Raw genomic sequence first — 45,176 nt, 5'->3', positions numbered from 1 at the left:
TTTTAGTAATACAAGTGCTGTCGATATTTGTTCTTGTGTGTACCTCATAACATGTCAGGCATTACACAGTCCAACTTTTCGTCCGCATGCCCTTTGGAGAAGTGGAATTTAAATTTTCATTTTAGGGATTTACCGATTTCACATGATATAACTATGCGGAGAGCTGGATTTGTGCTATGATAAGAGCGCAAGTCTGGCTCTCTTTTTTGAAAGGAGAGTTCACGATGAGTGAGAAAAGACGAGATAACCGTAATCGGATTTTGCGAGAGGGCGAGTACCAGCGTAAAGATGGGAGGTATCGGTTCCGCTATATTGATGAGGACGGAAAAGAGAAAAATGTATACAGTTGGCGTTTGGACAAGAATGACCCAATGCCAAAAGGGAAGAAGCGGGAGCCTTCCCTGCGTGAGAAAGCAAAACAGATTGAAGCGGATTTGTTTGACCGTATCGTAACAAACGGCGGCAACTATACTGTTTTGGAACTGGTAGAAAAATATGTTTCATTGAAAACAGGAGTTCGTCACAATACGGTTGCCGGATATAAAACGGTCATCAATATGCTGAAAAAAGAGAGTTTTGGGAATCTGCGAATTGATAAGGTGCGTTTGTCAGATGCAAAGGCATGGTTGATTAAGCTCCAGCAGATTGATGGACGGGGATACAGTTCCATTCATTCTATCCGGGGAGTTCTAAGACCGGCATTTCAGATGGCAGTCGATGATGACCTGCTTCGTAAAAATCCATTTGAATTTGAGCTTGCATCTGTCATTGTCAATGATTCTGTTACTAGAGAAGCGATTACCCGAAAGCAGCAGAGAGATTTGCTGAAGTTTATTCAGGAAGATAAGCATTTCAGCAGATACTATGATGCAATCTATATTCTTTTTCACACAGGGCTTCGTATCTCAGAGTTCTGTGGGCTGACAGTTTCAGAAATTGAGTATGGAGAAATGCGTATCAAGGTAGACCATCAGCTACAGCGTACTGCACAGATGCAGTATGTGATCGAAGAACCGAAAACAGACAAAGGTATTCGATATGTACCGATGACAGAAGCTGTTGCAGCGTGTTTTCGCAGAATCATTGCCAACCGAAAGACGCCAAAGGTTGAGCCGATGGTGGAAGGATATGCCGGATTTTTGTTTCTGGATAAAAACGATATGCCGATGGTTGCCCTTCATTGGGAGAAGTATCTGGAGCATATCATTCAGAAATACAATAAAATTTACCGTATCCAGATGCCGAAAGTTACCCCTCATGTATGCAGGCACACCTTTTGCTCTAATATGGCAAAATCCGGGATGAATCCAAAAACCTTGCAGTATATCATGGGTCACGCAGACATCAGTGTAACCTTGAACACTTACACCCATGTAAATTTTGATGATGCAAAGGAAGAAGTATATCGGATAGCGAATAGTTAAAAAAGCCCGTTGGTAAGGACGCTTGCTTTACCAACGGATTTACCAAGATTGCAGGGAAAAACATAAGAAAATACGAGAAGATTTGAGAAGATACCTTAAAAAGAAAGGAAAATTCAAAAGTCGGAAAACCCTGAAATATCAAGTGTTTGAGAAGAAATACAAGACTTAAATGGAGATATAAAAAGATGATAAAAATACTTTTTATTTGCCTCGGCAACATCTGCCGAAGCCCACTCGCCGAGTTCTACTTTAAAGACCTCGTGGCAAAACACAACCTTTCCGCTGAATTTTATATCGAATCCGCGGCGACCTCCTATGAGGAGACCGGAAACCCGGTACATCCCGGAACGCGAAAGAAGCTGGCGGCGGCAGGCATCTCCTGCGCGGGGAAGACTGCGAGATGTATGGAAAGGGAGGATTACCGGAAATTCGATTATCTGATCGGGATGGATCAGGCGAATATCAGGAATATAACACAGATCGCGGGCGGTGATCCGGAGAAGAAGATCTATAAGATGCTGGAATTTGCCGGAGATGGCTGGAAAGAGCTTAAAGCGGGAAAGCGGAACCCGGATAAGGTGCCGGATGTGGCGGATCCGTGGTATACCGGGAATTTTGATGATACCTGGCGGGATGTGACAGCCGGGTGTGAGGGATTATTAAAGTTTTTGGATTAGTTATTGAAAAACGGCACACCGCATTCTAGTTACTTTAGTGATGAGTTAGGTGTGCCAAATCTTCTTGTAAAAAACAGAACTAGTGTTTGCTGTATATAGAAACATATGATATAATTAAAACATGGAAAAAGATATATTTACTATTACGGGAAATGCACTTTCATATGGTAGAGGATATGTGTATTCTTTACAGTACCATCTTGTCTGGTGCACGAAATATCGAAAACAGGTTCTGAAGAATGGGATAGATGCAGAATGTAAAAGGATGCTGTATGAGCTTGCGAAGGAATACAAATTTAAGATTCTGGCAATGGAGGTTATGCCGGATCATATTCATTTACTTCTGGATTGTAAACCGCAATTCTTTATATCAGATATGATAAAGATTATGAAGGGGAATCTGGCACGTCAGTTGTTTCTTTCGCATCCTGAACTAAAACAGGAGCTTTGGGGAGGACATTTGTGGAATCCATCCTATTGTGCAGTTACCGTAAGTGACCGAAGCAGGGATCAGGTAATGGCATATATTGAGGGACAAAAAGAGAAGGAAAAAAGAAAGTAGGGAACTTTATGCAAATTGTATCCAGCTATGGAGTAGAAATTAATAAAAAGAATATACCGCTCCGCTCTACGCTGGATATTTTCCGGAAAGCAGTTTCCTATCTGATTCCGGTGTATGCAGAAACCTGGGAAGAACTTTCAGAAATCAGGAATCCGCAAAAACGCTTTAATGAAGCGGAACATCTGGTGCATGAAACAAAAAAGAATCATGCCAGATTTCTGTTTGATCGTCACTTTCCTAAGATGCCCTCCTATCTGAGAAGATCAGCGATCCAACATGCCCTCGGAGCGGTGTCCTCCTATCAAACACGCCTTAGTTTGTGGGAAAAGGGAGAACTGAGGGGAAAGCCGAAGCTGGTCTGTGAGAATCATGCGATGCCGGTATTTTATCGGGATGTCATGTATAAGGAAGCAGAACCGAGAGAAGATGTGGCACATTTAAAGTTGTTTGATGGGCGTGAGTGGAAGTGGTTTCAGGTAAAATTACTTCATAACGATATGGAATATCTGCGAAAAAAATGGAGTGGTAAAAAGGCATCTGCCCCTACTTTGGAAAAGAAACATCATAAATATTTCCTTCGGTTTTCATACACAGAGGAAGTAAGCTTATCAAAAACAGAGGTAAAAGAGCAGGTGATATGCAGCGTTGATCTAGGGATCAATACGGATGCAGTCTGCAGCATCATGAGTGCAGATGGCACGATCCTGGGACGTAAATTTATAAATTTCCCCAGTGATAAAGACCATTTGTATCATGTGCTTGGCAGGATCCGCCGTTTTCAGAGAGAACATTCCTCCGGACAGGTCAAAAGCCGATGGGATTATGCCAAAAGGCTGAATATGGAGCTGTCCCGCAAAATAGCTGCGGAGATCACGAAATATGCTGCAGAGTATCGGGTAGACGTAATTGTGTTTGAGCATTTGGAAATGCAGGGGAAAATATCCGGAAAAAAGAAGCAAAAGCTTCATTTATGGAGAAAGCGGGATATTCAGAAGCTGTGTGAACATCAAGCACACCGGAATGGGATTCGTGTGTCCAGAGTCAGTGCCCAAAACACCAGCAGGCTGGCCTGTGACGGAAGCGGAGCGGTAGTAAGAAACCCGGAGAACCATAGCCTTTGTACCTTTCGGACAGGAAAACAGTATAACTGCGATCTGTCAGCAGCCTATAATATCGGAGCGAGATATTTTATACGGGAACTTTTAAAACCCTTGCCGGAAACGGAAAGGTCTTCACTGGAGGCAAAAGTACCAGCAGTGAAGCGTAGAACCTCCTGTGTTTATGCAGATTTAAGAAAGCTTTATGTAGAAGTAAATAACTTAAAAGCGGCATAAACACAGGCAGATATCCAGCGGACTACCTGTAATGTGGAAACCAGCCGTATCCGGCATGGAAAAAGTGCGTATCCGCACCAATTCTAAGTTACTGGCGTATCCGCCGATATTTAGTCTTGCCGCTTAAAGCGGCTGAGAAGCACGTGACTTTAGCCATGTGAGGTTCACACGGGTTTTCATCTGCAAAATCCTGTTGTGGTGCATGGGAAAGGAGTGACCATGTACTGTAACTCGATGAGAGGCAGAATGGTGTACTCGATATGGAAAACGATAAAGGATGGTATAGTGTAGCCAGCTGTGTGTATGTAGATCAGACTCTGCGGAACAGCTAATCGTGAATCGTAATAAGGAAGGAAAAACATATGGTAAAAAAGATCATTCATGACCCCATGTTCCTCAGGCAGAAGTCTGTGGACGCGACCGAAGCCGATAAGCAGGTGGTGACAGACCTTCTAGACACCCTGCGGGCGAATCTGGACCGGTGTGTCGGGATGGCGGCGAATATGATCGGGGTGAAGAAGAATATTATTGTTGTGGCAGTGGGACCGTTTCAGTTTGCAATGATCAATCCGGTGATCACGAAGAAGAGTGGACCGTATGAGACGGAAGAGGGATGTCTTTCGCTGAGCGGTGTGAGACCATGCACGAGGTACCAGGAGATCGAGGTGGATTATCTGGACCAGAATTTCGTCAAGAGGCATGGAAAATATTCCGAATGGACAGCGCAGATCATTCAGCATGAGATCGACCACTGCAATGGAATTCTCATATAAACGCATGAAAAAATAAGAACCTGGCGGCTGCCAGGTTCTTGTTTTCCCTCACTCACTTCTCAACCTCCGGATCCGTCGGATCCCAGTTCTGCTCAGCCGGGATCTTTTCTGCCGCCGGGCGCTCAAACGGGGCGGCGAGGTTGTCGCCAACGGTGACGACTGTTCCGGATGCGCAGTGATCGTAGATCCATTTGCAGTCAGCTACGGTCATGCGGATGCAGCCGTGGGAGGCAGGTTCCCCGAGTTTGTTGTATTCCTCTGCCGGAATATTATAGATGCTGGTGGTCTTTCCAGGAACGCTGTGGAAAAGAATGCTGGTATTTCCGAGTCTTGAGCAGTACTGTCCGTAAGTGGATTCTACCAGAGCATGCCAGCGGTACTTGTTCGTGAGTTTAAAGGTTCCGACCGGAGTCGGAGTGCTCGATTTTCCCGGGGAGCAGATAAAGGTGCGGTACGGGATAATGTAACCGTTGTCTCCATCCGGTGCATATACGGTAACCTGGCAGCGGGAACGGTCAACAGTGATCCGGAAGGACGGTGCGGCGAGAATTCCTTCAAGATCCTGGATCAGTGAGCAGGAAGTTTCGTCAAAATAAAATTTGTATCCATTGATATACTGCCAGCCCTTGACGGCATATCCGTCGGAATCAAAGTAGTACCAGTTGTTGTTTGCATTCTGCCAGCCATTTTTCGTGAGCTCACCGCTCTCATTCCGGTAGATCAGACCGTCAGCCGTCTCATGAATCCCGGTCGTAAGGTCCTCCGGCGGAGTCTCCCGCTGTTTCACCATGCCGTTTACAGTCCAGCGGCCATCGGAATCGACCTGGAAGCCGTCCGGAGTTCTTGTTCCGGCCAGCAGCTGGCCTTTTTTATCAAAGTAGTAGCATTCTTCCATGCCGTCCTGGTCGGAATCGATCCAGTACCAGCCGTCTGCGGCGTAAGAGCCGTCTCCGAGATCGTATTTCCACTGGTTCGGTCCTCCCTGATTGGACCATGTTCCTGCATAGGAGGCCAACGGGTTGATGAGCAGTGCTGCGAAGGCTGCGCCGAGGCAGGTGTGGAGTGTATATTTTGTTTTCTGATTCATAATGAGGTTCTCCTGAAGGTAAAAATAAAATTCTTTTTCACATGAATATAGCTGCCTCGCGTTCCACACAGAGGAACCGAAACAGCTTCGCTTTTTATTCTAAGTATATCACTGAAAAAAATCAATCCTTTTTCTGAAAATCCTGCTACATGGACTTCACGCAGTCCCCAATCGTTCGAAAATCTTTACTTTTCGAAAAAAATGACTATAATAAAATATCAGGGCTCAAAATCCGGGGATCCGATATCGGTTTACAGATGCCGGATCCCTGAGTTCCCAGCCTCGATAAAACATGAATAAGCAGCCATTTTTATTAACAAAATGGTAACAGTTACGCAAAGTGAGCGGATTATGAATGTTCTGCAAAATGCAGTTCATCAGATAAAAGACAGCGGGTAAGATTCAGGACCCGCACAACAAGACATCAAAGGAAGTGAACTACAATGAATATCGTAGACAAATTCGGAAATATCGTGGGAACAGAGGCCATGAAGGATCCGGAGAAAGCACGGCGACTTCTCCTCACCGGTTACCGCATGCAGGAGAAAAAGCTGCAGCTTTTCCCGGACCGCGCACTGCCGGAATCCGGACAGTATGTGGCGAAGATCGTTATGAAGAACATCATTGAAGCGCTTGCAAAACCGGAGCAGGCGGCGATGGTCAGCATTTTTGTCCCGGGCGAGCTCGTGGCGGCAGCAGGCCTTACCCCGTACTCGGTGGAGGCGCTGTCCTGCTTTATCGCCGGAACGAAATGTGAGCAGGCATTTTTGAGAAGAACGGAGGAAGAGGGATTCCCCGAGACCATGTGCTCCTACCACAGGGTGTTCCTCGGAGCGGCGCTCAGCGGACTTCTCCCGAAACCGAAATGCACGGTCTACACGAACCTTGCGTGTGACGGCAACATGATGACATTTCCGTATCTGAAAGATAACTTCGGATGCGAGGGCTTTTATATCGATGTTCCGTATGAGAAAAATGAGGACTCCGTAAAATATGTTGCGGACCAGCTGAGAAAGCTGAAGGAATTCCTGGAGGAAGTGACAGGAAAGAAGATCACGGAGGAAGCAGTCGCAAAGGCGGTCGCGAACAGCAGGAAGGCATCTGAAAACTATCGGGCGCAGCTTGCCCTGAGAAAGGACCACGATCCTGTCACATCCCTGACGAATGAATTGTATGCACTCTTCATGTGCCATCTGATGGCTGGATCGGAAGAGGCAGTGAAATACACGAAACTTCTCCTTGAGGATGTGAAGAAAGCCCCGAAGGGCGAAGGACTCCATGTTCTCTGGATGCACATCATGCCGTTTTTGCAGGAGCCGGTGAAGGAAGTATTCAACTACAATCAGAAGATGCACATCCGCGCCTGCGATTTCATCGCCGATGGATTCCAGGAGATGCATCATGAGGATCCGTACGAGGCGATGGCGGAGAAGATGGTAAACTGCATCTATAACGGGAATGTGAACCAGAGGATCGAGGCCGCAAAGAACCTCGCAAAGGAGACGGATGTGGACGGCGCGATCCTGTTTGCCCATTGGGGATGCAAGGGAACGATCGGCGCGTCGAGCCTGATCAAGAGCTCCCTGGAGAAAGACGGACTGCCGACCATGATCCTCGACGGGGACGGATGCAATCCGGCCAACACCAGCGACGGTCAGGTTTCAACGAGACTTCAGGCATTCATTGAAATGCTGGAGAAGGCGAAAAGTGAGTAATCGATTCCAGATAAAAAATATTTGACGAAATGAAGCAAGCTGCGAAAGAGGATTGCGAACATCCTTTGACTTGTAAAAACGAATTGATTACAAAAAGGAGAAAATTTCATGATACATTATGTCTGTAAATACACCCCGATCGAGCTGTTTGCGGGCTTCGGGGAAACATGCGCGGTCCTGGAGGAGATGCCGGAGAACTTCGAGATGTCGGACCAGATCGCCCATGCAAATCTCTGCGGATTCGGAAAATCCGTGATCCAGGCAGTTCTGCAGGGAAAAGCGGATGAGCTTGTCATGGTGAACTGCTGTGACTCCATGCGCCGCGTGTACGATATCGCTGCGAGCACAGGAAAATGCAAATTTCTGTATATGCTGGATCTCCCGCATGACGACAATGAGTGCGAGAAGGAAAAGTTTGCGGCAGCGATCCGCCGCCTGAAAGAGGCGTATGAGAAGTATTCCGGGAAAACATTTGATAAAGCTGCATTTTTCCATTCTTTCGCGAAACTTCGCACAGAGACGAAACCATATATCGGTGTTCTCGGCGTGCGTGTCAGCGGTGTCCTGGAAGACATGATCCGGGAAAACATCCGGATGGATGTGGATAACCTCACCTGTACCGGAGGAAGACGGTTGACAGTGACTCTGGAGGAACTGGAAAAGATGGATGAGGACGCGATGTTCCTCGCCTATGCGGACGGACTTTTGGGGCAGATGCCGTGCTTCCGCATGAACCAGAGTTCAAGGAGAACAGCTCTCTATCTGGACCCGAATTTAAAGGGGATCATTTATCACACGATCAAATTCTGCGATTACTATGGATTTGAGTACGCGAGCATCAAGAAAAACATCAAAGTCCCGCTTTTGAAGATCGAGACGGACTTTACGAGCCAGAGTGCCGGACAGCTTCTGACGAGGATCCAGGCATTCTCGGAGACGATCGAAGGTTCGGAGGACATGGACCCGGGAAAAGGAATCAGCGAGGAGGCAAGAGAGAAGATGGCATCAGGAGTTTATTATGTAGCGGGAATTGACAGCGGATCCACAAGTACCGATGTTGTGATCCTGGATCAGGACGGAAAGATCAAGTCCACGATGATCATCCCGACCGGCGGCGGAGCGACCATGAGCGCGGAGAAGAGCCTGGAGCTGGCCGTGGAGAAAGCGGGAATTAAAAAGGAAGAGATCGTCCGCATTGATACGACAGGATACGGACGTGCCTACATCGACAGTGGTGACGACAGCATCACGGAGATCACCTGCCATGCGAAAGGCGCCCATTATCTGAATCCGAATGTCCGCACTGTCATCGACATCGGCGGACAGGACATCAAGGCGATCAGCATCGATGAGAACGGCGCGGTCAAGAACTTCCTGATGAACGATAAATGTGCGGCCGGAACGGGACGTTTCCTGGAGATGATGGCGAGAACACTGGGACTTTCCCTGGAGGAGATGAGCACGAGAGGTCTGAAATGGAAGAACAATGTGGTGATCTCCAGTATGTGTACCGTGTTCGCAGAGTCGGAGGTCGTATCGCTCGTGGCACAGAATAAAGATGTGGCAGATATCATTCACGGTCTGAATGTGTCCGTTGCTTCCAAGGTCGGCGCGCTGGCGGCCCGCCTCGGACAGAACAATCCTGGCGAGTACATGATGACCGGCGGCGTTGCGCAGAACCAGGGAATCGTTGAGGCGCTGGAGGAGAAACTCGGCGCGAAACTCTATATCTGCGATGAGGCGCAGCTCTGCGGAGCACTCGGTGCGGCATTGTTTGCGTACGAGAAGTGCCAGGCTGCGAAGTAAGGAAAAAGAGTAAAAAATCCGTCATTCCGTCATGAAAACTAATTTCATGGCAGAATGGCGGATTTTGTCTCAGCCAGATAAGCTTTTTGTGGGAGTAGCTGCAAGCGCATCTCAGATGTAATTTATGAATGTGATAAATGGTCTGTGCGGATGCTCGTCCCCCGGAACAATGGATTTATCATTGGAATGTAATTCTTTTACCCGATCTTCTTATCTTCCTGAACCGGCTCGCATGTAACATCGATGCCGAGTTTCTTAAAGATATTTTTATCAACATTGGAGAGCATAACGGTCGTGTGGACCTGGCAGCCGCGGAGTTTCGGGAGCTGCTCTAACGCGATCCGGGCGTTGTCATCAGTAGCGGCACAGGTGGAGAGTGCGATCAGCACCTCGTCAGTGTGCAGTCTCGGGTTGACGCTGCCGAGATAGCGGACCTTTAACTCCTGGATCGGAGCGATGGACTCCGGGGAGATCAGGTCGATGGAGTGGTCGATCCCGCCGAGTTCTTTCACAGCGTTTAAGAGAACAGCTGCGGAAGCACCGAGGAGTTCCTTTGTCTTTCCGAGAACGATCTTTCCGTTCGGAAGCTCCATTGCAGCTGCCGGAGCGCCGGTTTTCTTCGCAAGTTCGATGGCAGCCGGAACAACCGGGCGGTCATTCGGGGAGATCTTTGCCTGCTTCATGATGAGCTCGATCTTGTATGCTTCGTTCTGGCAGGAATCGTCTTTTACGACTTTTTCAAGCGCCTGGTAGTAGCGGCGGATGATCTCCTGGCAGGAAGCTTCCCGGCACGCATCATCATCAAAGATGCAGAGTCCGGCCATGTTGACCCCCATATCGGTCGGGGACTTGTACGGGCATTCGCCGAAGATCCCTTCAAAGATCGCGCTCAGCACCGGATAGATCTCAACGTCACGGTTGTAGTTGACGGTAGTCTTTCCGTAAGCTTCCAGATGGAACGGATCGATCATGTTTACGTCGTTTAAGTCAGCGGTAGCGGCCTCGTAAGCTAAGTTTACCGGATGCTTTAACGGGAGATTCCAGATCGGGAAAGTCTCGAATTTTGCGTATCCGGCCTTTACGCCGCGTTTGTTTTCATGGTAGAGCTGGGAAAGGCAGGTTGCCATCTTTCCGCTTCCCGGTCCCGGAGCTGTGACAACGACGAGCGGACGTGTTGTCTCGACATAATCGTTCTTTCCGTAACCTTCATCGCTGACGATGAGCGGGATATTGCTCGGGTAGCCGTCAATCTCGTAGTGGCGGTAAACCTTAAGACCGAGCTTTTCCAGTTTGTGTTTGAACTGCTGGATCGCCGGTGTGTCAACGTAGCGGGTGATCACGACGCTGCTGACATAGAGTCCGCGGTCGGTGAATACTCGGATCAGGCGCAGCACGTCGAGGTCGTATGTAATGCCCAGATCGTAGCGCACTTTGTTCTTTGTGATATCAGCGGCGTTGATCGCGATGACGATCTCCGCCTGGTCAGCGAGCTGCATCAGCATGCGGAGTTTGCTGTCCGGTTCAAAACCCGGAAGCACGCGGGATGCATGGTAATCATCATACAGCTTGCCGCCGAACTCCAGATATAATTTATCGCCGAATTTGCTGATTCTCTCACGGATATGGTCAGACTGCATGGCGAGGTATTTATCGTTGTCGAAACCCTGCTTAATCATTTGTTCTCTTCTCCTCTTAATCATGATAAATGAAAAGATCCGGTTCAGGGCATCCTGAAAGACATCCGGGCGGACAAAGCCGTCATGGGGTGGACGTCTGGATCGGTTTCATATTGTTTTATTGTACCCGTCTATCTATTATCCACCAAAAACATCATTTTGAACAGTAGTTTTTTAATTTTTCTTTCCAAAATCCATATACTTATGCTATGATGATGATAACTATGGGAGAAGAACAGGAAGGACAAATATGAAAAAAATGCTATTTGCGTTCTCCATGGCGGGGATCCTGCTGTTATCAGCATGCGGAAGACCGGCAGCGGAGGAGACAGAGGCGGCAGAGACAACACCGGAAGCGGAGCGTGCGCAGGAGACCAGCGGTGTCCTGGTGATCGAGGATGCCGGAGAAGATAAGAACAAAACAATCTCCGTGCGGATCGTGGATTCCTCGAACCCGGCGCTTCCCGGGCGTGAGGCGAAGAAAGTCCGCGGCATCTACATCACAGGTCCTGTGGCCGGAAATGAGGAAGTCTTAAACGGAGTTCTGGACGGCGCCCTGGCGGCTGGGATCAACGCGGTGGTCATCGACTTTAAGGAGGACCAGGGGAGGATCACATGCCCGGTGAGCGCTGCGACCGTGAATGAGATCGGTGCCAGCATTCCTTACGTCCGTGATATGAAAAGCCTGATCGAAAGCCTGAAGGAACGGGATCTCTATGTGATCGCGAGAGTTGCGGCTTTCCGGGATTCTTACCTTGCGGAGAAGAAGCCGGAGTGGAGTTTGACACTGCCGGACGGAAGTCTGTACCGGGATCGCCAGGGGATGGCCTGGGTGGATCCGTACCGCCACGAAGTCTGGGATTATCTTCTGGAAGTTGGGAATGAGGCGAAGGAACTTGGCTTTGATGAGGTCCAGTTCGATTATCTGAGATTCCCGAATGAGGCATCGGCCGGACAGGTCGTCTACGATGATGCGGTGATCCGGGGACGTTCCAAGACGGATACGATCCTGGAGTGTGCCAATTATTTATATGAAAATCTCGCATCCCAGGGACTTTTCGTGTCGGCAGATGTGTTCGGCACGATCATCGGGAGCGGAGTGGATTCCAGCGCTGTCGGCCAGGATTATACGGAGATGGCGAAGATCCTTGATTATATCTGTCCGATGATCTATCCGTCCCACTACAGCTCCGGAAACTTCGGGCTGGAGCATCCGGACATGGAACCTTATAAGACGATCTTCGGAGCGCTCCAGAAGTCCGGAAAAGTCCTGCTCGACGCGTCGAGAGCCGATAACCATGAGAGCCGCCAGGCGATTGTGCGCCCGTGGCTTCAGGACTTTACGGCGACATACCTCGGAGAGGGCAATTATATCACCTACGGGGCCGCTGAGGTCGCAGAGGAAGTCCGCGCCGTGCAGGATGCCGGATATGAGGAATGGATGCTGTGGAGCGCTGCGAATAAATACCACTTAGAGGGACTTTCTGCGGACGGAAGCAGCGCGGCTGCGGCGGAAGTTTCGACAGAAACTTCTGAAGAAGGCGAGACAGCGGGTGAAGATGCAGACGGGACTTCTGAGGCTGAGTCCGCGGCAGAAACCGCGCAGCAATAGAAAAGTATGTTATTGTACGCGGGCAGAAATTTCCTAAACTGAAAATTCTGCAACATACAGCAGAAATCGAAAAATATAGTCACAGAACTTTATGTCTGGACCGGCCGGCGTCTGAAAAACGCCTGTCGGCCTGACAGAGCAGAGAGTAAAGTCATAGAACCTTATGCCAAAGGAGACACCGTCTTGAAAGGGGCGGCCGGACCCGGCAGAATGGAGAACAAAAAATGGAACAGATTCGTAAAACACCAGTGCCGGGAGAATTCTACCGGCACTTTAAAAATAAGTTATACCAGATCATTGCGGTCGCAACCCACTCGGAGACCGGGGAGGAGATGGTCGTCTACCAGGCTCTGTACGGGGATTTCAAGGTGTGGGTGCGCCCGTTATCGATGTTTTTAGAGGAGGTCGACCGGGAGAAATACCCGGATGCGGCCCAGAAATACAGGTTTGAGAGAGTACGTCTCGTGAAACCGAAAGATGCAGGTCAGTCCGGAACGAAATCAGCTCCTGAAAATGCCCAGCCGGAAAAAAATGATGCGAAAACCATTGATCAGGACGCAAAAAATCCGGCAGCGAAACAGTCAGCAGCGGCCAGCGAAAGCAGGAACGTGCAGATGACAGCCGGACAGGCGCCGGAGGAAGAACCGACGGTCAGCCAGGATCTTCTGGACTTCTTTGATGCGATGGACGAGAAGAATTACGACCGGATGCTGGAATGTCTGACGAAGCTTTCCGCGCATGCGACCCGGAAGGAACTCGATGACATCTGTCTGGTCCTGGACATCAATCCGCCGGCTGGCTGTGATGATAGCTTGTCTCAGATCATGTTCATCAAGCGCCACCTGGCGATGATCAGAAAGTTTGACGGGGAGAGATTGCGTTGACAGAAAAGGAAAATTCTTATGAGCGCCCGACCTTTAATATAGAAGAAGAGCTGAAAAAACTCCCAGCATCGCCGGGAGTTTATCTCATGCATGATAAGCACGATGAGATCATATATGTAGGAAAAGCGATCAGCTTAAAGAACCGTGTGCGCCAGTATTTCCAGAGCAGCCGCAACAAGACTGCGAAGATCGAAAAGATGGTCTCGAGGATCGCCCGGTTTGAGTACATCATCACAGATTCGGAGCTGGAGGCACTCGTTCTGGAGTGCAACCTGATCAAGGAACACAGACCTCGTTATAATACGATGTTAAAGGATGACAAGACGTATCCTTATATCAAGGTCACGACGGACGAGCCGTTCCCGAGAGTCCTGTTCTCCAGAACGATGAAGAAGGACAAATGCCGGTATTTCGGACCGTACACCAGCGCCGGGGCGGTAAAGGACACGATCGATCTGATCCACAAGCTCTGGAAGATCCGGACATGCAGCAGGAACCTTCCGAAAGATATCGGAAAGGACCGCCCGTGTCTGAATTACCACATTAAACAGTGCTCGGCACCCTGCCAGGGCTATATCTCCGAGGCAGAATATAAAAAGTCCGTCTCCGAGGTCATCGAGTTCCTGGACGGAAAATATACGCCGGTCTTGACGATGCTGGAGGAGAAAATGATGGCATCCTCCGATGCGATGGAGTATGAGCAGGCCATCGAGTACCGGGAACTCTTAAACAGTGTGAAGCAGGTCGCCCAGAAGCAGAAGATCACGAGCCAGAGCATGGAGGACCGCGATGTGATCGCCATGGCGCGGGATGAGGCGGATGCGGTGGTCCAGGTATTCTTTGTCCGCGACGGAAAGATGATCGGACGGGAACATTTCCGTGTCTCCGCGTCCACGGCGGACAATAATTACCAGATCATCGGAAGCTTCGTAAAGCAGTTCTACGCGGGAACTCCGTTTATCCCGAGAGAGATCTGGGTTCAGGAAAAGTTCCCGGAGATGGACCTGATCGCGGAATGGCTCACGAAGCGCCGCGGGCAGGCGGTAAAATTCCTGGTCCCGAAAAAAGGGCAGAAAGAGCGCCTGGTGGAGCTTGCGGAGAAGAACGCGAAGCTTGTGCTCGATCAGGATAAAGATAAGATCAAGCGGGAGGAGCTCCGGACCATCGGCGCCATGAACCAGGTGGGCGAGTGGCTGGGACTTGGAAAAGTCCGCCGGATGGAGGCCTACGATATCTCCAACATCAGCGGGTTTGAGTCGGTCGGCTCCATGGTGGTGTTTGAGGATGGAAGACCGAAGAGGAATGACTACCGGAAATTTAAGATCAGGACGGTCCAGGGCCCGAACGATTACGCGTCCATGGAGGAGGTCCTGACGCGCCGGTTTACCCACGGGATGGAGGAGCTGGAAGAAGAAAGGAAGAACCGGGAAGACGGAGAGGAAGCACTGGACGGAAGATTCGGAAGCTTTACGAGATTCCCGGATCTGATCCTCATGGACGGCGGACGCGGACAGGTGAATATCGCACTGAAGGTCCTCGATGAGCTGCGGCTCGATATCCCGGTCTGCGGCATGGTAAAGGACGACAACCACCGGACGAGAGGTCTCTACTATAATAATGTGGAGATCCCGATCGACCGCCATTCCGAGGGATTCAAGCTTGTGACGAGGATCCAGGATGAGGCCCATCGGTTTGCGATCGAATATCACAGGAGTCTGCGAAGCAAAGCGCAGGTCCATTCGATCCTGGATGATATTGAAGGGATCGGTCCGGCGAGAAGAAAGGCGCTGATGCGGAGATTTAAGTCACTGGAAGCGGTGCGGGACGCCTCCCTGGAGGAACTTGAGAGTACAGAGGGAATGAATAAGCGCGCGGCGGAGAGTGTGTATACGTATTTCCGTGAAAAAGACCGTATGCCTCAGATCTCAGAGTAGATGAAAATTTCGTGCCCCCAAAACTGTATCATACGGAATTTTCAGTTCAGAAAATTCCTACCCGTGAGAAGTAACAATTTCGTGACATTCTGCCCGTGATATGATAGGATGAAGATAACTGTGCGCAGAGAGAAAAAGACTGAAGAGAAGTGTTCAAAGTCAGCACGATGCGAAGCTGTCAGACTCTGCGGGACTGCCGGTTTGGAGTTAAAACAGGAACAAAAAGAACAATCGCAGGTTATGTATGTCAGCAGACAGATACAGAAAGGAGAACTTCATCATGTACGGAGTTACCATAGCCGAATTAATAGAAAAAATGGATTTCAAAAACCTGACACCGGAGCTGGATTCCGAAAAGATCGTCGTTTCCCACCCGGATGTCAATCGTCCGGCGCTTCAGCTCACCGGATTTTACGCGCATTTTGACAACGAGCGCGTGCAGATGATCGGAAATGTGGAGATCGCATATCTCTCCGGACTTTCCAGAGAGCGCAGGATTGCGATGTATGACAAGCTGATCTCCAGCAAGATCCCGTGCCTCGTATTTTGCAGAAATCAGATTCCGGAGCCGGAGGTTACAGAACTCTGCAGCCACTACGGTGTTCCATGCCTTCTCTCCTCGAAACCGACATCCGACACGATGGCGGAGGTCATCCGCTGGTTAAAGGCAAAGCTTGCTCCGTGCATCAGTATCCACGGAGTTCTTGTCGATGTATTCGGCGAAGGCGTCCTGATCACAGGTGAGAGCGGGATCGGTAAGAGTGAGGCGGCTCTGGAGCTGATCAAACGAGGTCACCGTCTCGTCAGCGACGACGTGGTGGAGATCCGCAAGGTCAGCGACGAGACACTTGTCGGCTCTGCCCCGGATATCACAAGATACCTGATCGAGGTGCGCGGGATCGGCATCATCGATGTAAAGACCCTGTTTGGCGTCGAGAGCGTCAAGGACACCCAGTCCATCGACATGGTCATCAAACTCGAAGAGTGGGATAAGAATAAGGAATATGACCGCCTCGGTCTTGAAGACCAGTACACGGAATTCCTTGGAAATAAAGTGATCTGCCACAACATTCCGGTCCGTCCGGGACGTAACCTGGCAGTCATCGTAGAGTCCGCGGCGGTCAATTACCGTCAGAAAAAGATGGGATACAATGCGGCCCAGGAACTCTACAACCGCGTGCAGGCGAACATCGCGAAACGCAGCGAATGATCCACAGCCTGCGCTGGATAAAAGTGCAGGTGGAATTATATAAGAAGGAGAAACATTCATGGAAATCAGAACAAATGAGCCGATGGCGCGGCACACATCGTTCCGCGTCGGCGGCCCGGCAGACCGGTTCATGATTCCGGAATCAGAGGGAGAACTCCGCGAGGCAGTTCTGGACTGTAAAGCGTCCGGAAAGCCGTGGTACATGGTCGGAAACGGGAGCAATCTCCTCGTGGGAGATAAAGGCTTTCGAGGCACGATCATCAGCACGGAGCGGCTTACGGAGCTGGAAGTTCAGAAAAACGAAAACAGTATCATCGCCGGAGCCGGTGTGATGCTCTCAAAGCTTGCGAACACGGCGGCGAGAGAGAAGCTTACCGGTCTGGAATTTGCGGCGGGCATTCCCGGGACCGTCGGCGGCGCAGTCATGATGAACGCGGGTGCATATGGTTCCGAGATGAAGAACGTGCTCTTGTGGGCGGACGTGATGGACCGGTACGGGACGGTAAAGCGGCTGAAGAATGAGGAGCTGGAGCTCGGATACAGAACGAGTGCGCTGGAGCGCCGTGGTCTCTTCGCAGTGCGCGCAGCGTTTAGCCTGACAACGGGGGATCCGGACGCGATCCGGGCGAAGATGGAAGAACTCGCGGCAAAGCGAAAAGAAAAACAGCCGTTAGAGTATCCGAGTGCCGGAAGCACCTTTAAGCGCCCGGAGGGATATTTTGCCGGAAAGCTGATCGAGGATGCCGGATTGAAGGGATTTTCTGTCGGAGGCGCAGCAGTTTCCGAAAAACACGCAGGTTTCGTGATCAATAAGGATCATGGAACGGCGGCGGATATCCTGGAACTCTGCAATGAGGTGAAACGACGGGTGAAGGAAAATTCCGGCGTGGATCTGGAGATGGAAGTAAAATTATTAGGGGATTTCTAGGAGAGTTTACGGGCAGGAGTTTTCCGAATGGAAAATCCTGCGGGATATAGTTGCGTTCGCAGATTCTGTGTACAGCAGCTTTCTAAGAATACAGGGAGGAAGATCTCGTTGAGACTTGTAATCGTGACCGGAATGTCGGGAGCCGGAAAGACAACGGCATTAAAAACACTGGAAGACATGGGATTTTACTGTGCCGACAACCTGCCGGTCCTTCTGATCGAAAAATTTGCGGAGCTGGTCATGAACGGACAGAGCGAAAAACAGGATATCGCCCTAGGGGTAGACGTGCGCAGCGGTGAGGAACTGCCGTATCTTGAGACGATCATCCGGAAATGGAGAGAGAACAAATATCCGTTCTCGATCCTGTTTCTGGACTCCTCCGATGAAGTCCTGATCAAGCGTTTTAAGGAGACGAGACGGAGCCATCCGCTCTCAAGGACGGGGCGCGTGGAAAAAGGGATCGAGCTGGAGCGGGAAAAACTCGCTTTCCTGAAAAAAGAGGCCGACCAGGTCATCGACACCAGCAGACTTCTGACAAAGGAGCTGCGCCATGAGCTGGAGAATCTTTACCGGGGAAACGACGGACACAGCAGCATGTTTATCACGGTCCTGAGCTTCGGCTTCAAATACGGGATCCCGGCGGACGCGGACCTCGTGTTTGATGTGCGGTTCCTCCCGAATCCTTACTATGTGGAAGAACTGCGGTTTCACACGGGAACAGAAAAAGCGGTGCAGGACTATGTGATGCAGGGCGGCACCGGGGAAGAATTCCTGAAGAAACTGAATGACCTTCTGGAATTTGTGATCCCGAAGTATGAACAGGAAGGAAAAACGCAGCTTGTGATCGCGATCGGGTGCACCGGCGGACGTCATCGTTCGGTGACGATCGCAGGAGAAGTATTTAAGCGTCTGACGGAGTCCGGGCGGTATGAGATCCGGCTGGAACACAGAGACGCGGGGAAGGATGGAGGAAAGTAGTCATGTCTTTCTCTTCCAGGATCAAGGAAGAACTTTCCAGGCATATGAGCGCAGCAAGGCACTGCCAGATCGCTGAGATCGCAGCGATCTTAAGTCTTTGCGGTCGGATCCAGATCTCCGGAGACGATCATTACAGCATCAAGATCCATACAGAAAATGTGACGGTTGCCAGAAAGTGCTTTACATTATTGAGAAAAACATTTAATATAGAAACTGACATTTCTATACGGAGGAACGCGCATCTTGGGAAAAACAGGATCTATTCAGTCTGTGTCAAACAGCATGAGGACGCGCTCCGTGTATTGAAAGCCACAAAACTTCTATCGGAAGACGGGGAGATTGGGGAGAATCTTTCTGTGGTGGGAAATGTGGTCGTCCAGAACCCCTGCTGCCGCAGGGCATTTTTGCGCGGCGCTTTTCTCGCATCAGGATCGATCAGTGATCCGGAGAAGTTTTACCATTTTGAGATCGTCTGCGCGACAGAGCCCAAAGCGCGCCAGATCCAGTCCATTATGGCGACGTTTGATATCGATGCAAAAATTGTCATCCGCAAACGCTACTATGTGGTATATATTAAAGAGGGAAGCCAGATCGTAGATATCCTGAATGTGATGGAAGCCCATCTGTCACTGATGGAGCTGGAGAACATCCGCATTTTAAAAGAAATGCGCGGAAATGTAAACCGCCAGGTCAACTGCGAGACGGCAAATATTAACAAGACAGTGTCTGCTGCCGTGAAACAGATCGAGGATATCGAATTTATCCGCGACACGGTGGGATTTGAAAGTCTCCCGGATGGTCTTGCGCAGATCGCGCGGGCAAGACTTCTGAAACCTGAGGCGACACTGAAGGAACTGGGCGAAGACCTGGAACCGCCGGTTGGAAAATCCGGTGTCAATCACCGCCTGAGAAAGCTTGGTGAGATGGCGGAAAAATTGCGGGACCAGGGGACAGATAGCTGAATGGAAATTGGTTACTTCCATTCTTTTGTGCAATTGAGGAGGATTATTATGACAAAACGTACGGTAACCATTGAACTTGCTTCTGGTCTGGAGGCTCGTCCGATCGCAATGTTAGTACAGCTTGCGAGCAGCTACGAGAGCACGATCTACGTCCAGAGCGATAACAAAAAGATCAATGCGAAGAGCATTATGGGCATGATGACCCTTGATCTTCCGGTCGGCGAGCAGGTGATCGTGACAGCGGACGGAGTGGACGAAGAAAAAGCAGTAAACGATATTGAAAAATATCTGAGTAATAACTAAGGAATAAGTCCGTAAAAAAATATATTCAAACAACGGGACTGCCGCCTTTCGGGGCGGCGGTCTTTTTCTGATAAATGAGAAAGAAACGGAGGAGACAGATGGCATTTACACACTTGCACGTCCATACAGAGTACAGTCTTCTGGACGGATCCAGTAAAATCGGAGAGCTGGCGGCCCGGGCGAAGGAACTCGGCATGGACAGCATGGCGATCACCGATCACGGTGTCATGTACGGTGTGATCGATTTTTACCGTGCGGCCCGCGCGGCGGGGATCAAACCGATCATCGGCTGCGAGGTGTACGTCTCCCCCGGATCGAGATTTGACCGGGAGACCGTTCACGGTGAGGACCGGTATTACCATCTGGTCCTTCTTGCGGAAAACAATACCGGTTACCAGAACCTGATGAAGATCGTCTCCAAAGGCTTTGTGGACGGCTTCTACTACAAACCGCGGATTGATGAGGAGGTCATGCGGGAGTATCACGAAGGGATCATCGCGCTGAGCGCCTGCCTGGCCGGTGAAGTTCCGAGATATCTGGAAAAAGGACTTTACGAGGAGGCGAAGGAGGCGGCAAAACGTCACCTGGAGATCTTCGGTGAGGGAAACTATTTCCTGGAACTCCAGGACCACGGTATCCCGCTGCAGCGCCAGGTCAACCAGGGGATCATGCGCCTCTCAAAAGAACTGAACATCCCGTTAGTGGCGACAAACGACTGCCACTATATCAACGCCGATGACTGGGAGGCCCACGACATCCTGCTCTGCATCCAGACGGGAAAGAAAGTCTCCGATGAGAACCGTATGCGCTACGAGGGCGGACAGTACTATGTAAAATCCGAGGAGGAGATGCGGCAGCTCTTCCCGTATGCCCCGGAAGCGATCGAGAACACCCATAAGATCGCGGAACGCTGCAACGTGGAGATCGAGTTCGGCGTCACAAAACTGCCGCGGTTTGATGTGCCGGATGGATACGATTCCTGGGGCTATTTAAACCACCTCTGCGATGAAGGATTTGCACTGCGCTACCCGGATGATGACGGGACACTCCGAGCCCGCCTCGACTATGAACTCGGAACCATCAAGAGCATGGGATATGTGGACTACTTCCTGATCGTGTGGGACTTCATCAACTTCGCGAAATCCCACGGGATCGCGGTGGGACCGGGACGAGGTTCCGCGGCGGGAAGTATCGTGGCATACTGCTTAAAGATCACGGATATCGATCCGATCCGCTACCAGCTCCTTTTTGAGCGTTTCTTAAACCCGGAACGAGTCTCCATGCCTGATATCGACGTGGACTTCTGCTACGAGCGCCGTCAGGAAGTCATCGACTATGTCGTGGAAAAGTACGGAAAAGACCAGGTGGCTCAGATCGTGACCTTCGGTACCCTGGCGGCCCGCGGTGTGATCCGCGATGTGGGCCGTGTCATGGACCTTCCGTACAGCCTGTGTGACCAGGTGTCGAAGATGGTGCCGGCAGAACTCAACATCACGCTCGATCTGGCGTTGCAGAAGAATCCAGAGCTGAAGACGCTCTATGAGTCGGATGAGCAGGTGAAAAAGCTCATCGATATGAGTAAGCGGCTGGAAGGACTCCCGCGCCACACCTCGATGCACGCGGCTGGCGTCGTGATCTCAAGGACCTCCATCGATGAGTACGTCCCGTTATCGCGAGGCGCCGACGGAACGATTGTGACCCAGTTTACAATGACGACGCTGGAAGAACTGGGACTTTTAAAGATGGACTTCCTGGGACTGCGCACGCTCACCGTGATCCAGGATGCTGTGAAGATGATCGAGAAAGACTATGGTGTGAAACTTGATCTGGAACACATCGATTACGATGATAAAAAAGTCATGGATTCTCTCGGGACCGGAAAGAACGAGGGCGTGTTCCAGCTGGAAAGCGGCGGCTTCAAGACCTTCATGAAGGAACTGAAGCCGACAACACTGGAAGATATCATCGCCGGAATCTCCCTCTACCGTCCGGGTCCAATGGATTTCATCCCGAAGTATTTAAAGGGAAAAAATGACCCGGCATCCATCACCTACACCTGCCCGCAGCTGGAGCCGATCTTAAAGCCGACCTACGGCTGTATCGTCTACCAGGAGCAGGTTATGCAGATCGTAAGGGACCTGGCCGGATATACGCTCGGTCGAAGTGACCTTGTGCGCCGTGCCATGTCGAAGAAAAAAGCGGCAGTCATGGCGAAGGAGCGCCAGAACTTCGTCTACGGAAACGCCGAGGAGGGCGTAAAGGGCTGTATCGCGAACGGCATCGATGAGAAGACAGCGAACCAGATCTACGATGACATGACGGACTTCGCGAAATACGCCTTCAATAAGTCCCATGCAGCAGCTTACGCGGTGGTCGCTTATCAGACGGCATTTTTGAAATTCTACTATCCGAAGGAATTTATGGCAGCGCTCATGACCTCCGTGATGGACAACACGACGAAGGTCTCCGAGTATATCCTTGCCTGCCGGAACATGGGAATTCCGATCCTGCCGCCGGATATCAACGAGGGATACAGCGGGTTCTCCGTATCGGGGAACGGCATCCGCTACGGACTCTCCGCGATCAAGAGTGTGGGACGCGCTGTTGTGGACGTGATCATTGCTGAGCGTGAGAACGGCGGACTCTTTAAGAGTCTTGACGATTTTGTGTCGAGAATGTCGAACAAGGAAGTCAATAAGAGAACACTTGAGAGCTTCATAAAATCGGGTGCCCTGGATACGCTTCCGGGAACGAGAAAACAGAAGCTCATCGTCTCAGGCGACCTGCTGGAGAGCAAAGCCAGGGAGAAAAAGACGGTCATGGAAGGCCAGCTTAGCTTTTTTGATCTCGCCCCGGAGGAAGAAAAGAACAATTTCCAGATCACATTCCCGAACGTGGGAGAGTACGACAAGCAGACGCTGTTAGCCTTCGAAAAAGAGACGATCGGCATCTATGTCAGCGGCCATCCGATGGAAGAGTACCGGGAACTCTGGGAGAAAAATGTGACAGCAAAAACCTCCGATTTTGTCGTTGACGAGGATGGAAAGACCGTTGTGGAGGATAATTCCAATGTGGTCATCGGCGGAATGATCACGTCAAAAAAGGTAAAGACTACAAAGACAAACCAGCTCATGGCATTCATCACGATCGAGGATCTTGTGGGCACAGTGGAAGTCCTCGTGTTTCCAAAGATCTACGAGAAGAACCGTCCGTCATTTACCGAGGAAAACAAGGTATTTGTCCGCGGCCGGGCATCCATCGGCGACGATCCGGTCGGAAAGCTCATCTGCGAGGAAGTGATCCCGTTTACGGACATCCCGAATGAACTCTGGCTCCAGTTTGAGAACCAGGCATTCTACGAGAGCCATATCGATGATGTCATGGCGGCACTCCGGGATTCCGATGGAAAAGACAGAGTGATCATGTATCTGAAGGAAGAGCGGAAGATGCGGAGACTTTCCGAAAACTGGGCAGTTCTTGCAGGGCCGGATCTCCTCGGCCGCCTGTACCGGATTCTTGGTGAAAAAAATGTCAAGGTTGTGCAAAAGGTCATTGAAAAGAAGGGGAAAGTGTATTAAAATATGTACGTATATGGCGAATGATCGACAGAATCTTTTTTGGAGGAAAACCAGTATGGCAAAGAAAGAAGTCAGAACGATCGGAGTATTGACCAGCGGCGGCGATGCCCCTGGAATGAACGCGGCAATTCGTGCGGTTGTAAGAACCGCTATCAATAAAGGACTGAAGGTAAAGGGGATCATGCGTGGTTACGCCGGACTCCTTCAGGAAGAAATCGTAGATATGGACAGTGTGAGCGTTGCGGATACGATCAACCGCGGCGGTACGATCCTCTACACGGCCCGCTGTGAGGAATTCACGACCGAGGAAGGTCAGAAGCGCGGCGCCGAAGTCTGCAGAAAACATGGAATTGACGGGATCGTCGTGATCGGAGGAGACGGTTCCTTCCGCGGTGCCGGAAAGCTTTCCGCCCTCGGGATCAACACCATCGGTCTTCCGGGAACGATCGACCTCGATATTGCCTGTACCGACTATACGATCGGTTTCGACACCGCGGTGAATACGGCGATGGAAGCGATCGATAAAGTCCGTGATACATCCACATCCCATGAACGATGCAGTATCATCGAGGTTATGGGAAGAAATGCCGGATATATCGCTCTCTGGTGCGGTATTGCAAACGGTGCGGAGGATATTCTTCTTCCGGAGCGCTATGACGGAAACGAGCAGTACCTGATCAACCGGATCATCGAGAACAGAAAGCGCGGCAAAAAACACCACATTATCATCAACGCTGAGGGAATCGGACACTCCACTTCCATGGCGAGAAGGATCGAAGCGGCAACTGGGATTGAGACGAGAGCTACGATCATCGGACATATCCAGAGAGGCGGAACCCCGACCTGTAAGGACCGTGTGTACGCATCGATCATGGGAGCCCGTGCGGCGGAGCTTCTCGCGGAAGGAAAGAGCAACCGGATCGTTGCCTACAAAGACGGAAAATTTGTAGATTTCGATATCCAGGAAGCGTTAAATATGAAGAAAGACATCCCGGAGGAGCAGTACGAGGTGAGCAAACTTCTCGTGCGCTGATCACTGCGGGAGATGACTGCCGTCTGCGGGATGCGGGCGGCAGCAGTAAAGGAGCAGGAACATGAGTATCAGAGAGGACGAAAAGATCGCCCCGCACTGTGAGTTTATTCATGTCCACGACAAGGTGGTAAAACAGGTGATGGACGTGATGCCGGAAGGCGAGGAACTCCAGAATCTTGCGGAATTTTTCCGGATCTTCGGAGATTCCACGAGGATCAGGATCCTGTATGCGCTCAGCCAGTCGGAGTTATGTGTGTGTGACATCGCAAGTCTTCTCGGAATGGGACAGTCCGCGATCTCCCACCAGCTTCGGATCCTGAAACAGATGCGCCTTGTCAAGTTCCGCAGGGAAGGAAAGAGTGTTCTCTACTCTCTTGCGGACGGTCACATCCAGACGATCCTCGCGCAGGGTATGGAGCACATAGGAGAATAAGATATGAAATTCACAAAGATGCAGGGCATCGGAAATGATTATGTATATGTAAACTGTTTTGAAGAGACAGTGGAAGATCCCTGTGAGACGGCAAAGATGGTCAGCGACCGTCACTTCGGGATCGGTTCAGATGGTCTGATCCTGATCAAACCGTCAGATGTAGCGGACTGCCAGATGGATATGTATAATCTGGACGGATCCCGTGGTGCCATGTGTGGAAACGGGATCCGCTGTGTAGGAAAATATGCCTATGATCACGGGATCGTAGATAAACCGGAGATCGACGTGGAGACTCCGTCCGGGATCAAGCACCTGTCCATGAAAATAAAGGATGGAAAGGTGGAACTTGTGACGGTGGATATGGGACGTCCGGTTCCGACGTCTGAAATCGGAGAACCGATCACGGTCGACGGAAAAGAGTACCGCTTTACCGGAGTTTCCATGGGAAATCCGCATGCGGTAGTATTTATGGACGGGATCAAGGATCTGGAGATCGAAAAGATCGGTCCGTCCTTTGAGAGTCATGAGAGATTCCCGGACCGCACCAATACAGAATTTGTGGAGGTTGTGGACCGCGGACATGTCAATATGCGTGTCTGGGAGCGCGGCTCCGGAGAGACTCTGGCATGCGGAACAGGTGCATGTGCGACTGTGGTCGCGTGCATCTTAAATGGTCTTACCGATGACGAAGTCCGCGTGACTCTGCTCGGCGGCGATCTTCTGATCCGCTGGGACAGAGAAAAAGACACGGTATTTATGACAGGACCGGCAGCGGAAGTATTTCACGGAGAGATCTGAGTACACTCGTGCCTGCAAAGACGCGCACGGTAAGCGCGGATAAAACACGAACCCAGTAATTGACCGGTGGTCATATACCGCAGCAACGCGGAGCCGCTGGTCGGTTATCTGTATATAGAGAAGAAGTTCCGGACATGTGACACAATACAAAAACCTGAAAACCGGGACAAAGGAGAGAATTATGGATCATATTGATCGCGAAATTCTGCAGATCCTGCAGCACAATGCGAGAGCATCCCTGAAAATGATCGCGGAGAAGACGTTTCTTTCTTCCCCTGCGGTTTCGGCGCGAATTGAAAAACTGGAGAAAGATGGGATCATCACGTCCTACCAGGCACAGATCGACCCGATGAAACTCGGATATCACATCCTTGCGTTCATCAACCTCAATGTGCTTCCGGAGGATAAGCAGAAATTCTATCACTATGCGGAAGGGATTCCGAATATTCTGGAATGCAGCAGCGTGACGGGAGAATTTTCTGTGATCATGAAAGTTGCTTTTGAGAGTACGATGCAGCTTGACAGCTTCCTTGGTCAGCTCCAGAAATTCGGAAAGACTAGCACACAGGTGGTATTCGCCACCCACGTAGGTCCGAGAGGCGTGCAAGTACAGGAATAGGAATACATACGAAACATGAAAAGGACATCTGAACGAGAGATACGATGGGTATTTCTGGTTCAGGTGTCCTTTTTAGTCTTCTTATAAAACCGCGACCAATGCCGCCACGATCGGAATCGAGATCATGGACAACAGTGTGGAGATGCAGATCCCCCTCGACACGAGGGTCACATCCCGGTTGTATTCCATACAGAGCATGGACACGTTTCCGGCGATCGGGCAGCCGGAGAGGATCGTAGAGATCTCTAAAAGTATGCGGTCCCTGATAAAGAATCTCAGAACGAGGAAGGTGATCACCGGGAGAACGAGAAGCTTCAGGAAGGAGAAGAGGTACAGCTCCCGGTCAGTAAATACAGTGGAAAATCTGACTCCGGCCAGGGTGGATCCGATGACGATCATCGCTAACGGTGTTGTTGTGGCGCCCACAGTGGAAAACAGGCTGACTGCATGCTGCGGGAGATGGATATCTAAAAGATAAATGCCGATCGCAAGGAACGCGGACAGGATTCCGGGGGAGAGAAGCTTTTTGACGCTGAAATGTCTGTTTTTTGCGTCATCCCGTGATAACAGATAGACTCCATAACTGAACAGACTCAGGTTAAACGTCATCATGAAGATCGAAACATGCAGCACATACTCTCCGCCGTAGATCGTAGAGATGATCGGGATCCCCATGAATCCAAGATTGCTGTAATTTAACATCAGCTCATAGGTCGGATCCCAGCAGATGATCTTCTGGATAAAATGGCAGACCACATGGGCCACCAGGAAGATGGAGACCGCTGCAATAAAGATCGGCAGCATCTCCTGATCATGGGACATGTCTGATCCGGTAACCGCGTTTAAGATCGTTGCGGGTAGGGAGATATTGACGATAAAACGGGAGACCTTCGACTCAAAGGTCTTATCGATCACGCCGAAGCGATTGGCGAGATAACCGGTGAGCATTAAGAGAAAGAGACTTATCATCTGGTTGAATACGATTAGCATAGTAATGAGATCCTTTCGTGAGATTGCCAGAAAAAGTTTTAAGACATGGATGGCGCAGGTCTGGTAATTTATGAATATGATATCATAAATGTATGAAAAAGGGAGAATAATTTTGGCAAAGCAGAACAGTGTCATTATTGATCCGGGACATGGTGGAAGTGATCCGGGAGCGGTATATGGGAACAGACGGGAGAAAGACGATACGCTGGCATTGGCCTATGATATCGGAAATGCTCTGGAACAGCGCGGAATCCGGGTGGAGTACACGAGGATCGGTGATATATACAACAGTCCATATGAGAAGGCGGAAATCGGGAACAGGTCTGCGGCAGATTTGTTTTTATCCATTCACCGGAATGCCATGCCGGTGCCGGGAACAGGTTCCGGGACGATGAGTCTGATCTTCGGGAGGGGCGGCGATGCAGAGACGTTTGCGAGGAATATCAATAAGGAACTTGCAAAGACAGGCTGGAAAGACTTGGGGATCAGCGAGCGGCCAAATCTCGTAGTCCTCAGGGACACGGCGCTTCCGGCGGTTCTCGTGGAGGTTGGATTTATCGATAATGAGAACGACAATGATTTCTTCGATGCAAATATGAGACAGACCGCAGATGCGATCGCGGATGGAATCGTGCGGACGTTTGCGGAGCAGGAAAAGCAGACGTCAGATGTGGAGGAACCGGGATTCTATATGGTGCAGACCGGCATCTACCGGGTGCGGACCAACGCGGAAAGGGAGATGGAACGGCTGAAAGCTCAGGGATTCCCTGCGTTCATGACTTTTAAGGATGGATTTTACTATGTCCGCGCAGGGGCATTCCGGAACATGGAAAACGCTGTGCGGCAGGAGCAGGAGCTTCGAAAGCTGGGATATCCGACATTACTTGTTAAAACTTGAAAAACACTGAAAACATCGCAAAAAAGACTTAAAATTCCTGTGGAGATATGTTAAAATACAGATAGAATAAAAAGTATTCCCGCGTTTTTTTAGGTACAACTGCCGAAAGGCAGAATAGGTACAACTGCCGAAAGGCAGAAGGGGAAGAAGGAGGCATCTATGGCTGAGAATAAAAAATTTGTGATCACGGTCGGAAGACAGTACGGAAGCGGCGGAGCGGAGATGGCGAAGCGTCTCGGTGAGCGTCTTGGGCTCCATGTTTACGATAAGGAGATCTTAAAGATGACTTCCGAGGAGAGCGGAATCCGCGAGAGTTATTTCCACCTGGCGGATGAAAAGGCCGGAAATAAGCTGTTATACCGGATCATCCATTCCCTGATCCCGGAGAATGGAACCCCGTCATTGGGTTCTGACCTGATCTCTTCCGATAACCTGTTCCGGTTTCAGTCATCGGTCATCCGAAAACTGGCGCAGGAGGAATCCTGCATTATTATCGGTCGGTGCGCCGACTATGTTCTCGACGGGACGGAAAATCTTGTCCGGATCTTCGTGTACGCAGAGATCGAGGAGAGGATCAACAAGGTCCGTGAAAAGGGATATTTCCCGGAGGAAGATATCTTAAAGAATATCAAACGGATCGACCGGGAACGCCGTGATTACTACCGTTATTATACCGGAAAGAGCTGGGAGAATCTGGAAAACTATGATCTGATGATCAATACCACAAAACTTTCCTACGATGAGATGGTGGAGTGCGTGATCGACTATCTGAAAATGCGCGGACTTATTGCAAAATAGAGGGAAATACGATAGAATATAGGCGGCTTGATCGTAGGCCGCCTTTTTCTTTTCTGTGCCATGTATCTGCAGGGAACTGCCGGTGGAGGGTTCTGCAGGTAATCATGCGTTGGAGATAAACGGTTGAAAAATTGCTCCGGAAATGAGAAAAGGGCAGACATTTGAAAAAAGCAGGATCCACAGGCGGAATTGTTTGATACGGAGCTTTCGAATTGGAAAATCTGATTTGTGGAATGTAACAGGAGAGGAACAATAAATGAAGATCACACGCCCGATCCGCGCCGTCCTTTTTGATATGGACGGTGTCATGGTAGACAGTGAATTTGTATATATGAAATACCTGCTGGAGTTTGCAAAAGAAAAGAACCCGGCGGTGACAATGGAAGACATCAACCAGATGGTAGGCCGCAGCAGACAGGATAGCTGGACTGTGATGGAACGGGCCGTGAATAACGGTGAGACCTGGGAAACACTGATCAAGGAGTGGGCCGAAAGAGACATTTACAGCCGGATCGATTACCGGAAGATCTTCCGTCCGGAGATGAAGACCACAGTGCAGGAATTAAAGCGCCGCGGCTATACAGTCACACTGGTATCCTCCACAGGTCCGAAGCTGATCTCGAGGATCGTGGAGGAGGTGGGCATGCGCCCGGAATTTGACCTCATCGTCAGTGGAAAGCAGTTTAAACAGAGCAAACCGAATCCGGAGATCTATCACTATACAGCGGATACTCTGGGAATCCGTGAGGACGAGTGCTTTGTTGTGGAGGATTCTACCGTGGGCATCGAGGCGGCATACCGCGCCGGAATGTCGATCGCAGGCCTTAAAGATGACCGGTTCGGATTCGACCAGAGTAAGGCGGATTATCATATCGATTCAATATCTGATATTTTAAAATACCTGTAAGTTTCGCGAAACAACTAAGCTTTAAAAAGACTGGACAGGTAATATAACAATATAAAAATCACACTATATGACAGGAAACGGAGCAAACATATATCATGGCAGAAAACAACAATAAACAGGAAAACATCATCCTCTGCGGCGCAAACTCATACCAGCAGAAATATTACTTCAACGAAAAATTCAAACTTCTCCCGGAAAACATCAAAAAGGAACTTCAGATCATGTGCGTTCTCTTTACTGAGGATGTGGGCGGCATTCTCTTTCTGGAATTCACCCCGGAAGGAAACCTCGAGTTCCGTGTGGAAGCGGAGGACCAGGACTATCTCTTCGATGAGATCGGAAGTGGTCTTAAGATCCGCCAGTACCAGAGAGAAAAAAAGGAACTCTTAGAATCTTTGGAGTTATTCTACCGCGTGGTATTTCTCGGCGGCAAGCTGGAAGACCAGCTGGAAAAAGAAGGAGAATAACACCGGTATCGGAGGAAGCGGTATGAGAAGAACAGGCTGGAAACGCATACGAAACAAAATGAGCCGCTGTGCAGGATATGTTTATAAGGGAAAAGCGAGGAAAACGATGATGGCGGCAGCGATCGGAATTGGAGGTGCTGTACTTTTGAGTCTTACAGACTCCGGAACAGCAGGGATGACTGCCTATGCTTTCAACATTGGTCCGGGCATGGAGGATCACGATATCATATATTATCAGGAGCAGCCGGAAAACAACCCGGCCTACAACAACGGCTGGACTTCCAATGTCGGTCCCGGAGCACCCGGTACCAATCCGGGCGGCGGTCTTGACAGCGAGAAAGATTACGTGTACTCGAAAGGCCCGGGAAACGAGGCGGCACAGCAGTACGCAAAAACAGAAAACAGCACGATCTACATCCACAATACCTACCGCGGCGGCAGCTGGAGACAGCGGGCTGACGGGAAATGGGCCTTATATAAGCCGGACGGGAATCCGGTCTCGAGTCAGTGGGGCTATGTAGATGGAAAGATATATCTGCTGGATATGTATGGGATCATGCAGACCGGCTGGCAGAATGTCAATGGAAACTGGTACTATTTAAACAGCAAAGGAGCTATGCAGACGGGCTGGCTCTTGAAAGAAGGAAAATATTATTTCCTGAACACGGACGGAACGATGGCACACGGATGGGTCAACTCTCAGGGCAGCTGGTATTACTTCCAGAAACCAGACGGAGACATGTTAACCAACGCTTATGCGCCGGACGGACGGTACGTAAACGCAGAGGGAGTTTTGATTCAATGACGTTAAAAATCGGAAATGTGGAACTTGAAAACAATGTGATCCTCGCCCCGATGGCGGGCGTGACGGATATGCCGTACCGGATCCTCTGCAGGGAGCAGGGAGCAGGTCTGGTGTGCATGGAGATGGTGAGCGCGAAGGCGATCCTCTACAAGAATAAAAATACTCAGGAGCTCTTAAAGGTGGATGAGCGGGAGCGTCCCGTGTCCCTGCAGCTTTTTGGCTCTGATCCGGATATTGTAGCGGATATCGCGGCGAGCCTGGAGGATGGTCCATACGATATTTTTGATATCAACATGGGCTGCCCGGTGCCGAAGATCGTTAAGAATGGTGAAGGCTCTGCCCTCATGAGAAATCCGAAGCTGGTGGAGGAAATCCTTACGAAACTCGTGAAAGCGGTGAAAAAGCCGGTGACTGTGAAATTCCGCAAGGGCTTTGACGATACCTGCATCAACGCCGTGGAGATCGCAAAGATCGCCGAGAGTGCCGGTGTGGCGGCGGTAGCTGTCCATGGTAGAACGAGAGAGCAGTATTACTCTGGAAAAGCTGACTGGAATATCATCCGCGAGGTCAAAAAAGCTGTGAAGATCCCGGTGATCGGAAACGGAGATGTCTTTACACCGCAGGATGCAAAGCGCCTTGTGGAGGAGACGGGCTGTGACGGGATCATGGTGGCCCGGGGTGCGAAGGGAAATCCGTGGATCTTTAAGCAGATCACCCACTATCTCGAAACGGGCGAGCTTCTCCCGAGACCTTCCGTGGAGGAGCTGAAAGCCATGATCCTGCGCCATGGCCAGATGATGATGGAGTTTAAAGGCGAGCTGGCGGGAATGCGGGAGATGAGAAAACACGTCGCCTGGTACACCGCCGGGTATCCGAATTCCGCGGCATTGAGAAATGAGATCAATTCGGTTGCGACACTGGAGGAGCTGACGGAGTTGATCGGGACGAGGTTATAAAATCCTACTAAGGTAATTTCACACTGTTTACATGGCATACGGACAATAAAGCAGGTGTCATCACAGCAAATTTTGAAAGAACAAAGAAAATCCGGATCTGGTTCCTCAGAAGATACCAGATCCGGATTTTGTGGTTTTGAGTGTTTAAAGAGTCATACGGTGTGCGAGGTTGTTTGTCTCGGCGTTTGCAACAAGACGGAACACGGAAGCTTTTGATTGTTCAAGGTGGTAGATGAGTTGCTCTTTTGCTTTTTCCCAGTCACCCTTCAGGCACGGTTCTACGATCGCCATGTGCTCCTTGAAAGTTGCCTCCAGACGGAAATTCGAAACATTTCCGGTCATATATCGAAAACGCTCATTCTGCGTCTGGATCGTATCATAGCTTCTGTTGATAAATTCATTCGGGCAGGCGGACATGATCAACGCATGGAAGCGATAATCGAGGTCATAGAAGGAATCCTTGTCCCGATAGATTTCTTTGTTAGGATCCCATTTCTTGAAAATATCATAGAATTCATTCAAAGCGGAGACGGAAAGATTTGCTCCGTAATGGGTCAGGACATACGGCTCATACATCATGCGGACTTCAAAGATCATATCAATGTCATTTAAGGTAAGAGGACGAACGAGGATTCCGCATTTCGGGCGAATTTCCAGAAGACCTTCCTGCTCGAGACGTCCAAGCGCGTCCCGCACCGGGGTACGGCTCAGAGATAATTCAGTGGTAAGCTGTTCTTCATTCAAAAAAGTACCCGGCGCATACTGACAAGTGACGATCTTGGTACGGATCGTATTGTACGCCAGGGTTTTCAGGTTTATTTTAGGCATAATGGACTCCAGTCTTTTTCTTCTCAATAAAAAATATATAGACTCATACTAACACAAAACAAAATCGTTTTCAAGCAGATGTCGACGGTTTTTGCTAAAAACGTCAATTGGCGTTTTGCACAAGCCCAAAAGCTCGATTTTGTTGAAAAAGTCAAAAGTGGTGCAAATTTCTTAACACTTATTGACATTGGTGTAAAAAGTATTATAATCTGTTGTATACAACAAAGAATACAACAAAATTGATTTTGAAAAATTATATAGAAGGCAAAAATCGTAAAATTAAGGAGGAAACAACGATGAAAGCAATGTATATTGACGCACCGGGTCAGGTTTCTATTAAAGATGTAGAGATGCCGGTAAGAAAAGAAGGAGAAGTTTTATTAAAGATCCTTTACGGTGGAATCTGCGGAAGCGATCTTGGTTCCTACCGTGGAACATTCGCATATTTTGATTACCCGAGAATCCCGGGTCACGAGTTCTCCGCTGAGGTTATCGAGGCAGATGAGAACAACGCGTATGGCATCAAGCCGGGAATGATCGTAACCTGCAACCCGTACTTCAACTGCGGACACTGCTATTCCTGCGAGCACGGAATCGTAAACGCATGTATGGACAACCAGACAATGGGATGTCAGAGAGACGGTGCTTTCCAGGAGTACATCACAATGCCGATCGAGCGTGTGTATGACGGTAAGGGAATGGACGCTAAGACTCTTGCAGCAATCGAGCCGTTCTGCATCAGCTACCATGGCGTGAGCCGCGCAAACGTAAAAGAAGGAGACAAAGTTCTCGTAGTCGGCGCCGGTACCATCGGTGTTCTCGCAGCGATTGCAGCAAAAGCGAAGGGCGCTACTGTATACATCTCCGATGTATCCGCAGGTAAGCTTGAAATGGCGAAGGACTTCGGTGTTGACGGAACCTTATTAAATGATTCTCCGGAAAACTTCGAGAAAGGTGTTGCTGAGATCACAAACGGCAACGGCTTTGATGTAACGATCGAGGCAGTTGGTCTTCCGTCCACATTCCAGAACTGTATCGATGCCTGCTGCTTCGGTGGACGCATGGTTCTGATCGGAGTCGGCAAGAAGAACCTTGACTTCAACTTCACACTGATCCAGAAGAAGGAATTAAATGTCTTCGGTTCCAGAAACGCATTAAAGAAGGACTTCTTAGAGCTGATCGATATCGTGAACGCAGGCAAGGCACCGCTCCACAAGATCATCACAAATACATATGCGTTTGATGATGCTGCAAAGGCATTCGATGACTTTGCGCACAACCCGGGCAATATGTTAAAGGTTGTATTTGATTTTTCCAAGATTTCCAAATAATCAAAAATCATGAAGCTTTCCCCGGGAAACGGGGTGCGAGGTCTTCTGCCTGATGGGGATCGGGCAGAAGACCGGATAAATGTTTTTAAAACAAAAACGGAGGGAAACATTATGAAACTCAAAAAAGTTATGGCATTAACCATGGCAGGTGCTATGGCAGCAACAACACTTACCGCTTGCGGAAGCAGTTCTTCCACAACAGAGACAACAAAGGCAGCTGAGACAACAGCAGCCGCAGCAGCAGATACTACAGCAGCTGCAGCAGATAACGGTTCTTCCGATGCTGAGACAGTTCTTCAGGTCGCTTTCGAGAACTCCATTTCCGAGCCGGTTGGACAGGGCTGGGAGAAAGCTCAGGAGATCATCAAAGAAAAATCCGGCGGCAAGATGGCAATCGAGATCTACCCGGATTCCCAGCTTGGTGATAAGTCTTCCTTAATCGACTCCATGCTTCTCGGCGAGAATGTCTGCACACTTGCAGACGGTGCTTTCTACGCTGACTACGGTGTACCGGATTTCGGTATCGTATTCGGACCGTTCCTGTTCGATTCCTGGGATCAGGTTTGGAAACTGGTTGATTCCGACTGGTACAAAGAGCAGTGTGGCAAGCTTGAAGAAAAAGGCTTAAAGATCATCGCTTCCAACTGGATCTACGGTGAGAGACATACTCTTACAAACGTTCCGGTCAACACAGTTGATGACTTAAAGGGATTAAAGATCCGTGTTCCGTCCAACGAGATCCAGTCCAAGGGCTTCGATGTACTTGGCGCAACATCCACAGGTATGGCACTTGGTGATGTTTATCAGGCTCTTCAGACAAAGACCATCGACGGTGCTGAGAACCCGCTTGCAACTCTGTACGGCAGAAAGCTTCACGAGGTTGCTAAATACTTAATCCTTGACGGACATGTAAAGAACTTCACAACATGGGTTGTATCCGCTGACTGGTTCAACAGCCTTCCGGAAGAGCAGCAGACATGGTTACTTGAGACAGCAGAAGAAGCTGGTGAGTACAACAACGAAGTACAGCAGGCTGCTGACGCTGAGTACCTTCAGAAGATGAAAGACGAAGGCGTAACTGTTGTTGAGCCGTCCGAGGAAGTTCTTGCCGGATTCAAGGAGAAAGCACAGCCGTTCTATGAGATGGGTGCTGACTTTGGCTGGAGCGATGGCCTCTATGACACAGTTAAAAAGGCTATGGGCGCTGAATAATCCATTTTGCAGTAAATGCATAAAGTAGCTGTTCCCGGCGGATTTATCCGCCGGGGCAGTTTCCCTGATAGGAGTCTGAAAATCTATGGAGAAGAAAGAAAATAAAGCTTCAGCGATCCTGATGAATCTTGATATCGTTGTCGCTTCCATTATTCTTGCGATCCTGATCGTCCTGACATTCCTCGGCGTTGTATGGAGATATATCTTCAACGCACCATTTACATGGCTTGAGGAGGTTCAGACCTCATGTATGGTCTGGATCGTATTTGCAGGCGCAGGTGCAGCATTCCGCTCCGGCAACCATGTTGCGATCGAGATGATCGTCGACCTGATGCCGAAGAGCATGCAGAAGATCATGGAAATCCTGATTTCCATCGTAGTTGTAGTTGTAATCGGATATCTGTTCATGCAGAGCATCGGTTTCATCCAGGTGTTCGTAAAGAGCGGACGTTCCACCAGTATGTTAAAAATTCCGTATTCCTGGGTATACGGTATCGCGATCGTATCCTATTTTGATATGATCATCAGCTATTTCTACGCCCTGTTCCGCGGCGTAAAATCTGAGGCAAAGGAGGCAGCAAGCAGCAATGAGTAATGTGTTAATGTTATCTGCAATTGTGATGCTGGTCCTTCTTTTCTTAAAGGTTCCGGTATTCATCGCCGTCCTCGGCGGTTCCATGGTTTATTTCGTAATGAACCCGGGAATCAATACCGTTATCTTCGCCCAGCAGGCAATCATTGGTACTGAGAAAATTTCCCTTATGGCGATCCCGTTCTTCGTTTGTGCCGGTATCTTCATGAACTACACCGGTGTTACAAAGAGAATCATGGATTTCTGTGAGGTTGTAACAGGACGTCTTCCTGGCGGTCTCGCACAGGTAAACGTACTTTTATCCACCGTTATGGGCGGACTTTCCGGATCCAACATCGCCGATGCAGCGATGGAGTCCAAAATGATGGTTCCGGAGATGACAAAGAAGGGCTTCTCTCTGGAGTTTTCCAGTGTTGTAACAGCCGCTTCCTCCATGATCACACCGCTGATCCCACCGGGAATCGCAATGATCCTTTACGGATGTATCGCAAACGTTTCCATCGGTAAGCTGTTTATTTCCGGTCTTGGTGTCGGAGGTCTCCTCTGCGTTTCCATGATGATCCTTGTAGGCGTTGTCTCCAAGAAACGTGGATATGGTATCTTAACAACAGAGAAATTAACCTGGTCCAAGTTCTGGACCGCTTTAAAACCAGCAATTCTGCCGTTACTCCTCCCGATCATCATCATCGGCGGTATCCGTATCGGTATCTTCACAGCTACCGAGGCCGGAGCAGTTGCAATTCTTTACGCTGCATTTCTGGGAATTATCTACCATGAGATGCACGTCAAGGATATGATTCAGGGCTTAAAGGAGACTGTCTGCACGACAGCTTCCATCATGCTCATCGTATCCGCTGCGTCCGTATTCTCTTGGATCCTCACAAAAGAGAGAATCCCGCAGGCGCTGACAGCATGGATGCTTGCAAACATCCACAGCAAATATGTATTCCTGATCGTTGTAAACATCTTCTTACTGATCGTAGGTATGTTCATCGAAGGTAACGCTTCCATGATCATTCTGGTTCCGCTTCTTGCGCCGATCGCTGCACAGTACGGAATCAACGAGATCCAGTTCGCAATGATCTACATCTTCAATAACGCCATCGGCGCATTATCACCGCCTATGGGAACCCTGATGTTCGTAACCTGCTCTATTACAAAGTGTAAGACCGCGGCATTCATCAAAGAAGCAGTACCGTTCTACATCCTGCTTATTATCAACCTGATGCTCCTTACCTGGGTCGAGCCGTTTACCACATTCCTTGTAAATCTGTTCTATTAGGGTAAACTTGCTGCCAGATGGGGATCGGTATGATGCCCCGTCTGGCAGTTTTGATTTATATACCATGAATTCTTTTATATGAAGAAAGGAAATTATTATGGAACGCTTAAATTATGATGTTCTTAAAAAATCTGGTTATGATGGATATGTATTAAAGGACGCACCGGAGAAGGTTCTTCAGTTCGGTGAGGGAAACTTCCTTCGTGCTTTCGTAGATTACTGGTTCGACCTTGCAAATGAGAAGGCAGGCTGGAACGGAAAGTGCTGCCTGGTACAGCCGATCGCTCCAGGTCTTGCAAAGATGATCAACGAGCAGGAAGGTCTCTACACACTGTACCTTCGCGGAAGCGAGAACGGACAGAAGGTAGACGCTAAGAGAGTGATCTCCAGCGTAAACCGCTGCTTAAATCCGTATGAGAAAGAGGATTACGAGAAGATGATGGAGGTTGCTGCAAGCGACGACCTTGAGATCATCGTTTCCAACACAACAGAGGCCGGTATCCAGTATGATCCGTCCTGCAAACAGGATGACTGCCCGCCGTCCAGCTTCCCGGCAAAATTAACTCAGGTTCTCTATCATCGTTACAAAGCAGGAAAGAAAGGTATCATCATGCTTGCCTGCGAGCTGATCGACAACAACGGTAAAGAGCTCTTAAAGTGCGTAAACCAGTACATTGAGCAGTGGGGACTTGAGGACGGATTCAAGAAGTACGTAAATGAAGACTGCACATTCTGCGGTTCCTTGGTAGACCGTATCGTTCCGGGCCGTATCAAAGACGCAAACGAAGTTGCTGAGCTTGAGCAGAAGAACGGCTACGCTGATCCGCTTACAGATGTCGGCGAGGTATTCGGCGTCTGGGTCATCGAGGGCGATGAGAAGTTAAACGACATTCTTCCGTTCAAGAAAGCAGGACTTCTTGACAAAGTATTCGTAACACCGGATATGAGCCCGTACAAGAAGAGAAAAGTTAGAATCTTAAACGGCGCTCACACAGGTTTCGTACTTGGCGCTTACCTTGCAGGCGAGAACATCGTTCGTGACTGTATGCATGACGAGGTCATCAAGGGCTTCATGAACAAGATGCTCTACGATGAGGTTATCCCGACACTTCCGCTTGACAAGAACGACTTAATGCAGTTCGCATCCGCAGTACAGGATCGTTTCAACAACCCGTTCGTTGACCATGAGTTAATGAGCATCTCCTTAAACTCCACATCTAAGTGGAAAGCAAGAAACATGCCGTCCTTCCTTGAGTACATCAAAGAGACCGGTAAGCTTCCGGAGTGCCTGACCATGTCCTTAGCGGCTTATATCGCATTCTACAGCAACGACATCCAGGCTCTGACAGACGCAGGTCTTGTTTGCAAGCGTCCGGCCGGCAACGAGTACACCGTAAGCGATGACAGATGGGCACTTGAGTTCTACTATGCGCACAAGGATGACTCCGCAGAGGCTCTTGTAAACGCAGTTCTCACTAACGAGAAGATGTGGGATCAGGATCTCACAAAGATCGCTGGTCTTGAGGAGAAGGTTGTCGCTGACCTTAAGAAGATTCGCACGGAAGGAGCAAAGGCTGCATTTGCAAGCTGCCTTTAATTAACATATGAAAGTAATTCAGATTTCCAGACTGGATAACGTAGCGGTCGCTCTTCACCCGATCAAAAAGGGTGAGGAGGTCACTGCAGGCGGCATCACAGTCACAGCGCTTGAGGACATCCCACAGGGCCACAAGATCGCGTTAAAACCGATCAAGAACGGTGAGAATATCATCAAATACGGCTTTGCCATCGGTCACGCGACAGCAGACGCAGAGGCCGGTGCATGGATGCACACCCACAACGTGAAGACAAATCTGGAAGGAGAGATGGAGTATACCTATACTCCGTCCCTCGACTTCCCGGAAAAAGTTGAGCCGGAGACCTTTATGGGCTTCCGCAGAAAAGACGGCCGCGCGGCGATCCGCAATGAGATCTGGATCATCCCGACCGTAGGCTGTGTCAATGATATCGCAAAGAAAATGGTCCGCGACAATCAGGATCTTGTGAAAGGCACCATTGACGGACTCTATACATTCCCGCATCCGTTCGGCTGCAGCCAGACAGGCGCAGATCATGCACAGACAAGAAAGCTTCTTGCAGCCCTTGTCCGTCATCCGAACGCAGCCGCTGTTCTCGTATTAGGACTTGGCTGTGAGAACCTGACCCACGAGCAGTTCCTGGAAGAGCTTGGCGATTACGACCATGACCGTGTAAAATTCCTGACCTGTCAGGAAGTGGATGATGAGTTTGAGGCAGGAAGAAAGCTTCTCGAGGAATGTTCCGCATACGCAGCGCAGTTTGAGAGAGAGCCGATTCCGGTCAGTGAGCTTGTTGTCGGCATGAAGTGCGGAGGCTCCGACGGACTTTCCGGCATCACCGCAAACCCGACTGTCGGACGTTTCAGCGATATGATGGCAGCCAGAGGCGGTTCTACTGTGCTTACAGAGGTTCCGGAGATGTTCGGAGCGGAAGGTTTCTTAATGAACCGCTGTGTAAATAAAGAAGTATTCGACAAAGCCGTCAACATGATCAACGGCTTTAAGAACTACTTCATCAGCCACCACGAGGTCGTATACGACAACCCGAGCCCAGGAAACAAGCAGGGCGGTATCACCACCCTTGAGGATAAATCCTGCGGATGTGTCCAGAAGGGCGGTACAGCCCCGATCATGGACGTTATCGGCTACGGTGATCCGGTAGTTACAAAAGGTCTTAACATGCTTTACGGACCGGGCAATGATCTGGTATCTGCAACAGCCATGACGGCTGCCGGAGCGCACATGATCCTGTTCACAACAGGTCGCGGAACACCGTTTGGTGCACCGGCTCCGACCTTAAAACTGGCGACAAACAGCCAGCTTGCGAAGAGAAAGAAAGGCTGGATCGACTTCGATGCCGGTCCGATCGCTGACGGCGAGACCATTGATGACGCTGCGAAGAGACTTCTGCAGCTTGTGATCGAGGTTGCCGGCGGAAAACAGACAAAAGCCGAGGAGAAAGGTTTCCGCGAGATCTCCATTTTTAAAGACGGTGTTGTGCTGTAATAACAGCTTCACAATTTTTTATGTTTCCCTTATAGAGACACCTGCTTTCCGGTCAGAGATGGCCGGAGGCGGGTGTCTTTTTTTGAGTAATAGGAAATTCCGAAGAATTCCCTGTTATATAAAAAGGCACTCACGTGCCAATGATATGCACTCGCGCGAGGATGTAGATTGTCACAAGCGACCGCGCGGGGCGCGAGAATATGCCAGGGCACATTCATTTTATGGAGCGTCCGAACAAGCTGCTTGCAGCAGGTTCTGTGTGGGGGGCTGTGTGGATCGTCCTATATTAAAAGCCCCCGGCAGTGTCCTGTGAGAGGCACTGCCGGGGGGTAAGTAGGGGGAGTATGGGTATGACGATTGGAATCAGTCTGTAAGTCAACACTTACTAAGTTGAGTAAAGAGCGGGACTATAAAATGTAATTACGGTGTATGATTCTCCGGAACTGTTTCTGCGGCCGGTGTGGACGGCATTGCTGAATCACCCGTTCCGGAACTTAAAACGGAAGTATCGGTTTCAGATCCTGCGGCTGCGGGAACTGTGTTTTGTTCACTATGTACAGCCGGGATCGTAAGTCCGCTGACATTAATGTTCCGGTTCACCTTCGCATCATATGTCTGTGCCTTCAGAATGTCCCTAAAATCTACACCGGTGGCCTCGGACATGGTGTCGAAAACCTGCTGCATGACAGCAGCTGTATTTCCGGAGATCTCGCTGACTCCGCTTCCGTTTGTGCCGTTTGCACCGCTGGTTCCGTAGATATTGACCTTTTCGATAGAAGACAACGGCTTCGCGATCTCTGCGGCCATCTGCGGCATGATGCCAACTAACATCTCGACGATAGCAGCGTTATTGTACTTCGCGTAAGCTTCCGCTTTTTTCTCCATACCTTCCGCCTCCGCGACGGCCTTTGCCTGGATCGCTGCTGCCTCCGCCTCACCGCGGGCACGGATTCCAGCAGCTTCCTGCTCCGCCTGATATCTTGCGGCATCTGCCTTTGTACGCATGGCTTCCGCTTCTTTTTCTAACTCATATTTTCTGGCTTCCGCTTCACGCTGGCGTTTTGCAAGCATCGCCGCCGCTTCCTGCTCGACCTTGTAGCGTTCCGCATCGGCTTTCTTGTTGACTTCCGCGTCTAACTGCTGCTGCTGTACGGCAACTTCCTGCTTCCGAAGTTCTGCTTCGCGCTCTGCCTTTGCGATCTGAGCATTCACGGTAGCTGTCTGGATCGTTTTTTCCTGTTCCTGCTTCTGGATCTCATAAGCAGCGTCCGCCTCCGCTTTCTTCGTGTCGGAGTGCTTCTGAAGCTCTGACTTACGGATCTCCAGCTCATTATTTTTCTCCGCGATCTCTGTCTCCGCAAGTACGCGGGCATCGTTGGCAGATTTGTTCGCTTCTGCCTGGGCGATGGCGATATCGCGGTCTGCCTGAGCTTTTGCGATCGCGGCGTCCTTCTTGATCTTTGAGGTGTTGTCAGCACCAAGATCCCGGATCAATCCATTATCGTCAGTGACATTCTGGATATTACAGGACAGGATCTCGATTCCCAGCTTATCCATGTCCTTGGATGCCTTTAGCATAACCTGATCAGAGAAAGAATCACGGTCGGTGTTGATCTCCTTTAAGGAGAGAGTACCGATGATCTCACGCATGTTTCCCTGGAGGGAATCCTGAAGATCCATGGTGATATCCTCGGGCTTCTTATTTAAGAAGTTTTTTGCTGCCAGACGGATCCCTTCCTGAGATGGGGTGATCCGTACCTTGGCAACCGCATCGACATTGACATTGATAAAGTCATTTGTCGGAACAGACTGTTCTGTCTTGATATCGACCGTCATCTGTCCGAGATACAAACGGTCCATCCGTTCAAAGAACGGGATCCGTATTCCGGAACGTCCGATGAGGATCTTTGCGTCATGCTTAAGACCGGAAATAATATAAGCCTGATCCGGCGGAGCTTTCACGTATCCACATGCGATAAGGACAAGGATCAGAATCAGAATGACTGCAATGGTGATAGGGATGATCAGATGATTCAAATTCATAGAAACTCCTTTCTGGACCTTGACTTTTGTTGCAAAATTCTCATGTGTAACAGAAAAGTTTGAGGAATTTCCTGTTACATATAAAGGCACATTCCTTTTTGCTAAATTCACAGTATCAGAAAATATCAGAAAATACAATACATTAAAATAAGATGTAAGAATACGTAAGAGGAATGTAATTGGAATGCCATAAATTTGCCACATAGATTACACTTTTCTTAAAATTGAACACTGCAGGTTGATAGTGGAAAAAGTTATGGTATATTGATAGATAGAAGAGGTGGATCGTGTCGAAATATAAAATGGGCTGCATTGGTTGCTTACTGTTATGTACCACTTGAAAGATGTGGGAGTATTTTCGACTGAGATAAAAGGGAGGGATCGCATGGATACCAGGATCTGGATGCAGGAGTCGTTTTGGGAGAGTACAGAGGAACAGAATGTGAAAGAGAGTCCGCAGGAAAACGCTGGACATCTCTCAAAAGACCAGTATGAAAACGGCAGAAATAAGCCGGTGGATCAAAAGACAAGTCTCTGGCAGCAGACGTATGAGAATATCCTGGTTGGGATGGGAATGTGTGTGATCACGCTGAACTTTCTTCTATTAAATTATATCCTGCCTTCGATCGGTATTTTGATGATCTTTCTGGGACTACGGAGATTAAGGAGAGAAAACCGATGGTTTCGGAGTGCATATGGGCTTGCTGGGATCAAACTGCTTCTTACGATATTTCTTCTGATCGTTGGAACATATATCGGCAGGGAAAGAATCGAAGCAGCAGAAGCTTGGAAGATAGTTTCTATTCTCGTTGGAATCTTGCCGCTGCTAATTTTTATCTGTTTCTTTTACGGTTTAACCATCGAATTAAAGAAACGTGGTGAAAAGGCGGAAAAAAACAATCTGATCCATATGATCCTCTGGTATGCGCTTGTCGCGTGTCTCGCACATATCGCTGGCGGAAATTATAATGATCTTATCATTGGACTTATTTTTCTGGCAAACTATATCCAGATCCTTATGGCGACCAGTCGTATGGCAGCACGCCTGGAAAAAGCCGGATATATTCTGGAAGAATATCCGGAGCGGATCCCGAATGGAAAATGCGCGTGGGCTGCTGTTCTTGTGACGGCTGTAGGGATTTTGATCGGATATGGATTTTTGGGTTCGTACCGTATGAACTGGGCAGAGAAAGAGACGACGACAAATGCGGAGTGCGAGGAGATCCGGACACATCTTTTGTCCCTTGGATTTCCGGAAACGATCCTGGATGATCTGAAGGAGGAAGATCTCTTGGAATGCCGGAATGCGAGACGGGTTCTTACTGAGACAAATGATTATCCGATCAATGATGGAGTGGAAGTTGCAGTTTCACAGGATGGCTATACGCAGTATTCGAGAGAATATGAAAAGAAGGAACTGAGACTCAGCGGGGTTGCCGTGGAACTGGAAAAAGAAGGAACATGGAAGGTGATCCATCATTTCCGTTGGACAGAAGCTGTCCGTTTCCGGGGGACAGAGGCGTTGCAGCTCTTTCCTGCTTACCGGGAGAGCGGGAGCGCATGGATCGGACAGGGTGATCTGACTGGGCAGGTTCTCTATGACAGAAACGGAACATCGTATCAGGCGGAGTACGCGGTACTGGAAGACAGCACGTATGAAACGGGAGAAAACTGGCCGTTTTATCAGAGCAGGGAATCGAGCAGCATTTTTGCCGAGTTTTCCATGCCTCATCGCGGCGAGAATTGCCGCGGATATGTGGCTTATAATATGGGAAATAATGAACCTGGGTGGTGGATCGATTCCTGGCTCAATTATGTACACCAGAAGATCATGCTCCAGTATCCGGTCATGACGGCAGCTCAGAACCGCAAAAATGGCAGTTGGACCGATGATCCGGTGTTCATCACGGTGCAGGATGCACTGCAGGTATTACCGGAAGGGGAGGTGTAGATGGCTGAGAAGATACGAAAGTTCATGAGATCAGAACGCGGTCGGGCGTTTGTAAATGCCATGTTCATTCTCGCGACCATGGTTAGGGGAAGCGGTATGATGTTTCTGGCAGATATTTTCTGGGTCGTCTGGCTACTTTTTTGTATCAGGGAGAGTAAAACGAAAGCAGAGAGAGTAATATATGGATGCTTTGTTGTAGTAGGTGTCGTACTGTTTGGGATGAATTTGTATGGATGGTGGACGATAAGAAGATGATCGGGAAAGCGGCCAGAACCTGAAAATGGTTCTGGCTGAGAGGAAAAACGCATCTCAAAACAATATTTTGTATTTATAAGAATTGATAATAACAAAATATAGATATTGCACACACAAAAGAAAAAACTTTGGAAAAAATGGAAAAAACAGTTGACTTTTGGCCTGGAATTTGATATTATAATACTCGCCTTGAGCGACAGGGCAAAACTTATTGACAGTCATTAGGAAAACTTCTTAATCACTTCAAAAAGTCGAAAAAAGTTCTTGACAAATCAAACGTGATTTGATAGAATAAATGAGTTGTCTCTGAGACATAGAAACAACGAAAAACAGTTCCTTGAAAACTGAACAGTATGTAAAACCCTGAAAATTCTTATAAAAATGGTCTTTGGTTTAGACCATGAATGAGAACATTCAGAACAAAACCTAACAAAACAGTAGAACGGTTTAAA

39 protein-coding genes are annotated in these 45,176 nt (G+C 49.4%); 34 read left to right on the top strand and 5 right to left on the bottom strand.

The genetic code is table 11. The annotated features are described in order from the left end of the window. Positions 1-224 precede the first annotated feature (224 nt). From V2546_RS14775 to V2546_RS14755, 5 genes are all read left to right on the top strand, one after another. Positions 225-1,424, top strand: coding sequence for a site-specific integrase (locus V2546_RS14775; protein ID WP_329752721.1), 1,200 nt, complete (start codon positions 225-227; stop codon positions 1,422-1,424). Between the two features lie 185 nt (positions 1,425-1,609). Beyond that, entirely contained in the window at positions 1,610-2,101 is a 492-nt protein-coding gene (locus tag V2546_RS14770) for a low molecular weight protein-tyrosine-phosphatase (protein WP_329752720.1), read from the top strand. Between the two features lie 121 nt (positions 2,102-2,222). Beyond that, on the top strand, positions 2,223-2,663 hold the full coding sequence (gene tnpA / locus V2546_RS14765) for an IS200/IS605 family transposase (protein WP_329752718.1): 441 nt from the start codon (positions 2,223-2,225) through the stop codon (positions 2,661-2,663). Positions 2,664-3,037: 374 nt separating this feature from the next. Further along, on the top strand, positions 3,038-3,997 hold the full coding sequence (locus tag V2546_RS14760; protein ID WP_329752717.1) for a transposase: 960 nt from the start codon (positions 3,038-3,040) through the stop codon (positions 3,995-3,997). 362 nt (positions 3,998-4,359) lie between these two features. After that, complete coding sequence (locus V2546_RS14755; protein WP_118298932.1) at positions 4,360-4,770, top strand: peptide deformylase; 411 nt, start codon at positions 4,360-4,362, stop codon at positions 4,768-4,770. Positions 4,771-4,822: 52 nt separating this feature from the next. Here the strand turns inward: V2546_RS14755 and V2546_RS14750 are convergent, their stop codons facing one another. Continuing rightward, complete coding sequence (locus V2546_RS14750; protein WP_329752716.1) at positions 4,823-5,857, bottom strand: L,D-transpeptidase family protein; 1,035 nt, start codon at positions 5,855-5,857, stop codon at positions 4,823-4,825. A 443-nt stretch (positions 5,858-6,300) separates the two neighbouring features. On the opposite strand from V2546_RS14750, the gene V2546_RS14745 reads away from it, so the two are divergent. Then, complete coding sequence (locus tag V2546_RS14745) at positions 6,301-7,572, top strand: 2-hydroxyacyl-CoA dehydratase family protein (RefSeq protein WP_329752715.1); 1,272 nt, start codon at positions 6,301-6,303, stop codon at positions 7,570-7,572. Positions 7,573-7,680: 108 nt separating this feature from the next. Beyond that, the gene (locus V2546_RS14740; protein WP_329752714.1) at positions 7,681-9,378 is read left to right on the top strand and encodes an acyl-CoA dehydratase activase; all 1,698 of its coding nucleotides are present in this window, start codon (positions 7,681-7,683) and stop codon (positions 9,376-9,378) included. Positions 9,379-9,575: 197 nt separating this feature from the next. Here V2546_RS14740 and V2546_RS14735 read toward each other — a convergent pair whose 3' ends face one another. Further along, positions 9,576-11,054: a DUF1846 domain-containing protein gene (locus tag V2546_RS14735; protein ID WP_252197570.1), complete on the bottom strand. Its 1,479-nt coding sequence runs from the start codon at positions 11,052-11,054 to the stop codon at positions 9,576-9,578. Between the two features lie 250 nt (positions 11,055-11,304). Between V2546_RS14735 and V2546_RS14730 the strand changes: the two genes are divergently transcribed. From V2546_RS14730 to V2546_RS14670, 13 genes are all read left to right on the top strand, one after another. Continuing rightward, positions 11,305-12,666, top strand: coding sequence for a putative glycoside hydrolase (locus V2546_RS14730; protein ID WP_329752713.1), 1,362 nt, complete (start codon positions 11,305-11,307; stop codon positions 12,664-12,666). A 224-nt stretch (positions 12,667-12,890) separates the two neighbouring features. Continuing rightward, entirely contained in the window at positions 12,891-13,550 is a 660-nt protein-coding gene (locus V2546_RS14725; RefSeq protein WP_243022328.1) for a DUF1653 domain-containing protein, read from the top strand. After that, entirely contained in the window at positions 13,547-15,484 is a 1,938-nt protein-coding gene (uvrC, locus tag V2546_RS14720; RefSeq protein ID WP_118532314.1) for an excinuclease ABC subunit UvrC, read from the top strand. Before V2546_RS14725 ends, uvrC begins: the two co-directional genes overlap by 4 nt. A gap of 280 nt (positions 15,485-15,764) precedes the next feature. Further along, entirely contained in the window at positions 15,765-16,694 is a 930-nt protein-coding gene (gene hprK / locus V2546_RS14715; protein WP_118532421.1) for an HPr(Ser) kinase/phosphatase, read from the top strand. Between the two features lie 58 nt (positions 16,695-16,752). Beyond that, on the top strand, positions 16,753-17,622 hold the full coding sequence (gene murB / locus V2546_RS14710) for a UDP-N-acetylmuramate dehydrogenase (RefSeq protein ID WP_329752712.1): 870 nt from the start codon (positions 16,753-16,755) through the stop codon (positions 17,620-17,622). A 108-nt stretch (positions 17,623-17,730) separates the two neighbouring features. Further along, on the top strand, positions 17,731-18,600 hold the full coding sequence (gene rapZ / locus V2546_RS14705) for an RNase adapter RapZ (RefSeq protein ID WP_118298941.1): 870 nt from the start codon (positions 17,731-17,733) through the stop codon (positions 18,598-18,600). 2 nt (positions 18,601-18,602) lie between these two features. Next, the gene (whiA, locus tag V2546_RS14700; RefSeq protein WP_118298942.1) at positions 18,603-19,562 is read left to right on the top strand and encodes a DNA-binding protein WhiA; all 960 of its coding nucleotides are present in this window, start codon (positions 18,603-18,605) and stop codon (positions 19,560-19,562) included. A gap of 48 nt (positions 19,563-19,610) precedes the next feature. Further along, positions 19,611-19,865, top strand: coding sequence for an HPr family phosphocarrier protein (locus V2546_RS14695; protein WP_118298943.1), 255 nt, complete (start codon positions 19,611-19,613; stop codon positions 19,863-19,865). A gap of 98 nt (positions 19,866-19,963) precedes the next feature. After that, complete coding sequence (locus V2546_RS14690; protein ID WP_329752711.1) at positions 19,964-23,443, top strand: DNA polymerase III subunit alpha; 3,480 nt, start codon at positions 19,964-19,966, stop codon at positions 23,441-23,443. Between the two features lie 55 nt (positions 23,444-23,498). Further along, complete coding sequence (pfkA, locus tag V2546_RS14685) at positions 23,499-24,476, top strand: 6-phosphofructokinase (RefSeq protein ID WP_118532310.1); 978 nt, start codon at positions 23,499-23,501, stop codon at positions 24,474-24,476. A gap of 61 nt (positions 24,477-24,537) precedes the next feature. Next, entirely contained in the window at positions 24,538-24,909 is a 372-nt protein-coding gene (locus V2546_RS14680; RefSeq protein WP_118298946.1) for an ArsR/SmtB family transcription factor, read from the top strand. A 3-nt stretch (positions 24,910-24,912) separates the two neighbouring features. After that, complete coding sequence (dapF, locus tag V2546_RS14675; RefSeq protein WP_329752710.1) at positions 24,913-25,707, top strand: diaminopimelate epimerase; 795 nt, start codon at positions 24,913-24,915, stop codon at positions 25,705-25,707. Between the two features lie 181 nt (positions 25,708-25,888). Continuing rightward, complete coding sequence (locus V2546_RS14670) at positions 25,889-26,326, top strand: Lrp/AsnC family transcriptional regulator (protein ID WP_118532306.1); 438 nt, start codon at positions 25,889-25,891, stop codon at positions 26,324-26,326. 81 nt (positions 26,327-26,407) lie between these two features. On the opposite strand, the gene V2546_RS14665 is transcribed toward V2546_RS14670, so the two are convergent. Then, positions 26,408-27,316 (bottom strand): AEC family transporter, encoded by a 909-nt coding sequence (locus V2546_RS14665; RefSeq protein WP_329752709.1) that lies wholly within the window; start codon positions 27,314-27,316, stop codon positions 26,408-26,410. Between the two features lie 112 nt (positions 27,317-27,428). Here V2546_RS14665 and V2546_RS14660 point away from each other — a divergent pair, with 112 nt between their 5' ends. From V2546_RS14660 to dusB, 6 genes are all read left to right on the top strand, one after another. Next, a complete protein-coding gene (locus V2546_RS14660; RefSeq protein WP_142412465.1) occupies positions 27,429-28,214 on the top strand; it encodes an N-acetylmuramoyl-L-alanine amidase in 786 nt (261 codons plus the stop codon). 159 nt (positions 28,215-28,373) lie between these two features. Next, complete coding sequence (locus tag V2546_RS14655) at positions 28,374-29,012, top strand: cytidylate kinase-like family protein (protein WP_118298951.1); 639 nt, start codon at positions 28,374-28,376, stop codon at positions 29,010-29,012. Positions 29,013-29,268: 256 nt separating this feature from the next. Then, positions 29,269-29,919, top strand: a complete 651-nt coding sequence (locus V2546_RS14650) for an HAD family phosphatase (RefSeq protein WP_329752708.1) — start codon at positions 29,269-29,271, stop codon at positions 29,917-29,919. A 95-nt stretch (positions 29,920-30,014) separates the two neighbouring features. Beyond that, positions 30,015-30,386, top strand: coding sequence for a DUF6145 family protein (locus tag V2546_RS14645; RefSeq protein ID WP_117470040.1), 372 nt, complete (start codon positions 30,015-30,017; stop codon positions 30,384-30,386). Positions 30,387-30,408: 22 nt separating this feature from the next. Continuing rightward, complete coding sequence (locus V2546_RS14640) at positions 30,409-31,191, top strand: hypothetical protein (RefSeq protein ID WP_329752706.1); 783 nt, start codon at positions 30,409-30,411, stop codon at positions 31,189-31,191. After that, a complete protein-coding gene (gene dusB, locus V2546_RS14635) occupies positions 31,188-32,147 on the top strand; it encodes a tRNA dihydrouridine synthase DusB (RefSeq protein ID WP_015552585.1) in 960 nt (319 codons plus the stop codon). Before V2546_RS14640 ends, dusB begins: the two co-directional genes overlap by 4 nt. A gap of 144 nt (positions 32,148-32,291) precedes the next feature. On the opposite strand, the gene V2546_RS14630 is transcribed toward dusB, so the two are convergent. Beyond that, entirely contained in the window at positions 32,292-32,975 is a 684-nt protein-coding gene (locus V2546_RS14630) for a GntR family transcriptional regulator (protein ID WP_329752705.1), read from the bottom strand. A 296-nt stretch (positions 32,976-33,271) separates the two neighbouring features. Here V2546_RS14630 and V2546_RS14625 point away from each other — a divergent pair, with 296 nt between their 5' ends. The 6 genes from V2546_RS14625 to V2546_RS14600 all read left to right on the top strand — a co-directional run bounded on the left by V2546_RS14625 (position 33,272) and on the right by V2546_RS14600 (position 40,475). After that, positions 33,272-34,306 (top strand): zinc-binding alcohol dehydrogenase family protein, encoded by a 1,035-nt coding sequence (locus V2546_RS14625; RefSeq protein WP_015552581.1) that lies wholly within the window; start codon positions 33,272-33,274, stop codon positions 34,304-34,306. 111 nt (positions 34,307-34,417) lie between these two features. After that, positions 34,418-35,518: a C4-dicarboxylate TRAP transporter substrate-binding protein gene (locus V2546_RS14620; RefSeq protein ID WP_142412470.1), complete on the top strand. Its 1,101-nt coding sequence runs from the start codon at positions 34,418-34,420 to the stop codon at positions 35,516-35,518. Between the two features lie 85 nt (positions 35,519-35,603). Beyond that, complete coding sequence (locus V2546_RS14615; protein WP_329752704.1) at positions 35,604-36,113, top strand: TRAP transporter small permease; 510 nt, start codon at positions 35,604-35,606, stop codon at positions 36,111-36,113. Next, positions 36,106-37,392, top strand: a complete 1,287-nt coding sequence (locus V2546_RS14610) for a TRAP transporter large permease (protein ID WP_329752702.1) — start codon at positions 36,106-36,108, stop codon at positions 37,390-37,392. Before V2546_RS14615 ends, V2546_RS14610 begins: the two co-directional genes overlap by 8 nt. A 97-nt stretch (positions 37,393-37,489) precedes the next feature. Further along, positions 37,490-38,989: a tagaturonate reductase gene (locus V2546_RS14605; protein ID WP_015552574.1), complete on the top strand. Its 1,500-nt coding sequence runs from the start codon at positions 37,490-37,492 to the stop codon at positions 38,987-38,989. A 7-nt stretch (positions 38,990-38,996) separates the two neighbouring features. Further along, entirely contained in the window at positions 38,997-40,475 is a 1,479-nt protein-coding gene (locus V2546_RS14600; RefSeq protein ID WP_329752700.1) for an altronate dehydratase family protein, read from the top strand. 420 nt (positions 40,476-40,895) lie between these two features. Here the strand turns inward: V2546_RS14600 and V2546_RS14595 are convergent, their stop codons facing one another. Then, positions 40,896-42,518, bottom strand: coding sequence for an SPFH domain-containing protein (locus V2546_RS14595; RefSeq protein ID WP_329752699.1), 1,623 nt, complete (start codon positions 42,516-42,518; stop codon positions 40,896-40,898). 385 nt (positions 42,519-42,903) lie between these two features. Here V2546_RS14595 and V2546_RS14590 point away from each other — a divergent pair, with 385 nt between their 5' ends. Together V2546_RS14590 and V2546_RS14585 are read left to right on the top strand one after the other, a co-directional pair. Beyond that, positions 42,904-44,469 carry a hypothetical protein gene (locus V2546_RS14590; protein WP_329752697.1) on the top strand — a complete coding sequence of 522 codons (1,566 nt, stop codon included), beginning with the start codon at positions 42,904-42,906 and terminating at the stop codon, positions 44,467-44,469. Next, positions 44,470-44,724, top strand: coding sequence for a hypothetical protein (locus V2546_RS14585; RefSeq protein WP_021905270.1), 255 nt, complete (start codon positions 44,470-44,472; stop codon positions 44,722-44,724). Positions 44,725-45,176 lie beyond the last annotated feature (452 nt).

Source organism: Clostridium sp. CM74B_53 (assembly GCF_036318045.1).
Classification (GTDB): Bacteria; Bacillota; Clostridia; order Lachnospirales; family Lachnospiraceae; genus Pilosibacter.
Note: the sequence above shows the minus strand (reverse complement) of the source record. Positions and strands in the feature narration are given on the sequence as shown.

What these genes read in the sequence shown, in the direction of transcription:
- V2546_RS14600 (WP_329752700.1), top strand. Translation starts at nt 38,997, where the DNA reads ATGAAAGTAATTCAGATTTCCAGACTGGATAACGTAGCGGTCGCTCTT.
- V2546_RS14640 (WP_329752706.1), top strand. Translation starts at nt 30,409, where the DNA reads ATGAGAAGAACAGGCTGGAAACGCATACGAAACAAAATGAGCCGCTGT.
- V2546_RS14610 (WP_329752702.1), top strand. Translation starts at nt 36,106, where the DNA reads ATGAGTAATGTGTTAATGTTATCTGCAATTGTGATGCTGGTCCTTCTT.
- V2546_RS14590 (WP_329752697.1), top strand. Translation starts at nt 42,904, where the DNA reads ATGGATACCAGGATCTGGATGCAGGAGTCGTTTTGGGAGAGTACAGAG.
- V2546_RS14655 (WP_118298951.1), top strand. Translation starts at nt 28,374, where the DNA reads ATGGCTGAGAATAAAAAATTTGTGATCACGGTCGGAAGACAGTACGGA.
- hprK (WP_118532421.1), top strand. Translation starts at nt 15,765, where the DNA reads ATGTACGGAGTTACCATAGCCGAATTAATAGAAAAAATGGATTTCAAA.
- V2546_RS14645 (WP_117470040.1), top strand. Translation starts at nt 30,015, where the DNA reads ATGGCAGAAAACAACAATAAACAGGAAAACATCATCCTCTGCGGCGCA.
- V2546_RS14690 (WP_329752711.1), top strand. Translation starts at nt 19,964, where the DNA reads ATGGCATTTACACACTTGCACGTCCATACAGAGTACAGTCTTCTGGAC.
- V2546_RS14595 (WP_329752699.1), bottom strand. Translation starts at nt 42,518, where the DNA reads ATGAATTTGAATCATCTGATCATCCCTATCACCATTGCAGTCATTCTG.
- V2546_RS14630 (WP_329752705.1), bottom strand. Translation starts at nt 32,975, where the DNA reads ATGCCTAAAATAAACCTGAAAACCCTGGCGTACAATACGATCCGTACC.
- whiA (WP_118298942.1), top strand. Translation starts at nt 18,603, where the DNA reads ATGTCTTTCTCTTCCAGGATCAAGGAAGAACTTTCCAGGCATATGAGC.
- V2546_RS14735 (WP_252197570.1), bottom strand. Translation starts at nt 11,054, where the DNA reads ATGATTAAGCAGGGTTTCGACAACGATAAATACCTCGCCATGCAGTCT.
- V2546_RS14740 (WP_329752714.1), top strand. Translation starts at nt 7,681, where the DNA reads ATGATACATTATGTCTGTAAATACACCCCGATCGAGCTGTTTGCGGGC.
- V2546_RS14620 (WP_142412470.1), top strand. Translation starts at nt 34,418, where the DNA reads ATGAAACTCAAAAAAGTTATGGCATTAACCATGGCAGGTGCTATGGCA.
- V2546_RS14775 (WP_329752721.1), top strand. Translation starts at nt 225, where the DNA reads ATGAGTGAGAAAAGACGAGATAACCGTAATCGGATTTTGCGAGAGGGC.
- V2546_RS14725 (WP_243022328.1), top strand. Translation starts at nt 12,891, where the DNA reads ATGGAACAGATTCGTAAAACACCAGTGCCGGGAGAATTCTACCGGCAC.
- V2546_RS14755 (WP_118298932.1), top strand. Translation starts at nt 4,360, where the DNA reads ATGGTAAAAAAGATCATTCATGACCCCATGTTCCTCAGGCAGAAGTCT.
- V2546_RS14605 (WP_015552574.1), top strand. Translation starts at nt 37,490, where the DNA reads ATGGAACGCTTAAATTATGATGTTCTTAAAAAATCTGGTTATGATGGA.
- V2546_RS14650 (WP_329752708.1), top strand. Translation starts at nt 29,269, where the DNA reads ATGAAGATCACACGCCCGATCCGCGCCGTCCTTTTTGATATGGACGGT.
- V2546_RS14670 (WP_118532306.1), top strand. Translation starts at nt 25,889, where the DNA reads ATGGATCATATTGATCGCGAAATTCTGCAGATCCTGCAGCACAATGCG.
- V2546_RS14625 (WP_015552581.1), top strand. Translation starts at nt 33,272, where the DNA reads ATGAAAGCAATGTATATTGACGCACCGGGTCAGGTTTCTATTAAAGAT.
- dapF (WP_329752710.1), top strand. Translation starts at nt 24,913, where the DNA reads ATGAAATTCACAAAGATGCAGGGCATCGGAAATGATTATGTATATGTA.
- V2546_RS14585 (WP_021905270.1), top strand. Translation starts at nt 44,470, where the DNA reads ATGGCTGAGAAGATACGAAAGTTCATGAGATCAGAACGCGGTCGGGCG.
- V2546_RS14760 (WP_329752717.1), top strand. Translation starts at nt 3,038, where the DNA reads ATGCCGGTATTTTATCGGGATGTCATGTATAAGGAAGCAGAACCGAGA.
- V2546_RS14770 (WP_329752720.1), top strand. Translation starts at nt 1,610, where the DNA reads ATGATAAAAATACTTTTTATTTGCCTCGGCAACATCTGCCGAAGCCCA.
- V2546_RS14615 (WP_329752704.1), top strand. Translation starts at nt 35,604, where the DNA reads ATGGAGAAGAAAGAAAATAAAGCTTCAGCGATCCTGATGAATCTTGAT.
- murB (WP_329752712.1), top strand. Translation starts at nt 16,753, where the DNA reads ATGGAAATCAGAACAAATGAGCCGATGGCGCGGCACACATCGTTCCGC.
- dusB (WP_015552585.1), top strand. Translation starts at nt 31,188, where the DNA reads ATGACGTTAAAAATCGGAAATGTGGAACTTGAAAACAATGTGATCCTC.
- V2546_RS14750 (WP_329752716.1), bottom strand. Translation starts at nt 5,857, where the DNA reads ATGAATCAGAAAACAAAATATACACTCCACACCTGCCTCGGCGCAGCC.
- tnpA (WP_329752718.1), top strand. Translation starts at nt 2,223, where the DNA reads ATGGAAAAAGATATATTTACTATTACGGGAAATGCACTTTCATATGGT.
- V2546_RS14665 (WP_329752709.1), bottom strand. Translation starts at nt 27,316, where the DNA reads ATGCTAATCGTATTCAACCAGATGATAAGTCTCTTTCTCTTAATGCTC.
- pfkA (WP_118532310.1), top strand. Translation starts at nt 23,499, where the DNA reads ATGGCAAAGAAAGAAGTCAGAACGATCGGAGTATTGACCAGCGGCGGC.
- V2546_RS14695 (WP_118298943.1), top strand. Translation starts at nt 19,611, where the DNA reads ATGACAAAACGTACGGTAACCATTGAACTTGCTTCTGGTCTGGAGGCT.
- V2546_RS14745 (WP_329752715.1), top strand. Translation starts at nt 6,301, where the DNA reads ATGAATATCGTAGACAAATTCGGAAATATCGTGGGAACAGAGGCCATG.
- V2546_RS14680 (WP_118298946.1), top strand. Translation starts at nt 24,538, where the DNA reads ATGAGTATCAGAGAGGACGAAAAGATCGCCCCGCACTGTGAGTTTATT.
- V2546_RS14730 (WP_329752713.1), top strand. Translation starts at nt 11,305, where the DNA reads ATGAAAAAAATGCTATTTGCGTTCTCCATGGCGGGGATCCTGCTGTTA.